Genomic DNA, 57671 nt, shown 5'->3' with positions numbered 1-57671 from the left:
CCAATGGACTCATATCAATTCCGGTTGCACCGGAATTATTGTTGACTGTTGACTGTTGACTGTTGACTGTTGACTGTTGACTGTTGACTGTTGGCTGTTGACTGTTAAGGGGCGGGCCGAAAAACTGAATGATAGTTGAGTATTGACTGTTGATTCGATTTTACAATTCCTCAGCTAGTGGAGTTGATATCACGTCGATCGCTTTTACATTCGCACCCCTTTGTGGTGAGGGCTCGCCCGCCTCAACCATGACTGAACCGACAAGCCTGGGGTCGAGTTCGAGGCGAAGGCTAAGGTACGGTTGCGCTTTGAACCCTTCAAGAATTTGGCTGACTATCGGCAGTTCGATCGTAGCAAGCAGATAATGCATCGGGTCGTACTGATAGCTCACGTTGCCCAGAATAACTTTTTTGCTGCCCTGAGCAATGATACAAAAGGCAGGGATAGAGACACTATCAACGCATTCCGAAGGTGAGGAGGAGCGATTGAAGTGCAATCCTTTGAGCGGCTCAATCCTCCCATCCTGAAGAATAGCCTGTGCAATCGGCTATTCTTCAGTTCGTTTCTGTGGGCTGGCGCTCTATCTGCTTCGCGAAGAGCCTGCTGGTCGTTAATGAACGACCTATCGGACTTTTCACTCGTTTTGGCAGCGTTCATTTCTAAGTTTGCAGGATTGTACAACAATCTTAGACGATCGTTCTATTGCTTGCCCTTGAGGATTCTTAGAATAAGGCTAAAGCCAGGAAAAATGATTTAGGCAAATTGTAAGCATTCTGGACTTTTATTCAAGAGAAAACTCAGTTTTGATTGGGCAAGAAACCTGCTGAGCGACAACCAAAATGCCATTAAAGCTAACCTTGCTTCTTAAAAAATCCCTCCCTATTGATAGATAAGCCATAAGTGCTCAATTTCTACGATTGGGACAGCCACCGAAAAGGCATCAAGTGAAGGAATTAAGAAATGGACATTAAACGAAGTGGCTCACAGCCGAACGCCAAAGGACCGGCTGAGTATTTTACCGGCACTGTCGGCATTGACCCCCTGTTCGAGGCGCACGATCGAGCACGCACACTTGGTGCCAGTGTCACGTTTAAAGACTTCCCTCATCGGCAACACCCAAAAGAGTAAAAAATGACAACGAACGAGAATCGAAGCTACATAGGAAAGGTTGCGTTTGTGACCGGAGGAGCGAGCGGCATCGGTCGAGCTACGGCGCTGGCGTTTGCCCGTGAAGGTGCCAGCGTGGTGGTTGCTGATATTTCAGAACCGAGCAATCAAGAAACAGCACACACGATCGCAGAACTCGGCGGTCGGGCGATCGCCGTCAGGTGCGATGTGACGCGGGCCCAGGACGTGAAGGCGGCTCTGGACAAGACCGTTGAGGCTTTCGGGCGGCTGGACTTCGCCTTCAACAACGCGGGCATCGAGCCGAGGCAGGCAGCTCCGACCGCGGAGTACGAGGAGGAGGAGTGGAACCGGATTATCGACATCAACCTCCGCGGCGTTTTCCTGTGCATGAAACACGAGCTCCCGCTGATCCTCAAGCAAGGACGCGGCGCGATCGTCAACACGTCCTCGGGCGCTGGAATCATCGGCATCAAGGGCAGCCCCGCCTACACCGCCGCGAAACATGGCGTCATCGGACTGACCAAGGCAGCGGCCCTCGACTACGCCGCGCACAACATCCGCGTCAACGCCGTCTGTCCCGGCTACATCGACACCCCGATGATGGGTCGCTTCACAGGCGGCACGGACGAAGGGCGCGCCAAGGTGGTTGCCGAGGAGCCGATCGGACGGATGGGCAAGCCCGAGGAGATCGCGGAGGCCGTCCTCTGGCTGTGCTCGGACGCGGCTGCCTTCGTCGTTGGGCACGCCATGGTCATCGATGGCGGCCAAACGGTGCAGTGATGTTCGACGCCAACCCGATCGAACCCTAAACGCACGACAACAAAGCACTGTCGCGATCGCCACCTTCACCGCTAACGGATGACTCATATCGCTACTCAGGAGGTACTCGACGGCAAACCCGTGGACTGGCTGGAAAAAGTCAGCGACGAACAATACCAGGACAGATTCAAGACCGAGTAGAAGTAAACCAGCTTATCTTCCAGATTGGAGCATCAATATTATGTACAACGCCAAAGCTTACTCCGCAGTCAGTGCGACCGCACCGCTCGCTTCCGACACGATCGCACGGCGCGATCCAACCGAACACGACGTTCAGATTGAAATCCTCTTCTGCGGCATCTGCCACTCCGACCTCCATGCCGTGCGTAACGAGTGGAGCGACTTCATGTCTACTACCTATCCCATTGTCGCCGGTCATGAGATTGTTGGCCGTGTCACCAAGGTCGGCTCGGCAGTTACCAAGTACAAGCCCGGCGACCTGGCTGGAGTCGGCTGCATGGTTGACTCGGACGGTACTTGCCCGTACTGCAAAACTGGTCTTGAGCAGTTCTGCCCAAACATGACCCTCACCTACAACTCCCCAGACAAGCACAAGACTGCTCCAGTCACCTATGGTGGCTACTCTGATAGCGTCGTCGTCGATGAACGCTTCGTTCTGCGCGTTCCAGATAACCTCGATCTCGCCGGGGTTGCGCCGCTCCTCTGCGCCGGGATCACCACCTACTCGCCTATGCGCCACTGGGGTGTCACCAAGGGCAAGAAGGTCGGCGTGGTTGGTATCGGCGGGCTAGGCCACATGGGCGTGAAGTTCGCCCGTGCATTCGGAGCCCACGTCGTCGTTTTCACCACCTCGCCCGACAAAAAGGAAGACGCGCTCCGCCTCGGTGCTGACGAAGTGGTCGTCTCCCGCAATGGCGACGAGATGCAGCAGCACGCTGGCAGCTTCGATTTCATTCTCGATACCGTCTCCGCCAATCACGACATCAACGCCTATCTCAACCTGCTTCGCCTCGACGGCAACATCACCCTTGTCGGTTTACCTGAGAAGCCCCTGGAGGTCGCGGCATTCAGCCTGATCCTGGCCCGCCGCAGTCTCTCCGGCTCTAGCATCGGCGGCATCGCCGAAACCCAGGAGATGCTCGACTTCTGCGGCGAACATAACATCACCGCCGATGTTGAAGTCATCCCCATCCAGAAGGTCAATGAAGCCTACGAGCGACTGCTAAAGTCCGATGTGAAATACCGCTTCTGTATCGATATGGCATCTCTGAAATCTGAATAACTGAGGCCGCCCCCAGAAGGAGTAACCATGCAGAAGCGTGAATTTGGCAACAGCAACCGCTACTCGCTCTTGAGGTGAGTGTGGATACCAACCGTTTGGAGGCATTCAGCGACGGCGTCTTCGCGATCGCCATCACCCTGCTGGTACTCGAAATCAAAGTGCCACCACCCAGCACAGCGCTCGGGGCAGAACTCCTCCATCTCTGGCCGTCTTACCTCGCCTACGCAGTGAGCTTCCTGGCGATCGGCGCAATCTGGATCAACCACCACGCCATGTTCAAACACATCGTCCGCGTGGACGGAATGCTGTTGCTGCTCAACGTCCTCCACCTGATGCTCATTGCATTCGTGCCCTTCCCAACCGCCGTGCTCGCCGAAGCGTTTCACCGCGGAACGGACGAACCAGTTGCCGCTGCCTTCTACGGTGGCATCTTGACCGTCATCGGTATCTTCGTCAACGTCATGTGGCGGTACGCGGCTCACGAGTATCGGCCGATCGATACCCGCCTCACAGCGAAAAAAGTACGGAAGATCAGACGTCTATTCCTTGTCGGACCGATCGTTTATGCGATCGCCACCGTGGTCGCCCTGGTTCTGCCCTGGCTGGCGGTGCTGCTTTTCATCCTCCTCAACCTCTTCTATCTCTGGCCTCGCTGGGGTCACCGCAGCACTGCTTCGCACATCGGCGACCCCAGTACAAGCAGGGATCGCAGCGAAGGCGACTGACAGCGGCGGGATCGGCTCGACGGCGAACCATATCAGTTCCATATCAACGGAGAAAAACAATGCAAAGGCGCAAACTTGGAAACAGCAATCTGGAAGTGTCGGCGATCGGGCTCGGCTGCATGGGAATGAGCTTTTCCTATGGTCCGCCCAAAGACAAACAGGAGATGACTGCTCTTCTGGGGGCTGCGGTCGATCGCGGCATTACATTCTTTGACACTGCCGAAGTCTACGGCCCGTACTTAAACGAAGAGTTGGTGGGTGAAGCCCTCGCTCCCTTCCGCGATCGAGTGGTCATTGCTACCAAATTTGGGTTCGACATCAGTCCGAATTCCGATCCTCGCGGCATGAAGGGTCAGCGGTGAACAAGACTTGATTAAGAGCCGAATAAAAGGAAAATAATCAAGAGCAAAGTCTGGTCGATCGGAGGTGCCTGCAGGGGCATCGGAACCGGAACTGCCAAGGCAGCATTAAACGGAACTCCGCCCAAAGCGGGGGAGTTGCGTTGGCTGTATTTTTTTAATGAGAGGAAACGTGATATTTTAGTAGTTAAAACGGAATTTCTTCATCTTCATCTTCCACAGTCTTCGCCGTCATCCGCCAACTGGTAATATACTCAATTTGCACATCAATTTTGTTAATAGCTTCCCCTAACCGCTTTTGGATGTATTGAGTCAGCGTCACCATAAAATCTAACTCAACTCCCACAGATAGCGCAAGTTTTGCCAATCTAGCAAAATCTACCTTCAAAATCGAGGAACTGGATAACTTAAAATTGGGAGTATTTTCCTTATTTTGCACCAACATTGCTTTTTTAATGCGCTCTTTCAGATGCTCAACTTCTGAATCCAGCAACTTCCATTCAGGCAAAATTTCTTTGTACCTTTCCCCCAATGCTGTTAAATCCTCACTCTCCGGTTGCGGCGCAATTTTCTTAGTAGATTTTCGCCGCTGCTGTAGGTTGGAATTCAAGCGCCAACTAGCAATCTCCTCAACTTCCAAAGATGGATCGGCGATGAGTTTGCCTAACTGTTTTTGAATTTCTTTCGTCAGCGTTACCGGAAAATTTAACTCAATTCCCTCAGTTTGTGTCAGTCTTGCCAGCGTGAGAAAATCTACTTTCATCGTTATCGAACTGGAAAGCTCAAAATAAGAACTGTCTTTGAGCTTTTGGGCTAGCATCCCTACTTTAATCCGTTCTTTCACTTCAGCGATTTCTGAATCTAGCGGCTTCCACTGAAATTCTATTTCCTGATATTTTTCGCCCAATGCTGTCAAGTTTTCCGTTGCGGGGTCGGGGTAACATTTGGCAAGGATTTCTAGCAGGCGGCGATGCACCCCAGCTAAATAAACCGCGTCCATCTTGGCATATTCTAGCTGCTTCTGGGTCAGGGGACGCTTTGCCCAATCGCCGCTTTGTTCTGTTTTATCTACATAAGCAATGCCGCAAAGTGTTTCTATTAAAGTTTTGAGTTGTCGATTAGGTAAGGGCAGAATGTAAGCTGGAATCTTCCTCGCCATTTTTAACGTGCAAGTGACATTTTGAGCGTCGTCATTGCCGAGAAATCGGATGTCATAGCTGGCGTTGTGCAATACTTTTTCAATATTTGGATTGACCATGATTTGGTTGATGAAATCTTTTGCCAATTCTGGTTTATCCAAGACATCGAGTAAAAAAGTGGCATCTCCCGTCGAATCTGTGGAGTCAGCTAACACTTGAATCAGAGATAATTTGGGGTTGGATTTATAGTCAGCGATTTCTGTGTCAACCCACAGGATTTTAGCTTGGGCAAATTTAGCTATGAGTGCTTTGATCTCGTTTGCTGCTGTTAAATAAGGCATTTTTATAGACTTTTGCTATTAACTTTTTGATTCTATTATGCCATAGCAATTATCGGATCGATTGTCAACGATTCAAGCGCCGGACATGGCATTGCCGTGTCCCGGACACGCGCAGACCTCAGAAACCGGGTTTCTTGCTCGTACCCAGGCTCTGCCTGGGGACGCATATCAGGAGGCCCTGGCTCCAATTTTCCTGGTCACAAGCGCAACCGAGTTTCTAGCCTCGAGTTAAAAAAAGAATGCAGTCGCGAGCACTATTGAGGATTCCCGCGAACTTCCTCTAAAAACCAGTTGCTTGCTTCTGTATTGTCCGTCTGGCGGCTGCGGCGCAAACCTTCCTCTAATAAAGCAACTTTTAGCCCCGACAAAACTTGAGATTCCGTCAGCCGTTCGCTTCCCCGGTTAGCAATTATTTTGAAAGCAATAACTTGCGCTTTTTGTACGTCTACTACCCAATATTCAGACACTCCTAATTCTTCATAAATCATTCTTTTGGTTCCCAAATCGTCAACGAGAGAACTGTCGGCAATTTCAATCGCTAAATCTGGGGAAATTACTCGTACCCAGGCTCTTCCTGGGTACACAGATCGGGAGGCTCTGCCTCTAATTTTCCCGATCGCCAGCGCAATCGAGGCAGAGCCTCTAGACATCGGTTCCCAGGCTCTTCCTGGAAACCAGTTAGATTTAAGCAGTAAGGTGCGCCTAGCGCACCCTACAAACGATTAACCTATGACTATTCTGCCACTTCCTCAGATTCCGATTCTTCGGCCGATTCTTCACCAGCAGGCGGCACTAAAGCCACAGCTACGATTGAATCATCCTCGTCCAACCGCTGCACCCGCACACCCGTTGCTGTGCGCGATTGAGTAGAAATTGCACTCACAGCCTGACGGATAATAATACCTCGGTTGGTAACGATCATCAACTCGTCATCTTCGTTGACAATTCGCAGCGCAGCTACCTGATCCTTACCCTTTTTCGACTTGAATTTAGTAGCCGTCAATCCCTTGCCTGCGCGTCTTTGTAGGCGGAATTGAGAAACTGGAACCCGCTTGCCGTAGCCGTTGGTGGTGATTACCAACACCGAAGGAACGTCGCTGCTAACTGTCGCAATTTCTTCGGCATCTTCGCCTTCTATTTCCTCGGTTTGCCGTTCTAATTCTTCGTCTCCCAATTCCGCATCTTCTGTTTCCAATTCAGCAATTTCGGTTCCTTCAAATTCCGAGTCTTCTGTTTCTAACAGAGCAATTTCTGCCCCTTCAAATTCCGAGTCTTCTGTTTGCAATTCAGCAATTTCCGCAACAATTGAACTCGGCAATATGTCCATGCTGATCAACTCATCGCCCGATCGCAATTTCATTGATTTTACACCCCGGGTCGCGCGGCCGACTGGGCGCAACTGTTCGTGATTGGTGCGGAAATGAATTGCCATGCCTTGGCGCGTACCGATGATGATGCTGTCGCCAACTTTTGCTCTCCGCACCCAGCGCAGTTGGTCGCCTTCTTCTAGAGAAATGGCGATTAATCCATTAGTGCGGATGTTGCCAAAAGCTGAAAGTGCGGTTTTTTTGATGTAGCCGCCGCGAGTCAACATTACCAAGTATTCTTCGCTGGTGAATTCTGTGACTGACACCATAGAAGTGATTTTTTCTTCTATAGGAATCGGCAGCAGTTGCACCACGGGAGTTCCGCGGGCAGTCCGGGAACAGATGGGAATTTGATAAGCTTTGACAGAGTAAACTACGCCCCTGTCGCTGAAGAACAAAACGCTGTCGTGATCGCAGCAGGAAAGGAAATGTTCTACTCCGTCGTCTTCTTTCATTTTCGCGCCTGCTTTGCCGCGAGTAGCGCGACTTTGGGCCTCGAAAGTGCTGACAGGCATCCGCTTGATGTAGCCTTGCTCGGTGATCAGAATAATTGCTTGTTCGTTGGCAATTAAATCTCTTTCATCGATTTCTCCTTCGGCGTGTTCGATGACGCTGCGTCTAGGAGTGGCGATTTTGGTTTGGATTTCGACTGCTTCAAATTCGGCGATTTCTAAGATGCGTTCCCGGCGCGCTAAGATATCTTCCAAATCGGCTATTTTAGCTCGCAATTCTTCGTGTTCTTGCTGAATTTTTTGCGCTTCTAATGCTGTCAAACGCCTGAGCTGCATTTGCAGAATTGCATCGGATTGCTGATCCGACAGACCGTAATTATCCATCAATTCTTGTTTCGCTGCTGCGGAGTCGGCAGCGGCGCGAATTAGGTGAATAATTGCATCTAAGTTGTCTAGGGCAATTAATAAGCCTTGCAGAAGGTGGTCGCGTTCTTCTGCTTTGCGGAGTTCATATTGAGTCCGGCGAGTAATTGTCTCAATGCGGAACTCTAGGAAGACATTGAGGAATTGGGAGAGCGTAAGTAGTTGGGGTTCCCCGTTTACTAGCGCTAACATATTGGCTCCAAAGTTGGCTTGGAGGGGTGTTTGTTTGTAGAGGTTGTTGAGGACGACGCGGGGATAAGCGTCGCGCTTGAGTTCGATCACGATGCGCATTCCGTCTCTATCGCTTTCGTCGCGAATGTCGGAAATTCCATCTAATCTTTTGTCGTTGACAAGTTCGGCAATTTTCTCAATTAGCGCTGCCTTGTTTGTTTGGTAAGGCAATTCGGTGATAATAATTGCTTCTTTGTCGGGGCGGCCGGGATGTTCGATGGTTTCAATGCCGGCGACTCCGCGCATTGTAATCGAACCGCGCCCGGTGGTGTAAGCATCCCGAATGCCGCTTCTGCCCAAAATTTGCCCTCCGGTGGGAAAGTCCGGGCCGGGGATGTACTGCATCAATTCCAGGTCGGTAATTGCTGGATTGTGGATTAGTGCTACTAAACCGTCAATTATTTCCCCTAAATTGTGTGGCGGAATGTTGGTTGCCATCCCTACAGCAATCCCTGAGGAACCGTTGAGCAAAATTTGGGGAATGCGTGCCGGGAGTACGAGGGGTTCTTGCTGGGAACCGTCGAAGTTGTCGCCGAAATCAACTGTTTCCGAGTCGATGTCGCGCAGCATGGAGTCGCTAGTGAGAGCTGTCAGGCGACACTCGGTGTAACGCATCGCAGCGGGCGGGTCGTTGTCAACGGAGCCGAAGTTGCCGTGGCCGTTGATCAGGCGTTCCCGCATGGAGAAATCCTGAGCCATCCGCACCAAGGCGTCGTAAACCGCTGTATCTCCGTGCGGGTGATACTTGCCCAGCACCTCCCCCACGACGCGGGCGCATTTGCGGAAAGGTCTATCGGGAGCCAAGCCCAATTCGTTCATGGCGTAGAGAATGCGTCGGTGAACGGGCTTGAGACCGTCCCTGGCATCTGGTAGCGCCCGACCGACAATTACGCTCATGGCGTATTCCAAGTACGATCGGGACATCTCATTACCCAGATCCGTCGGGATTATCCGCGACTCAGAGGTGCTCATAGGTTGAAAAACTCCGTTAAAATTTTAAATTTGACCGCTATAAATCTCAAAAATGCGATAAAATCGGTTTGGATTCAGTAGAGCTGCCAAATATTGCAAATTACTCCTGAAATTATATCACAATTTGCCTTTGACTTTATGGGAAAGTTGCCTGAAAAATTAAGGGGCGAAACAAGGACAATTGATAATTTGTCAGTTCGTGATTTGGTTAGGGGTTGGCAAAAGCTAGAAAGGTTTTTTTAGGCGGTCGGCTTTCATGCTTAGGTGAGTTTTTTTGAAGGCCATCTAAAAAAATAAAAGGGTTGCCGGAGCGAAATTTTAATTTCACAAAGCCTTAGGCCTTCTTAAAGCAAACTAAAAATCTAAAATCTAAAATCTAAAATCTAAAATCAGCCGATGCTACCTGTCATCTACTCCGACGATTTCTTGTTGCACAAGACTGGAATGCTTCACCCAGAGCGACCAGAACGTTTAACGGCGATCGTCAATGCTCTGAAAGCTGCTCCCTGGGCGGCTCAAATTGAGTGGCAACTGCCCACCCCAGTGGCGCAGCGCGAACAAGCACTGTTCTCGGCTCTCAAAAAAGTTCACGCGCAAAGATACATCAAAGAAGTCGAACATTTGGCTAATCGGGGAGGCGGCTACCTCGACGGTGATACGCCGATTTCTACTGAAAGTTACGAGGTAGCGCTGCTAGCGGCGAGTGCTTGGCTCGATGGGGTCGATCGAGTGCTGGCTGGGGGGGAACCGGCTTTTGTGCTGGCCAGACCGCCGGGACACCACGCCGAAAAAGGCCGCGCGATGGGTTTTTGCTTGTTTTCCAATGCTGCGATCGCAGCTAACTACGCCCTGGAACAGCCGGGAATTAACCGCGTCGCCGTCCTCGACTGGGACGTGCACCACGGCAACGGCACTCAATCTGTGGTGGAAAACAGCCGGCAAATTGCCTACTGTTCCCTGCACCAATCTCCGTGCTATCCGGGAACGGGAGATGCCGAGGAGCACGGGGCCTACGGCAACGTGCTCAACATTCCCCTGTATCCGGGCGGCGGCATAGCTGAATACCTGAGCGCCTTTGAATCTCTTGTCGTGCCTTTTTTGTCAAAATTTGAACCGGATTTGTTGATTGTCAGCGCGGGTTACGACGCTACTGCGTCGGATCCGCTGGCGAGCATGACTCTGGCTCCGTCAGATTACGGTACTTTCACCGGATACTGCCTGCAAATTACCCGCCGCATAGCCTTTGGTTTGGAGGGGGGTTACGCGCTCAAAGAGTTGGCCCAGTCGGTTGTGGCGACTATTGACCGATGCATCAATTAGGTGGAAAATTGGGTATGGGGGAAATGAGGTTGAGAAGCCATGAGGACGGGATTGAGATTTTTTGAGGGCGATAAGCGAAGCTATCATTTGGCGATCGCCCTTGATGACTTTTTTCCTTCGGACCGATGACTTCTTCAAACTTGACTTCTTCACCCTTGACTTCTTCCTTCTGAGTTCCGTGACAAACATCACAAATTTAAAAGATCCGGGTCACCTACCATCTAAGTCTCGGTCACAGATTTTTAGCGCAAAAATCACACTGTGTGAATGTTTTCGATCGCCTTTGGAGTCGCTCCCAGAGCTCATAATAGGATTATTAAAGTCAGGGTGTAAAAGTTTTATATGTCTCAATCAACTAGGAGGTTTATCATGTCACTCTCCCAAATGACACTCGAAGAGTTATTTGGTCAGATCATGTTCTCGAGCGTCGTGACTCGCAACGACCGGAGCCAGCTCAGATCTGCACTCTTAGAAAGAACGCTGAATGAAGATGAGTATGCCATCATCAACCGACTTCTGTACAACGTGCGCCGCGGTTGGGTAAAAATTATCGATTAAAGAGGCGGCCGTCAACCTCCTTTAGGGGGAGTTAGTACCATTTTCAATTTTCGATTTTCGATTAAAGAATGGGTAATAACTGATAACTATCGGGGTTTAATGTACGGGGCTACAGTTACATTTTTTGGCGAACTGGTTAAAAGTAGAAAGGGCCCCCTCAGGAAGTTTTGTGTGTTTAATACTTGGATCGAAAGTTTGACGTGTGGGAGAGCAGTGTGAATAGTCAAAATCGCGCTACACATCAGCCTATAGGTAGAGATTTTTATAAAATAACAGGTTTCGGGTGCATCTCTACTTGTTGAAAAATTGTGAGTTTTGAGTTGTTAACCCAGAGGTTAAAATTAACTCAAAACTCATAACTTTTTGCAGGTGAGATTTGAGATTTGAGATAGGAAAAACTGATAGCGATAGGGGTTGGGAGCTGTTAGAAAGTGGATATTTGCTCGACGGGTATTAAAAATCAAAACTATCAGCAGTTTCCGGTTGAGGAGGATGGTGCGATCGTTACAAGCATAGGGAGTCGCATTGGTTGATCGACCATTCCGGCAATTTGAGCTCAGAAGTGTCAAAATATTAACAACCAGTTCATCCCCAAAATATATGGCTCCCGCCGTTTTAATTGAAAATCTTCAGAAACGCTACGGCACTGTAGAAGCCGTTAAAGATGTTTCCTTCAAGGTAGAACCGGGGGAAATATTTGGTTTGCTAGGCCCCAACGGTGCAGGCAAAACCACAACCCTGCGGGTACTTTGTACTTTGAGTGCGCCCGATAGCGGACGCATTGAAGTGTCTGGCATTTCTGCTGTGGACCAGCCGAGAATTGCCAGGCAAAAACTCGGCTACGTCGCCCAAGAAGTGGCTCTCGATAAGGTGCTGACGGGGCGGGAACTCCTGCAACTGCAAGCAGCGCTTTACCATTTGCCGCGCAATACGATTAAAGGGCGGATTGAGAAAATGGTGAAACTCCTCGGTTTGGAGGAGTGGGAAAATAAAAAGACGGGCACCTATTCCGGCGGTATCCGCAAACGCCTCGACTTAGCTGCTGGGTTGCTTCACCAGCCGGATGTTTTGGTGTTAGACGAACCGACTGTGGGGCTCGATATTGAAAGCCGGGTGGTAGTCTGGGATTTCCTGCGCCGCTTGCGGGAGGAAGGTACGACGGTTTTGATTACGAGTCACTATCTCGAAGAAGTTGACGCTTTGGCCGATCGCGTGGCGATTATTGACAAGGGTACGGTGATTGCTGAGGGTACGCCGGAGGAGTTGAAAAATCGGGTTGGGGGCGATCGGGTGACTCTGCGGATTCGGGAGTTTTCGCCGATGGAAGAAGCCGAAAAAGCTAAGACTCTGATGCAATCTTTGCCTTTTGTGCAGGAAGTAATTGTCAACGCGGCTCAAGGAAATTCTCTCAATTTAGTAGTAACACCGCAAAGCGATGCGCTGGTGACTATTCAGCAAGCTTTGAAAGATGCGGGATTGCCTACTTTTGGGATTGCTCAATCTCGGCCGAGTTTGGATGATGTGTATTTGGCTGCGACTGGTAAGACGCTTTTGGATGCGGAGTTGGCTGCAGCTAGCAACCGCGATTTGAAGGCGGAGCAAAAACAGGCGATGCGATCGTAGTTTAGTTTAATAAACCACTCCAATAATTATTGTGGAACAGGCATCTTGCCTGTTCGAGACGCTCTTTCCCTGAGCCCGTCAGGGGTTGAAACCCCTGCCTCAAAGCTTAAGTCCTCTCAAGAGGACTGAAGAAATCATTACTCATTAGTCCTCTTTAGAGGACTTTAGCTATTAGCCAGGGAATTAATTCCCTGGCGGCCTTTCGGTTGAAGCGAAAACCAATGAGCAATGCTTTATCCTGATCTTTTCGGCAGATTTGATATCATACATCCAAGACTTGCTCTGCTGTCAGTGCTAATTCTGGGAAAGTTCGAGATATAATTCGCTCAGTTCCTCGGTAAGCAGTCATTTGATAAACGCCATTTTCATCAAGCAGGTAAACAAAAACAGTCGGCTCTTTCGGGTTGCCCAAATAGTTTCTGCTACCCAAAGCTAAATAATCGACAATCCAATATTCAGAAATTCCCAGCCGCTGATATTCATCCAGCTTGTCGATATAATCATCTTCCCAATTTGTTGAGACAACTTCTACCACTAATTGCGGTGGTTCAGTTAGTGCTGAGGGGGCGAAAGGTTGGGATTCCCAGAGGGTTTTTTCTACTACGGTAATATCAGGATGGCGGCCTTGTTGTTGACCATTCGGGGTTAATGTCCTGACTACAATTCGGCCAGATACCCTGTAATTCAGGTTGATGCGTTTCACCTCGTCGTGAAACGTATTTTCAATAAAATCTGCTACATTTTCGTGGAGTCTGATTGTTGGTAAGATTTTGACAATTTCTCCCTTAACCAGTTCATAGCGTCCGTCTTCATCTGGAAGTTGCTTGATGAATCGATCGAAAGTGAGCATTTGTTTAGGTTGGGTAGGAGTTGCGATCGTGGTTTGCTCTCATTTAGCTAGATACAGGACTTACGCACTCCGACCCAAGAAACCGGGTTTTTTGCTGAATCTGTGGCTGTAACGCGTCTTTTCGTAAAAAACCCGGTTTCTCAACCTTAATGCGTAAGTCCTATAGATATTTAAGACTATTCTGCAACCAGTTTAACATACTGTTTTAACACAGGTGGAATCATGAAAACGGTTTCTGTTTCACAGCTCAATTTTTCGATCATTCCCCGTCTGGCTAAAGATTGAATTGCTTTACATAATTGGCCTTGTGACCCTTGACATTTTGACATCCATTGGGTAAACGAAACAGGCTTGATTTCATTAGTCAGTTGCGAAATCGCCTGTTTTTCTATTTCCGACAACCGCTGATAATGCTGCTGCAATATCGGTGTCAATTCATCGCTTAAAAATACTGGTTGATAGCTTAAATATTGAGATACTCTACCGCCAAATAAGTTGTTAATGGTTTGAGCCACTAATTTTAACCACAGGGGATTACCTTGATAAAGGTTAATCAATTCTGACCAGGTTTCTTCATCCAACAAACCCTTTTCTCTAAGAATTTCTGTTGCTGCTTCACCTAAACCGGTTAACTGTAATAAACATACTGCTGAATTATCGTCGGTGAATGTGATGATGTCTGAGGGAGGTTCCCAACTATTGAGAATTAAGCAGCTATTGTGGGGAAGTTCGCCGATGAGTTTAAATAGGGTTCCGTAATTTTCATATCCGGGTTTATAATGTCCTGCAAGTTGCCCGCTGCTGAGAATTTGCTGGACGTCATCGAGGATGATGAGACAGCGATTTTCGCGCAATGTTTCTATCAGCATTGACAACCGATCGTCGGTGTTTGCGGGGAAAACTCCCTCTTCGCCCCCCCTTGGTAAGGGGGGGTTGGGGGGGTGTTGATTTGAGAGAAATTGAATAATATTTTTGAGGGTTGTTTCGAGGGGTGGGGAGGTGCGGAGACTGCGCCAGATGATGCGATCGAATTGAGTTTGAATTTGGGGGATGAGGTGACGGGCGATCGCACTTTTGCCGGTGCCTGCCATGCCTGTGATGGTGAGGAGGCGACAGTTTTGACGGGCGATCGAGTTTGCGAGGGCGGTGAGGGGTGAGTTGGGGTAGTTGTAGAAGGTTTTGAGCTCCGGTGCATCTCTTAAATCGAGTCGCGGTTTCTGTTGGGTGTTGTCTTCATTTGAGGTTTGTGTTGGGGGTGAGTGTTGTGGAGCTTTTGGAGGGTGTAGCGTTTCTGTGCAGAAGTTGATGTTACCCTGTTCTAAAAAATTATAATTTAGGAAATTAGAATTGTTAGAAACTTGATATCTTTCCATTGCCGACTTAAAAGTAGATTTATTTACATTTTCCTCTAAAATTTCTGACATAATTTTCCATAATTTTGAGGCGATATTTCCCACATGACGTTCGGTACAATGAAATTCTTTAGCAACTTGGGAATATCTTTTACCTTGCCAACTAGCAAGCAATACTGCCTGTTGCAGATTGTCTAAGTGTTTGCCAGTTTTGGCTAAAACCAGGTCGTCGGCAAATCTCCAGATTTCTTTAACGTCCATCGTCAGGTAGATTGTAGGAATTCCCTCATTTTACCAAACTTTAGGACATTTTATGATGTGAGTTAAAAAACACCTGAGATTTTATGATATGACTTATTAAGTTATTTGGTGATATTTTATGAGTTTTTATGATAGTCAATTCCCAAAACATGAGTTACGATAGATAGAAATAAATGCAAGTGTTCAAATTTGGGATAATTTTGTTAACCATAGGTACAAAAATGAGTAAGCAATTAGTTTCATGGGAAGAGATTCGAGAAGATTTTGAAAACAAGGAAACCAGTCTTTTGCTGGGCAAAGGTTTTAGTTGTGCAGTGTGGAATCGTTTCAAAGATTCATCCCTGTATCAAGAGGCATCATTACAAAATAATGGTGGCTCTTTCTTGTCAGAAGAAGATAGACAAATTTTTGATAAGCTAGAAACTAAAAACTTTGAGAAGGTACTAGCAACTCTTTCGACAACCAAAGAAGTCAATGAGATTTTAGGGGCGCAGGCGCATTCAGAGATTCTCCTGAAAATAGACGAACGTTATCAGAATATCCAACGATCTCTAATTCAAGCCGTAGAGCGAGTCCATATTCCTTGGCGAGATATCCCACCAGAGGTATTCACCACTGTCAAAAAAGAAATATTGAAGTATCAAAATCTGTTTTATACAAGTTATGATTTGCTGATTTACTGGAGCCTTACGTCAGATGGATATTTTGAAGGGTTTCGAGACTACTTTTCTCGTAATGAATTCCAGGAAAAATCCGCCATTGAGGATAAAAGGTTAAGGGTTTTTTATATTCATGGGGGCTTACACCTATATTCTGAAGGAGAAAAAATCCTAAAAATTACCAATAAAGGAGAAAACATCTTAGAACAATGTAAACAACTCTGGACCGATCCAAATTTCCGACCCTTGTTCATGGCCGAAGGTACATGGAGAGACAAACTCAAATTCATTCGCAACTCTGATTATCTGTTTTTTGCTTATAACAGGCTCAAACAAAACACTGATAAACTTGTTGTACTTGGCAACCCGTTAAACCTTGATAAAAGTCTGCTGGATAAAAATCATGATTTTAACAAGCACCTTTTAGATGCAATTGTTGAATCAAGCCCTAAGACAGTAGCTATTTCCATCACAGATGATGGAGATGTAGCTCAGCAAATCAAGTATTGGGAAGGCGTAATGAAGCCAGACGACATACAGTTTTTTGACGAAAAATCTCATCCTTTATGCTCTCCTGGTATCAGGTTAGAAGCAGACTGATAGAGCTTAATCGTTCCTGCTGCTTTCGGTGTTTGTTGACATTTAAACAGAATTTAGCAATATCTGGCTCAATCTTAACGTGCCAGATATTGCCAGCATAATATTTTTTCCAATCTGTGATAGGTGCAGCCAATTTCAGTGGTAACTTGCCAACACAATCACAACTTACCACTACAGACGGACGAATTTTTTTGATTTCTGCTCCCACTGTTAGGTCAAAATTAGCCAACCAAATATCTCCCCGTTTAGGAGGAGGAGAGTTAGTAGTCAATTAAATCTCCTGCTTCTAATTCTTGCCATTCTCTATCTTCGTGGTAATGTTGCAACATTACCTCAGCTTGTTTTGCTAGAATATTTCGTCTCTCTTCTAGCGGCAATTGCATAAATTCTCGGCGACTGGGATAGTCGGCTAGTGTTGGTATTTCTAAAGCTATATCAATATCTAATGGCTGTGCTTTTCCTTCGGAAATTTCCTGTTTGGCGCGCTGTGCAGCTATAATCAGCGATTGTTGTGTGTTCTCACAAGATAAATTCCACTGCTCTTCATCCCTTAAGTCTTCAAGATATTCTCGCAAATGTTCAACCACTTTGTCTTGAAGAGTTTCTGGCACAGATTCCATCATCTCGACCAAAGTGGCGATCGCCCTTGATGACATAGCTTTATTCTCGGTTGTTGAGAAACCATTCTCATTAATCATTTATTAATCGGCAGCGTTCCCTGATTTTAGCAACTTTGAGGGAAGCGCCCTCATTAACTTCTTACCTCTTGATACAAACCGTCTGAAGATTCTGCTATTTTAGGCAGACTACCATCCTTAATAGCTTTCATCAAATCTTCGCGTAGCGCTTCTAAGAAATAGCTATCGTTGCCGATATCTGATGCTTCATCCTCATCCAATTCTTCGTCCTTCAAACGTTCTCGGTATGCCTCGATCCGAAACTCAAGAGCTTCGATAATAAATTGTACATCCTTAAAAGATAGAATCATCAGAACTCCTTTTTTAATCTTTACACTTACTTACCACTAGGCTAACCGACTCAGTTTCAAAGCTGCCAAATCTGGAAATCTTTAACTCACTTTGTAGAAAGATGCACTTATCAGTCGAAGCGCCTCCTTGTATTCTTCTATCGGCATAATATGACTCGGTTTCCACAACCAATGATCGTTGTGGTCATTAACTAAATCAAGCGCGGCAGGAATTTCACTCTCTGCATCTAACTTCCACCAGTTTTTTTCGCTTCTTTGAGTAGCAAATGTCGAAATCCCACCTCCTAAAGTAGGATCTACCCAGATGCGACCATTTTCTTCATAAGTAGCAACATCTTTGTTCGGTCGGACATTATCCATTCTAGGTGAATTAGCGTTGCCTTGCCGATATAGAGCGATCGGTGTTTCTGCCATGTCTCGATCGAAGATTCCCAGCTATGTAGAATTTATCATCATGACTATACAACCTAATCTGCTGGCTTGTGACGATCGCCCGCCCAACACCACCAATAGCTCCAGACTTGCTACTGTAAAGAGAGTTAGATTTAATCAAAATCAGCGCAAGCAATTATGAGCGGTACTGTTACATCCCCCAACAACCTCAACCAGCAGCGGCCACTCTCCACAGCATCCGCTGACACTTCCAGTTCCCTGCTGGGCGACTTCATCCAAGAAACACTCGCCTTAACCAAGCGCCTGTTTATTCAATTGCAGCGCCGCCCCTCCACGCTAGTTGCAGGCATTATTCAGCCCCTGATGTGGTTGGTTTTGTTCGGAGCTCTGTTTGAAAATGCACCCGCCGGCTTGTTCGGCGAAAGCCAGAATTACGGACAATTTCTCGGCGCTGGTGTAATCGTTTTTACAGCCTTTGCCGGGGCGCTGAATGCCGGTTTGCCGATTATGTTCGATCGCGAGTTCGGATTTCTCAACCGCTTGTTAGTCGCGCCCTTGGCTTCCAGATTTTCGATCGTCCTGGCTTCGGCTATTTTTATCGTCACCCTCAGCTTTATCCAAACCGGCACAATCGTTACAGCGGGAGCGTTTTTGGGCGCGGGATTCCCCGGAATTGCCGGACTGGGGGCGATCGCCCTAATTGTCCTGCTGTTAGTTTTGGGCGTCACCGGCTTGAGTCTGGGTTTAGCCTTCGCCCTTCCCGGTCACGTAGAATTAATAGCGGTAATTTTTGTAACTAACTTGCCGCTGTTATTTGCCAGCACAGCCCTCGCGCCGCTGTCATTTATGCCAGAGTGGCTGCAAGTTGTGGTGACTCTCAATCCTCTGAGTTACGCGATCGAACCCATCCGCTACCTGTACCTGCACAGCGATTGGTCCCTAGCCAGTGTCGTGATGCAGGCTCCTTGGGGTACAGTCACCTTTGGAGGAGCGCTGTTAGTATTGCTAGCCTTTGATTTGGTGGCACTGCTGAGCATTCAACCGCTGCTGCGACGCCGGTTTGCGTGAGGAAGGGCGATCGTTTCACCTGCACCGTCAATTCTAGGACACGGCGCCGTGCCTTTGGTCGTGTCAACTTAAGGTAAAACCGATAGTCCGTCAGCCGTTGAAACAAGAACCTCAAAGCCAAAGTCCTCTTGCATAGGACTAATGAGTTCTTCAGTCCTCTTGGAGAGGACTTTAGCTATGAGACAGGGAATTCATTCCCTGGCGGAGTGCCGGTCAGCGATAGGACTAATGAGTTCTTCAGTCCTCTTGGAGAGGACTTTAGCTATGAGACAGGGAATTCATTCCCAGGCGGAGTGCCGGGTCAGCGATAGGACTAATGAGTTCTTCAGTCCTCTTGGAGAGGACTTTAGCTATGAGACAGGGAATTCATTCCCAGGCGGAGTGCCGGGTGAGGGAGGACTGGCCGACTAAAAGCTTAAGTTGACACCAATCGGCATTGCCGTGTCCTTAGCCCCAGCGAAGTAATATAATATTTAGTCACAAGTCAGAATATTGTTGAGATAGAATTGTTTTTTTGAAAGTTCAACTAATAAATTATGAAGACCAAAACTTCCAAATCCGGCAAATTGATGGTGGGGATTGCTGCAAGCGCGATCGCATCCTGTGCTCTGTTCTCCCCTCAAGCAAGCTTCGCCCAAGCCAGCGGTTTAAATAATGCCCAACCGCTGCAAGACTTTCAAACTCAAGACAATACCGACCCCTTTTCCGGCCGCAGCAGCGGCAGCGGAATATTTGATTTAATTCACAGATCCCAATTGGGAGGCGGCCGCAGCATGGAAGAATTTACTACCGAACAGCGCCAAAATTTGAACGATGCGGCCGCAGAATTTCGCAACAAACAGCGCCTTTTGCTGCAAAAACAAGACCAAACAGTGCCTTCACCCGCGATCGCACCAGAAGAAATTACCGCCCCCGTCCCTTAAATTGACAAGTTTTGTTCGCAGCAAGGACTTGAGTTTTTATTGACTAAAAACCTCCGACATAGAAAACCGATTTCTTACTCTCTTAGAGAGGGACAAAAGTTTGTCTAGCAGCGATTTCAAGATCCGAATCTTATCTATAGCAACCGCCAAGACGGTTAGGACATTCTTAACCGCTAAAACCATTGCTATTACTGCTTCTTCCTTCTTCCTTCTTCCTTCTTCCTTCTTCCTTCTTCTATAAAAACCATCGCCCTCAATCCCGTTCCAACCACGCCCGCATTTTACCCGGATTAAGCAAACCGTAAGGATCGACCAACTCTTTAAACTGCAACTGTTCCACATTAATACTTTTCATCCCTCCATCTTCCAATATATAAGTGTGAGGATTAGCAATCAGCGCGCCTTGCTCTTCGTGATAGCGAATAATTTCATTGAGCCGTGATTCCGTAGTGTAGCGAACTAATTGCAAAGCTGCGGCGATCGCCCTGCCATTGATCCGCAAAAACTCCAAGTGCATCAACACCTCATCCCCATAATAATTGTACAGTTCCTCAATCAATTTCAAACCTTTATCTGGGGGAAAAATCGTCTGCAAATAAGTCAGAGACGGGTCAGCGCTGCGAGCGTGCAGAGTTGTATGATTCCAAGTAAATTCAGCAAGGGCTGCACCTTTGCTCGCTGCTTGCGCGTTTTTTTGATAGCAAATTGTGCCGCCATATTCGCGCACCAAATCTTGCAGCGGTTCCAGACAAGATTCAGCTACCATTAACAAAGCGCAGTGCTTACCTTCAGGAATCTCCTCGCGCAAAGCAGCAAAATAAGCAGGAATCGGCCAAGCACAAACACAAATTAGTTTTTTGATAATTCCGTCAGCATCGCCCAAAGCTTGACCGAAGTTAGCCGATGTCATAAAATCGTCAAAAGCGACGATGATTTCCGCCCAAGCATAAGCAGGGGCGAGGGGAATTTCTAACTCAGTAATAATCCCATTTGTGCCGTAAGCGTGATTGACTTTTTGCACTTCATCGCCGCGCAATTCCATAACGCGGGGCTCGTCTTCCATTGTAACGACTCGAACAGCATGAAGATTGCCGCGATCGCGCAATTGCCCGTAAGTTATCGAACCAATCCCCCCGCTACCGCCGCCGATAAATCCCCCAATCGTTGCGGTGCGATAGGTTGAGGGAACCATCCGCAATTCCCAACCAGTTTCTCGCGCTTGTTTGTCGAAAACCGACATTTTCACCCCCGGTTCTACGCAAGCTAAACCCGGTTTGATCCAGCGAATATTATTCATTTTGCTGGTATCTAAAATGACGCCGCCCTGGAGGGGAATGCACTGCCCGTAATTGCCCGTTCCTGCACCTCTAACAGTTAGCGGAATTTTGGATTTGACGCAGGCTGCCGCAATCCGCAAAACTTCCGCTTCGCTGGCGGGACGCACTACTAAATCTCCTGTTTTATCACTTAAGAGAGGTTGCAAAACAGGACTGAAGTGATAATAATCTTGAGATAGCTTGACAACTTGCGCGCGATCGCTAATTATTTCGATTCCCGAGAGTTCCGACGAGAAAGCATCCCAGTCAACACTTTGAATCGCAGTTGCAGTCATTTTTTTTTCCTTTATGCTCGCAGTATTATATCAAATCCGCCCTTCATCGGAATTATTCATCTCTCTGTTCTCGAACTCTGCGTTCTGGGGCGTACTCTGCGGTTTAATCATTCCCATGCAACCGGAATTGATATTATATATTTTCTCAAGCATAACTTAGTAACATAAAATACTAACTGCAATCTTTCTTGAAGCAGTAAGGTGCTCAGGGGCGCAGCCTACACATAAAAGTTCTGCCTCCCAGACTGCTTTTCTCAATTAACAAATCCCCCAAACACCGCCATACCGTAGTATTTCCAAGGCACTGCAACAGTCTCAAATCGAGCATTTACCAGCATTTCCAACTGTGCCGAAAGTGTAGCTAGGCGATCGGGATTAGAATACCCGTAAGAGACACTCTTCCCCACATTTGCACGAATTTGTGCTAAGGTTTCCCCCTGATTTAGCGCCCAATCTTCTCGCGCCGCTTGATAAATATCTTTAATTGCTGCTGATTCTGCTAAAAGAGGATCGGCATTCCAGAAACAGCCACCAGCATATAAACTTTCGCGAATGCGTTCAAACAATTTCAACTTCATCTCATCCTCAAGATGATGAATTGCCAGAGATGAAATGCAAGCATTGAATTTACCCCCCAAGCCTGAGAAATTTGGATTGTTCGCCCATTCTCCAAAATCCATTTCTATGCCAGTCCACCGGGCTGCGTATCCAGCAGACTCTATTTTAGCCCGGGCAAAATCAAGCATTCGCGGCGAGTAATCGACAGCCACTATTTCCGCAGACGGGTAGCGTTGGAGAACTTTTAAAGTCAGTTCCCCCGTACCGCAGCCGAGTTCTAAAATGCGGTGGTTTGCGCTAGCAATGCAGCCTGCTAATACATCCAGCATTTCGTCATATTTAGGTAAAAGTCGCCGAATGCCCGTATCAAAATTGGCAGTATTGACGAAAACTTCTCCGGGATAAATTTCGTGGCGCGCCGGTGAGGCAGTAGAGTCAGAATTCACGATCGCCAACCATAGACTACAATTGCTATCCTAACCGAGATTGAACAAAAAGTGCGTGAAGTAGGGACAGAGCACGGCGCTGTATCCTTAATCGATCATCTATACTTCACTCAACAGAAAACCCCTATAAACTTATGCGTATTTTTACGGATCGGCGAAACACTCGCAGTAAACAATAATTAACCCTCCGTTGCACCCAGAGAGTCTTGCTTTACCCCGGAGGCCAGCAAAACAGTCTGAACAAGCAGTGTTATGTTAGTAGTGCATAAATTGAAATAAAGATTAAACCTCAGACTTGAGGATACTATGCGCCAGTTGATTGCTCGCAGTCGGGCTGCCATCAGCCAATTAATTTATAAGCGAATTCTCCTTGCGGTGACAATTTTATTTTGTGTAGGTGTAGGAGTAGTGATGGCAAATATGTCTCGTCTTTCCTCCTCCCTAATCGAATCGCAAGCCCTCCAAAATGCCACCCTCTACGCCCAAGCTATTAAAGAAGCCCGCACCCTTTACAGTTACGATGTTGTCACTCCTCTAAACGCCGCTAAAGCAATTAACTTTACCCACGACTACAACCCGACAAAAGTAACAATTCCGGTTCCGGCTACTTTCTTAATAGAACTCGGTCAAAATATCACCAATAAAAATTCCGAAGTCTCACTTCGTCTCTACAGCAACTACCCGTTTCCCTGGCGACGAGAAGAAGGCGGAGCCCGAGACGATTTTGAACGGCAAGCTATTACCTATTTGACTAAAAATCCGACGGAAAAATTTTCCCAAGTTGATAATTTTCGCGGCAAGCCAGCCTTTCGATATGCCGAGGCCGACATTCTAACTTCTAGCTGCGTTAACTGTCACAATACTCACCCCGACAGTCCTAAAACTGATTGGAAAGTGGGAGATGTGCGGGGGATATTAGAAATAACTCAACCTCTCGAGACCATCACTCAAAATACTCAAAGTAAACTTAAAGACCTGTTTTTACTGTTAGTAGGACTTTCCCTTTTAGGGGTGACAGGATTAACTTTAGCTATCAGCAGGTTGCGCCAAAATGCTAAACAATTAGAACAGCGCGTCAGGGAACGCACGGCACAATTGCAAGAAAGTAATGTAGAATTGCTGAAAGAACAGGAAAAGAGCGATCGCCTGCTGCTCAATATTTTACCCGAAGCCATTGCTGCTAGGTTAAAAGACGGTCAAAGCAGTATTGCTGAGGGCTTCGCAGAAGTCACGATTTTGTTTGCGGATATCGTAGGCTTTACCGTACTTTCAGCACAAAGATCTCCCGAAGAATTGCTCGATTTCCTCAACGAAATCTTTTCAGCCTTCGATTGTCTGACAGAAAAGTACGGCTTGGAAAAAATCAAAACAATTGGAGATGCCTACATGGTAGTGGGAGGTTTGCCAAACCCCAGCACCAACCACGCCGAAAGCATTGCGGAAATGGCTTTAGGTATGCAGGAGGAATTAGCAAAATTTAATGCCAAATATCATGCAGAAATCAACATTCGCATCGGCATCAATACCGGGCCTGCAATTGCGGGGGTTATTGGCACTAAAAAATTCATTTATGACCTCTGGGGCGATGCCGTCAATACAGCATCCCGCATGGAATCCCACGGGATTGCCGGCGCGATTCAAGTCACACAATCAACTTACGATATCTTGCGAAATAAGTATCTGTTTGAAGACAGGGGAATTATCCACATCAAAGGCAAGGGCGATATGAATACTTATCTGCTTGCAGGCAGGCTAGCCAGCGCACTTTCCGTTTAATTTGTTTATTATATTATTAAGGGGTCTGCTAGTTAGTCCGGAGTCAGTCAATTTTAGATTTTAGATTTTAGATTTTAGATTTACTGCACAGGTGAATCTGGGAATTTAAACTTTGGTCTAAAGTTTTTATATATCCACGAGTTAAGTCGGGGGCTCGTATCCGTTTTTGGGCGGGTCATCAGTCATTAGCGGTTAGTAATTAGCCAAGAAGTAACGCTTAATGGCTGCTGGCTTTTGACAAGCGAATTTAAAAGGTGGTACCCGCCACGTGATTTATCCGTGGAATCAATCCCAAATCTCAAATCGAAAGTCCTCAAGAAAGAGCATTTATCCGTGGGGTCAATCTCAAATCTAAAATCTAAAATCTCAAATCGATTGACTGCTGACAATTACAGGAATTACACAGGGGATGTGAGAAACGCGGTTTCTGCAGAGTTACTTCGTTGACTAACCCAAAATTTATTACGAAAAAGCCGATTTCTTTTCCTATTCTCTAAACTAGCCCTTTGCCAAATAGTAAATTTTATGTACTTGCGGATTTTATCATTCTTGAGTTTTTTCAAATCTCGCTTGTCTAGGCAAATAGCTTTGTGGGTATTTGCTAGCATTCTTGCCATAGAGGGAATTATTTTAGTTCCCTCTTATTTTCGGCGCGAAAATGAACTTTTAAGTCAACTGGAACAGCTATCTCGGGCGACTGTTGATTCCCTAGAGTTTTTGCTCCAACAAGATATTTCCGATCGCACTTTCTTGCAAGAAGAAGTAAAAAATATTACTAAGGATTCTCAAGTTGTTTTAGGACTGTCTATTTACCAAGCTAACGGTCAGCTAATATATACACTTGGCGAACCCCCAGAAATCAGTTTAGAGCGACTAAAAAAAGCTCGTATAGTTCACAATTACAATTTCCATGACAAGCGGTACGATATTGCTTGGACGGAGCGACATTTGGGAGGCGATTACATCTTAATTGTTCGCCACGATGCTTCCACCGTTCAGCCGGAACTCTACGCATTTATCGGACGGATTGCTGTATTAGTCATCATTATATCAGCCTTTGTCACTTCTGTGACTATGTTCTTTTTAGGGGTGACAGTAATTGCACCTATCTTGAGATTGCGCGATGACTTGATCGCTGCTGGAGACGCTTTGAGCAAAGATCGAGAAAAACCTGATTTTTACTCTCTGTCTGTCAAGCGCGATGACGAGTTGGGAGAACTCATGGTCGCATTCAATCAAATGTTTCACCGAGTATACAAAGAAATCGCACAGCGGAAACAAGCTGAGGAAATATTGCGCGCCGAACAAGAAAAGTCGGAACGTTTATTACTAAATATCTTACCCGCAATGATTGCCGATCGCCTCAAACAAGGTCAGATAAATATTGCGGACGGATTTGCCGAGGTTACGGTTTTGTTTGCTGATATTGTGGGCTTTACCGAAATATCTTCGCGCACGTCTCCTGCAGAATTAGTCGAGTTGCTGAACAAAATATTTTCATGTTTCGATAGCTTGAGCGAGCAATACGGCTTAGAAAAAATTAAGACGATAGGCGACAATTATATGGTAGCAGGCGGTTTGCCGCTTCCCTGTACAAATCACGCCGAATCTATTGCCGAAATGGCCCTGGAAATGCAGCAAGAAATTATGAAATTCCGCGACGAATGCGGTCAATCTCTCAATATCCGCATTGGCATTAATACTGGGCCTGTTGTAGCAGGTGTCATCGGCACTAAAAAGTTTATTTACGATTTGTGGGGAGATGCTGTGAATACAGCAAGCCGCATGGAATCTCAGGGGCTTCCGGGTAAAATTCAAGTTAGCAGTTCAACTTATGAGTTGCTGTGCGATAAGTATTTGTTGGAAAAGCGCGGTAAAATTAATGTTAAAGGCAAAGGAGCAATGACGACTTATTTGCTGAAAGGTCGAAAATTGTAACTGACAATTTTAACCGCCGCCGGGGAATACGCGATCTGGCGGCAGACGTTGCAGGGCAGCCGCCCTCAACACCAAACTAGATTTTTTTTGAACGAACCGCGAAGACGCTAAGGACACGAAGGAAGAGAAGAAGAAAGAATCAAAAATAAAAAGTTCATAAGTGAGTTAAAATTGCTATATTAAAAGGCGACTTGATATTAGTTGTATGGGTAAAAATGACTGCGAATCAGGAACATAATTCTGCAATTTCACCGATTTGGCAACCCTTCACGCAAATGAAAACGGCTGCCCAGCCGCTGAAGGTAATTCGCGGCAAAGGATCGGTGCTGGAATTAGCAGACGGGCGGCAAATTCTGGACTGCATTTCTAGTTGGTGGGTGACTGTTCACGGGCACAGCCATCCGGTTCTGGCTGAGGCTCTTTACGAACAAGCCCAAAATTTAGAACACGTAATCTTTGCGGGATTTACTCACGAACCTGCCCTGAAACTTGCTAATAAATTGCTAACTCATACGCCTGCTTCTTTAACGCGGATTTTCTTTTCTGATAACGGATCGACTGCGGTTGAAGTTGCTCTGAAAATGGCATTTCAATATTGGCGCAATCTCGGAGAAACTAACCGTACTAGCTTTATTAGTTTTGAGGGAGGTTATCACGGCGATACTGTGGGCGCGATGTCTGCGGGCAGAAGTTCGCTGTGGTGGGAATCTTTTGCACCTTTAATGTTTGCTGGGGATGTTGTTCCTTTTCCGGCGACTTTTGACGGCGATGAGGAGGTGGAAAGCAAGGAGGCGGCGAGTTTGGAGAAATTGGAGTTTTTGTTAAAGCAGGGCGGCTATGCGGGAATTTTTATCGAACCTTTGGTGCAAGGTGCCGGGGGAATGCGAATGTGTCGCCCTGAGTTTTTGCAGGATCTCGCACAACTTGCGGGCCAGTTTAATGTATTGTTGATTTACGATGAAGTAATGACGGGTTTTGGCCGCACGGGCGAACTGTTTGCCTCTGTTAAATCTGCAACGAAGCCGGATCTCCTGTGTTTGTCTAAAGGATTGTCTGGCGGCTGTTTGCCAATTGCTGTCACAATGGCATCGGAGGAGATTTATCAAGCTTTCTGGCGAGATGAATCGGACAAAGCTTTTTTTCACGGTCATTCTTACACCGGAAATCCCTTAGCTTGTGCGGTGAGTGTAGCATCCTTGGAGCTTTTGGAGCAAAACCCAAATGTGTATCAAGGGATGGAAAAATTGCACCGCCAATACCTGAATCAATGGCTGACAAATCATCCTAAACTCGAACGGATTCGGACTTGCGGCACCATCGCAGCAATGGATGTGAAAACCGAAAGCGTTTCGGGGTATTTTAATGACATTGCTCCTGTATTGAAAGCCAAATTTCTCGAGGCGGGGTTTTTGCTCCGCCCCTTGGGAAATACGCTTTACTTGATGCCTCCCTACTGCATTTCTCCTGATGAACTAGAATCGATTTATCGGGTAATTCGTCAGGTTTTGGATACTCTGTAAACCCTTTAATTTTAGTAATGAATTTACCCAATTGGAACGATTTGGCTGACGACGCGCTGGCGGGCAAATGTATCTCTCGCGAGCAATCTTTAGCCGTATTGCGCGCACCGGATGAGGTTTTGCTGGAACAACTAAACGCAGCTTATCGGGTGCGCCGCCACTACTGGGGAAACCGAGTCAGGCTGCACTATTTGTTAAATGCTCAAAGTGGCCTTTGTCCTGAAGATTGTCATTATTGTTCTCAGTCAAAAATTTCGACTGCGGAAATTGAGAAATATCCGCTTTTAGCTAAGGAGAAAATTCTGGATGCCGCCCAACGCGCAGCAGAGTTAAAAGCTGGTACGTTTTGTTTGGTGATTTCGGGCCGCCAACCCAGTGCATCTACTTTCGATCGCGTTGTGGATGCTGTGGAGACTGTGAAGGCAAATTATAACCTAAAGATTTGCGCTTGTTTGGGATTGTTGAGCCAGGAGCAAACTCACCGGCTGGCCAAAGCTGGAGTCGATCGCGTAAATCACAATCTCAATACTTCCGAATCATATCACTCGGACATTTGCACGACTCACACTTTTGGCGATCGGGTTGAAACCGTCCAACACGTAAAAGCAGCGGGAATCACAACTTGTTCCGGCGGGATTTTGGGGATGGGCGAATCGGATGATGATGCGATCGATTTAGCGCTTTCGCTTCGCAACTTGGGCGTTACTAGCGTGCCGGTCAACTTTTTCATTCCGATTCCCGGGACGCCATTTGCAGATGTGAACAGGTTAACTCCCCGCCAATGTTTGCGAATTCTCTGTTTGTTCCGATTTCTGCTTCCCAGCCAAGAAATTCGGATTGCTGGGGGACGGGAGGTGCATTTGCGATCGCTGCAACCTCTGGGACTCTACCCCGCTAATTCTATCTTTGTTGGCGATTATCTGACAACTCCCGGACAAGCTGCCCATCAAGATTGGGACATGATTCGAGATGCGGGATTTGCGATCGAATCCCCCGAAGGTTCTCTCTTAGAAGTTGATTCAGCAGTTACCAAATCCGAACAAAAAACCCTGGTTGTTTAACTCTTATACCAGAAATAGATTAGGACACGGCACAGCCGTGTCCCTACCCAATATCTACAGCATTTTTTAGGTAAGTGAGGTACATAGCTTTCGATAGAGGACGCGGCAGTGCCGTTTCCCTACAGCGATTGAAGGCTTGACTGCTGTAATTCATCAACGTGGAATATGCTGTATATTTCACGTTTACGCATGGGAAGAGAAACCGGATTTCTGAGGTAGCAAATGCGTCAGCCGTAAGTTCTTAGATTGTAGTCAGAAACCCTTATTCTAAGGTTGACATTCTTCAATCTAAAATCTAAAATCTAAAATCTAAAATCATACAAGGGGGGGAAATTGTGGACAAACGCGAAGAAATTACGATCGCAGAATACCAGCTAACTGCCGAATCTTTCCGAGAAGGAACTTGGCATCACGACGTATCCCAAAATCGCAACGCACTGACGGCTGCTATGCCCCGCAATCCCGGTAAAATTCTCGATATAGGATGCGGCCCGGGACGAGATTTAGTAGCGTTCAAGAGCCAAGGACACACAGTTGTAGGCTTAGATGCAACTCCGGCTTTTGTAGAAATAGCTAAGAAGTTATCGGGATGCGAAGTTTGGCAGCAATCTTTTCTGAATCTCGACTTGCCAAAGGCAGAATTTGACGGTATTTTTGCCAATGCTTCCCTGATTCACGTTCCCAGCGACGAGATGGTAAAAGTGCTGCAAAATTTGCACAAAGCCTTAGTTGTTAGCGGTGCAATTGTCATGTCAATGTGCCGGGGAAATTGGGAGGGATACGACGAACGGCCAACGGGAAAACGCTATACTGCCGGATGGGAATATCATACTTTAGCGCCTTGTTTAGAACAATCGGGATTTGCAATTGTCAATCACTACTATCGTCCCCCCGGCTTACCCCGCGAAGCTCAATCTTGGGTAGTAATAGTGGGCAAAAAAATCTAACGTAAATGGAAAATTGGGAATAGGTAATTGCGAATCCTTCCCCTCTCTTTCTCTGCGCCCTCTGCGCCCTCTGCGGTAAAAAAAAACTAATTAAAAAATTTACAGAGGATTGTTGTATACTGTTCCACAGTCAAATAAACCCATTTCTGCACAACTTAAAACCAAATTAATATGACAGAAAAATTCCACATTTTTTTAGCTGGTGCTAGTCGAAACCTCGGCTTAGAAATCGCGAAATGTCTGGCAGCACAAAAGATGCAAGTAACAGCACTTTTGCGATCGCCCGCAACCAGCACCGAATTAGAAGCAATGGGCCTCAAAGTCGTGACTGGCGATGCTTTGGATGCTGCCGCTGTGGAAGCTGCGATGGCAGGCGGCGAGCCAATTCATGCCGTAATCAGCACAATTGGCAGCTTGCCAAAAGATCGAGAAATATCCGATTATTGGGGCAACAAAAACTTGATTGATGCGGCCCTCAAAGCAGGCGTGCAAAAATTTATTTTAGTTTCATCAATCGGCAGCGGTAATAGTGCCGGCGCTTTGCCGCCCCAAGCTTTAGAAACTTTGCGCCCGGTTTTAATTGAAAAGGAAAAAGCCGAAAATCATTTGATAGCAAGCGGGATAATTTATACAGTGATTCGTCCAGGCGGACTAAAATCGGAACCTGCAACAGGCAACGGTATTTTAACAGAAGATTGTCGAGTTTCTGGAACGATTCACCGGGCAGATGTAGCACAGCTAGTTTGTCAGTGTTTAGTTTCTGATGCTGCTAGCAATAAAGTTGTGTCGGCGGTAGATAAACAGATGGTTTACGGCAATCCAGAATTTGAGGTATTAAAACTGTAAATACTGTCTTGATCAGTCAAGAGGTAGCGATCGCACAACTGGGGTCGAAAGGCTTTTGGGATTTTAAAATACCAAAAGTCAAATGCACCAATTCCCGCATCAAAGCACCAATTACCTGCATTTTGACCTGGCCACGACCCAATAATCGCTCACTCATCGCTTTCAACAAAGGGTGATGACGCATCGCCACTGCTGCTGGCATATACAACGCTTTTCGCAGTCGGACGTTTCCGGTACCCACTTGTCGGTACGATCGCCTGATTGATTCAGGCGATCGAGTAACTCACTCTTTTAAGATATAAGGGGCCCGTGAGCCAACAATACCTGCCCACAATCTCCCATCTCAAAAACCCGCCCCGACCGGGATATCATGGTTAATCGATCGGACATGATATAAGTCATAGAGATATCTGAGCCAGAATATGATAACAGCGATCGGACAAATCTCAACAATCATTCTTCACCGAAAGCATCCGGGATACAAAGCCCCCGAATTCATCCGTGGGGTTAATTTTCCAATTCTCAAATCTCTAATCTCAAATCTCAAATCTCAAATCTTTCTTCACCGAAAGCATCCGGGATACAAAGCCCCCGAATTCATCCGTGGGGTTAATTTTCCAATTCTTCAATTCTTCAATTCTTTAATCTAAAATCTAAAATCTCAAATCATTCTTCACCGAAAGCATCCGGGATACAAAGCCCCCGAATTCATCCGTGGGGTTAATTGTCCAATTCTCAAATCTCAAATCTAAAATCTCAAATCTAAAATCTCAAATCATTCTTCACCGAAAGCATCCGGGATACAAAGCCCTCGGATTCATCCGTGGGGTTAATTGTCCAATTCTCAAATCTCAAATCTAAAATCTCAAATCTCAAATCTCAAATCTAAAATCTCAAATCATTCTTCACCCAAAGCATCCGGGATACAAAGCCCCCGAATTCATCCGTGGGGTTAATTGTCCAATTCTAAAATCTAAAATCTAAAATCTAAAATCTAAAATCATTCTTGACCGTCTGCATGAGTTGCCTGCACCTTAGCCCCCGCGACAACTGCACCCCGAAAGGTGGCAGACTGTCCGGGTGCAAGAGTAACGGGTTCAGCGTAGATAAATCCGTTGTCAATTAAATTGCCTGACTCGTCCAAAACTTCATAATTGACTTTGACATCCTTGATTGTTTTGCAGCCTTGATTAAGCACTTGACCGCTAAAAAAGTTGCCGTCATAATTAGCCGCCGCAATTGACACTTTGGCAGAAATGTTGGCACCGGGAATGCAAGTTGGGGAAGTTCCAGAAGCTGGCTGTTTCTGGCACAACTTGCCCAAGTCTACTGTATTGCCGTCGGGGGTTTTGATGTAGCAAAACGGCTCGTCAACTGATGAGTTTTGAGTAATTGTATTTGTAGCGTCTGCAAGCAAAGGGCGAGCCGACATCGGCGACATTAGCAAACTCGATAAAGCTACTATTAAATGTAAAAAAATCATGTGGTTTTTGCAATAAATTGTACAAGATAATTCCGATAATTTTTACGATTGCATATCTCTATGTATGGTGTACCTTGCGACTAATTGAAATTTTCGGGCGGGCTAGATGCCCACCCACAAAAATTAGATGTGCGTTGCTCAAAGTCACATCACAAGAATTAGATGCGCGTTGCTCAAAGCCACCCCACAAGAATTAGATGCCCACGTTACGAGATTATCTAATACTGGGCTTTCTATTCCGAAGATTGCGCGATCCGGGAACTTTTCGGCTGGGACGGCGACTGTTAAAACTGCTCGCCGTTCGATCATTCAAAGCCTCAGCAGCAACTGTCAAACCCAAATCTTGCAAAATTTCAAAAGCCGCCATTTGTCCCGTTTCGCAACCGCCTTCCATGTAACCTTGATTTTCCAGCGAAGTGTGTTCCCCGGCAAAAAATAAATTGCCAACTCGTTCGCCTTCAACGCCGTGCATTTGCGTCCACTGTCCGACTAAATAGCAGGAATAAGAACCTTTGAAAAAGCGTTCTCCCGGCCAATAAGCTCGCACAGCTTTGCCCGATCGCAAATTTCTCACTCCGGGAAAAACTCTTTCAATTTGGTTCAAAAATCTTTGTGCTTGGTCTTCGGGAGTTCCGGCACCGATCGACAAACCTTGTCTGCCTCCTGTAAAATTAGTTATCAAGCCGTTAGGAGTAGGAAAAAAAGGCGTAGCTTCCCAGGTATTCTGGAATCCTAAATCGCTATAAACAGAAGCAGTCGAGCGATAAAGTTCCCGCCAAATTCGGCTGCGGTAGCCAGTAATTAACTTAGAATTAGTACCGTAACCCAATTGCTCGATCGCCCTGCGCTTTGGTTGGGGCAAAGGTACGTTAATGTTAACCTCTCGCAGAGTGCTGAAGGGCAAAGTTAACAACACTCGCTCGTAAGTGCGATCGAAGGCGCTTTGTCCCGATCGCAAACTCACCCGATAGCGCCCATCCGGCAAAAGATTTATCGCTTCCAAAACCGTCCCCGCCTCGATCGAACCAGACAATTGAGCCGCCAAACGGTTGATAATTTGACTGTTGCCGCCGTCAATTTGATAACGCTCATCGCTGTTGCCGTACAATTCAAAACTGTCAGGTTCAGAACCGATTAAAAACAGCAGATTTAACGCCGACTGTTCTTCAGGATCTCGCCCGTATTCCGTCGTGTAAGCAATGCGGAGTAACTGCCGGACAATCGTGCTGGTATCAGCTTGGTCTACATATTCAGCGATCGAAGTATTGTCCAATCTTTCCGCTGCTTCTGTAAAATCAAGATAGCTAATTTCATCGCCAACCGCCTGCAAATCAGCCCTAATTTTACTCGCTAGCGGCGCAAAACCTGCAATTATTTGCTCAAGAGAAAAGCGGCGCCCTTGGAAGAAAAAAGTATCCTTCACCAGTCCCCGCTGCACGTCAACTAAATCGATCGCCCGCAAACCCAATTCCGTCGCCAGCGAGATTAAATTAGTATGGCCGGTGTCAATAAATTCTCCCCCCAACTCTGCCGGAATTAGCGTTCCAGCCACCTTTGAAGCAGTACGAATCCGCCCCCCTACGCTGTTAGTTGCCTCGATTATATCGGCGCGCACGCCCGCCTGGCGCAAGCGATAAGCCGCCGTCAAACCCGCAATCCCTGCACCCACAACCAAAATCGGCGATCGTCGGCCCTGTTGAGCAAAAGCTCCCTCTCCCTCCCTAGTAAAAGTCGCAGCAGCCACAGCCCCCGCAGCAGCTAAGCCCCCGTGCAGCAAGCGGCGCCGAGATAGGCGAGAATTGGGAATGCCATCGCTCAGCATCCCCAGCAGTTCATCAGCCGGAATGCCCGTTTCCCTTGATTTCTGAGCAATAGTCGCAGCGCGGCGCAGCATTGCCATCAGTGCAGATTTAGCCATAATTAAGACATCCTCACAAAACTTTGATGTAAACTGGATTCTCGATCGTGCACTTTCCAGACTAAAGTCCAGAGAGATTTTTTTAATAATGCTAACCCTGAGAACACTGTTCGACAGCAAATTTTATCTCGAAAACAACCCAGATGTCGCCCTAGCAGTTGCCAGAGGCACGGTATCGAGTCCCTTCGATCACTACCGAAAAATTGGCAAATTTGAAAATCGCGACCCGAATGCCCTGTTCGACTCCAGCTATTATTTAGACACCAATACAGATGTAGCGGTATCAGCAAAACTCAACGGCTTTTCAGCCGCCGACCACTTTATCAGATTCGGTCAATTTGAACGACGCAACCCCAACCCTTTCTTCGATGTTGGTTTTTATCTAGCAAGCAACCCAGACGTTCAGATAGCAGTCCAAACAAATCAATTTACCGCATTTGAACACTACTTCAAAGTCGGTCAATTAGAAAACCGCAAACCCAGCGTTTTCTTCGATCCCAGCTTTTATCTAGAAAAATATCCGCTGGTAGCAGCAGCAGTCCAAAGCGGCGCAGTTAAAAGCGCGATCGACCACTACATTCAATTCGGCCTACAAGAAGGACTGTTGAGCACTCTCCCCGATCCCGCCGAAAATTTGAACGCAGCAAAAAGCCTGGGCATTCTCGGAGAAATTCAAACAGCGAGCGATTTTGTGGGAACTGCTGAACCAGCCGACCTTTACAGTTTCATCCTCAATACTCCGAGCCTTTTCAGTGTAACTGTTGACGGTTTGAGTGCCGATGTTGATGTAGAATTAATTCAGGATATCAACGGCAACGGCGCAGTTGGATTAGACGATATTATTGCTTCGTCTAACAATTTAGGCACGGCATCAGAAACAATTGTTAGCAATGGGGCTTTGCCTGCGGGAACTTATTTCGTCCGCGTTTCTCAATTTCAAGGCGATACAAATTACAACTTGAGATTGCTATCCACTCCTTCTCCGACGCCGCTTGTATGACAGGATGGTTGAGAGTCGAAGGCAGCCGTAGCTGAAGGTGGAAAGCATTCTGCCGAATTAAAGAAAATTTTTGAATTTAATAGACAAGATTGCAAAAATAATTAGGATGCTGCTCAAAGCCATCCCACAATTTTTCTTTTCTTGTGGGATGGGCACGCGAGTCCTTGTCATTACCCACATCTCCTGAAACCCTCACTGCGCCGTTATCCCACCAGGAACTCAAGCCCCTGACTAATAGCGTAAGTCGGTTAAAACCGACTAAGTTCCTGGTTCTTTTAGTCCGTTAAAACGGACTTTAGCTATTAGCCGTAGGTTTGAACCTACGGCGGGCTAGTAGGTAAACGAAAAATGAAATATGTGGCTAATGCTCGGGCTTCTAGCCAGTCCTAAAATTTGATTAAAAGGACTTTTGCAATCTTGTCTACTGAACCGTATAGGGGCATAACGGCGCGGAGGCGATCGCCCTTAAGAGCGATCGCCTATTTAACCTGCAGACAAAAACCAGGGAGTAATTAATTCCCCACAGACTGCGATCGCACTTCACCCAAAGTAACCGGCATCACATCTATCACATCAATCGTAAAGCGGTAAACTTTCTTAGCTCGATCGCTATTTTCTCAATCAAAAAACTTCAATTTCACATCCCAACAGTCGCTATTGAGCCGGCAGAACGGGCTTTTTTGCACTTCGATGCTACCCTTGTTCCATACATTCCCCGCGTCACTCGCGGTTCAATCACCGGCACCGATTGCCCGAAAAACAGTTCAACCGTGCCACCGCTGAGCCTTCCCGGGAGGCTCATCCGCTCGATGTAATCTTCACTTTCTGGTGCAATCCACTGTGCTGCTAGCAATTGTATGAGAGCTTCCTACACATCCGCCCCAAACTACCCTTTCGGTTCAATGGCGTAAACCCGCCTTAATTCCTGATTCAGCCTCCAAATTAAAGCTTTTGCTTCCGAGGGGTTTTGTTCCAGATAGTTCGCCATCTGGGTCGGCGGAACAGTCGATCCCAGCCATTTTGATGCGGGGGTCGCCTAGAGTATGCGACCAAAGTTGGGCAAGACCGGGAATCGCGTCAGGTCAGGCATAGTTTAATTTTGGATTATTGTTTCGTTATGCGTAGGCTGTGTTAGCGACAGCGTAACGCACCGCTTTTAGATGATGACAAGAAATAAAACTCAATAAGAATTTAGATTTAAATATGTTAAATCTCGTAGTACAAATTCATTTTTTGAATTGTCCCTGCTAGTAATTGACTTTCTGGCAAACCTACGCACATTTCCTTCACGGGTTGTTCTCGGTAATAAGCGTGGACTCTACGGGCAGTATCATTAGCAGCAAAATATTTGAGAAAATCGTCAAAGTTTTCCAAGTAGTAATAGACTATTTTTTCTGCATTTGCTTTGGATAAACCTACACCAAATCTAAGGGACGCAGGTAAAGGTTGTAAGGCTTGGGTTGACAAAACCTTGGCTAACCTTTGCTGAATATGAGGTTGTTGAAGCTCGTGCTTGAAAATATTAGGATAAAGCTCAATGTCGCTGCCACCACTCAGGCTCAAATCAAAACCCAGATGTAAGCTATTACTTACAAGTAGCGTCTGAAGAGTTTCGTCTAATCCCCCGTGCAACGCTATAGCTAGTTTTAGCTTTTCTGGATAATCTGTAATCGTTAGTGCCAGCTTTAATTTTGATTTAGCTAATTCTTGTCGTAAATCAACTCCCACCATGAATTCTGTTATTTTACTGAAGTCTAAGTCCTCGAGGAAAAATTGCTGAATTAAAGAATAATTTACTTCCACATCGGCACCCGCTTCTACTTGTCGAAAAAAGTTATAGACTGCGTTGATTTGTTCGACATTTTGGAGATCAAAACCAATATTAAACCGAGCAGGATAAAATTTGTCTCTATCCATTTTACAGGAAGATTCAAGTATACAATTTTTGGAGGTTTTTTCAATTTCTTCGACAAAGTTCTCGAAAATATCAAGGGAGTAGAGATTTTCGACTTCAAAGACACGCTTATGAAGGCCAATGTAGTAAAGTTTGTTGGTGCTTTCTAACAAGGTTTTCATTGTTTGCTAATATTTGGATGAGTAAGCTTTATAGGCCTTAATCAAGGTCACACAGAGTCAATGCCCAGAAAACGCGGTCATTTAAAAACTGGATATTCTTACCATATCACCACCCGTTCCAATAACCGCGAGTTTAAATTAGGAGGGCGTGAATATCTGGAGGTGTTTCTCTATGCAATTAAGAAAGCGTTGGATAAATACAAGATTTAAGCTCTACGCTCTTTGTATTATGTCCAACCACGTTCATTATTTGCTCGAACCTGCTCAACCGGGAGACTTGCCAAAAATTATGCACTTTCTCAATTGGTACACGACTATGTGTTCCAACAGAATGTTAAGGCGGACGGGGCTTTTTTGCCAGAAGCGGTATTACTGTGAAGGGTTTCTTGCTTCAGATAGGGAAAGAGCGTTAAATACCCTGCGTTACATTCATGGTAATCCCAAAGCTGCGAAAATGCGTTATGGTTTGTTCTATGATTTTAGCAACTACGTCAGTTATGAACGTTTAACTGATGACGGGTTAACTTTGTGGCATCCCGCTTTTCTCCGACTAGGAAACAGCTTAGAAGAATGTGCCAGAAAGTACAAAAGCTTCTGTCAAAAGTACAAGCCCCAGGAGAAGAACCCAAGCAAGTGCCACTGGGGAAGTAAGCTACTCACTGCTGTACATCTTTTCGATAAAGGTTCAACTACTTACCCCAAAAAATCCAACTCCTGTTTCCCTGCCACCCCCGTACCAGATATCCGAAGATGAAGAACTGACAAGGGTTGTACGTCAATTTATCGCTACCAATAGAGCGCAATCATGAGGTAGAAACTGAGTTTTGAGATTTTTTGAGGTGAGTCATACTGTGGAAGCGATTACTCCGCGTCGTCGCCCGCAAGAGGTATCCACGTAATTCCCTCTATGACTCCATCCATCATGCTATCTCATCCGGCATGGCGATTTCCTCCCAATACCCCTATATCCCTCTGGCGATTGAGGCGGCCAGACCGACTGGGCTACTAGCTGAATTGGCACTGCTGTGCCGTTGCACAGGGGCAGTTTGAATGGGGCGCAAAGATTTCTTCTTCATACAAGTCTTCTTTCGGTAGATTTTTCCCTGATTATTCAGTAAGGGTTTTTGTGAGCGTCACCTTTTGCTTTTACTTTTCCCGGCTAGCCGTGCGGATAGTTTTCGCGTGGCAACTTTCACCCACTTTACTTTTAATTACATTAACACTTTATCGAAAGTTGTCAAGCTTTTTTCGGGAAAAATTTTCTATATTTTTTTATATGGAATTTTTATTTCGCAGCAAATAGCACCATGTTTCAACAGCAACCCAACCTTATAAGCCGAAATTATGTTGATAAATTGCTGGAATTTGAAGAGCGCTCGCCCCTCGTTCATCCCTTGGTTTATAGTAAGAATTTTGTCAAATTGAATAGCGATCGCTCAGGGATTATAAAACTCAGCACTGACAGAAATTTTACGTCAATTTATCGCTGCTAATAGAGCGCCCAAGTCCTATTTGATACGTCGGTAGCACCGAAGGTTTTTCTTCGCGATTGGCACGATTCGCCCAGCTAAAAAAAAATTATAGAAGGCTTATTTCGTACCAATTCAACCCTTAAACAAGGCTTTTGAAGTTTAGGGTTTGTGGTAATCTGCCAGGATTACTCCGCGTCGTCTCCCGCAAAAGGAGACGGTGAACTAAACCCAATCGAGAAAGCCGCTTCGACGGCAACTTGGCTGCTATTACCGACAGTTGTCCGCGATACAGGGGCAGTTTGTTGGGGTTTGAGAGTTTTTTTCATGGTTTTTTTTGCCTTTTTAGTTTGAGAACTCAGAATCACCGAGCTTTCTCGAGTTGCGTAGTAGTTGCAAATTTGTAGAACTCGCTTTACACCTAATAAAAGTGGAGAGAGCCTAGTTAGCGATCGCTGTTTGAGGCATGGTATATTTTTACTATCTCAGAGTTAACTTTAGCGAAAGAAAGTGAAAGGTAAAACGGTCTTTTGGGTCTGGCGCGTCAATAATTGGCATCATCTACTGACCCCAAACTGCGTCTCCGTAAATCTTGCGATTTTGAGGTTTTTTCGCATTTTATCGCGCCAAAGTTCCAGACCCTTCCGACAGCGACCCGTAGCCTACTAACCCTGCTTCATTTCCCTTAGCCCTTGCCACCATCTACATCCGACCCATCCCGCGAAGTCAATACCGATCTTTATCCATCGCCTCCAATAAACATTACCCACACCTCAACAGTGAACGTAGTGGAATTAATTTCCTTGGCATAATCAATATCAATCTTGTCATCAATGCCGTCAAAGTTCAGCACTGTTTGCAAGCGTTATTGCACAGTATTCGCATTCGTCATAGTAACTATCTCCTGTGTTTCAATTACTTCAGCGAGCACGGGAACCTCAGACAACTCCCAAGTTACCCCGTGAATTGTCTCGTGATTAGCGTTTTGAGTCTTGTCGCAAACTGTATTGGCCGTACCTTTCTTTAAAGGTCAATAGCCCGGCTAGTCCCGGTTCATACCCCGCCAAACAGCGAGACATATCCGCTTGAAGTTCTGCCTGACTGCGGTATTTATTTCAAATTCTGATTTCCGAAAGTTGACCATGCCAGCATTCTGCAATTTAAGAATTGTTATTACCAATGAACTAACTAATGCTGCTAGATCTTTTCCGGCGTTTGCCATCCCAAGTCTGCAGGAGTTCACCATTTACATAAAAATGCAGCTTGCTGTTAGCTTCCAATACTAGCGCTAGATGAAACCAAGTGCCTGCTACAAGCTTAGCTGAGGTAGTGTTGTAATTTTTTCTTTTATAAACCGTGAACCGAAGCTGGCTGTTAAATAAACCAAAGCCCAAGCCTGATGCTCCGAAAATACCCTTTGCCCCCGTTTATTTATTTGGGTTTTCACCCAAGCTTCTCGGGTAAAGTTGTTGCCTATTTCGCAGGAAATATGGGGGAGGGCAACATAACTGTCTAGCCCGTCAAATGTCAGAAAGGGTCGGCTGTTCTTTAGGAGATTAGTCATTACTTTGATTCCTGCTGGCTTAAGAGTTTAGATATGAATGGGAGAATGAGGCTAAGTTTCCCCTTTCATATCTAAACTTTTTAGTTAAAAAATCAGCCGTTATTTTTGGTAGAAAAAATGACAAAAGTGGTTTTTACCGCCTGCCTCCCTAGCAGCCACAACCAAAAGTTTTAAGCTGTTGATAACTGCGGTAAGCAAAAGCTGCCGGGTAATTGTAATTTTCCCCGTGCATCAAATCAATGCGAATGTCAACCAAATCTTCCGCTCGACCGTTCACAACATCCACAGAATGGTAGGGGTGAATGAGTTCTGGTCTTTTCACAGGTGCTGATAATTTAGGCAGCTTCATAATATGTCCAAATTAGTAAGGTCTTTTTTACGGCTGAGTCATGCACGCTCATCCCTACCTACCCAGATTGTTAAAGTCTGGGTAAGTTTGGGTAGACATTAATGAGCGGTGGGGAGCTTATATCAAATCCCTTAGCATCGGAATAGTAAATTCGAGTTCACTGTTGACTGTCAACTGTCAACCGTCAACCGTCAACATCACGGACGGTGTAACCGTCCATGATATTACCTAAAGTTGCATTCTTTTATGAGAAATGATATAAGTAGGAGTTATAGCCTTTCTCATATATATGAGCTACAGATTGAGATTGGAGATTTGAGATTTAAGATGGGGAAATTGAGGAATTGTTAATTGATTGCTGAATACCTCACTCACTTGAGAACCGCTATACCCATTGACAAAATGATGGCTATTCCCTCATGAGCCAGCACCGGTTGCCGAACTTCCTTCCGAGGTTTTAATTATTAGTTCCCCGCCCCCTGGGAGAGGGCAAAGATTGAACAGGTGTCGGAGGCCAATTAGAGCGACTTCTGGTGAGAGTAGTAGACACCAAAGCATAGCCCAAAACAGCAGGAAGGACGATCGCACTCAGAAATACGATCGCCGCGGCCCAAGTCATAGCATTCGAGAGCGGGCCGTAATGAGTGCGGTAAGGGTCAAACGGCGGTAAATTCGGCCTCGGGGCGTCCCGCAGGGCGATCGGACGTTTGAACCGCACCCGCCTGTCGTCGAGCTTTTCAAGCAAAATCCAGCCAAATTCCTCTTCTTCCCGGCACAGCTTGTGAAAAATCGCAGGATTGCGAAACAAATCGCTGCTAGCCCGCACAATCTTGTACTCCCAAACCTTCAAATTAACAGGATTGGAAGGCGATTTGGGATTGGCATTTTCATGCGCATTTTCAGGCGCATTAACATTATCCTCTTGAGATTCGTACCGAGTCAAAACTTCCTCCTCCTCGTCGTGTTTTTGCCACACCACCAATTGCTCGTGGCTCACCAATACACCCGCGAGCGCCACCTCCAAGCCGAGACTGCCAACCATCAAACTCCAAATCAGAATTTCAACCATAAAAGGAGTTAAAAGTTAAAAATCACAAACTAAAAAGACTCGCTTTTAACTTTCAATCTTTAATTTTCAAATAGCCTTCCACCAGACAATCTGCACCCACCGCTCGCCAAGAAACCCGCTCTAAAGTCAAAGCATCAGTCATTGCGGAAAACCCCAAATCTCCCACAGGAGTTGGAGATCCTTGACCGCCGACAATTTTAGGAGCAATAAAAGCCATAATTTTTTGAACTGCACCCTCAGCAATTGCCCTCGCGGCCAAAGTGCCACCGCACTCCCAGAGTACAGAAAGAAAAGATCGATCGTACAAATAAGCCATAACATTACTCGGCGTCAGTGGCGATATCTCCACAACTTCCACCCCTTTGGCGATCAAAAATTCCTGAAATTCGGGGTTAACCCCAGGTTCAGTCAGCACCAAAGTAGCCGCCACAGAGGTTTCCCACAACCAAGCCGACTTCGGCAAATCCAGAGTGCGGCTCATCACCACCCGCAGGGGATTATTCCTATCAGGTTGGTGACTCGTTAGTAGGGGATTGTCCAGACGCACTGTATTTCCCCCAACAATTACAGCATCGCAGCCGACGCGCACCCGGTGTACCTCGCTCCGAGCCTCCTCGCCTGTCACCCAAGCGCTGTGGCCGGTACTGGTAGCAATTTTACCGTCCAAAGTCATCGCATATTTCAAAATTCCCAAAGGCCGGCCCTGCAAAATCCGGTGCACGAAAGCCTCGTTGAGTTTTTGGCAAGCTTCCCCTTCTACCGAAGCGACCACTTCAATGCCAGCCTCTCGCAACCGGGCCAGCCCAGTGCCAGCTACCAAAGGATTCGGATCGACCATGCCAGCCACTACTTTTGCCACCTTGGCCTTAACTAAAGCTTCGGAACAAGGAGGAGTCCGCCCGTAGTGGTTGCATGGCTCCAGGTTCACGTAGACAGTCGCTCCTTCAGCGAGTTCCCCCGCTTCGCGGAGCGCAAAAACTTCGGCGTGAGGTTGACCGGCACCGGGATGAAACCCTTCGCCGACAATCTTGCCGTCTCGGACAATTACAGAACCGACGAGGGGGTTGGGTGCGGTTTTGCCGAGAGCCCGGCGAGCCAATTCTATGCAGCGGCGCATCATGGCTCGATCGAACTCTTGAACTTCGCTGTTTTCCAGTTGTTTTGTACCTTGCTGCTGTCGGTTAGCTAAGCTGGCTCGCGCGGACGCGTCCGCCGGAAAAGTTTCCATGAGATTTTGGTATTATATCTATCCCTGAGTGTACTGACTTTGATGCTAATTTTGGCGGAGGGCTGACGATCAATTGCGGTCGGGGCAAACTGTACGTTACCAGGAACTCGTGGCAATGGACGGGCGATCGACCAGGCACGCCCGAACAAATAGCTTTAACATTAAGAAACAATAACAGGCGCTTGAGAAAAAACAATGAGTCAGGACATGGAGCGGGAATTTGCTAGCCGCGACGAATTAATTACCTACGTGCGCGAACAGTTCCCCGAAGCAGCCGCCCGGGACGGCAGCGTAGCCCCGATTAACGGCGGGCGGAAAGCAGCCGAGACAGCCCTGCAACAAGTTGACCCCGGCAAGTACGCCTCAACCCGCAATTTCCTCAACGGTGCGGTAACGCGTTTGTCGCCCTATTTGCGCTACGGCGTTTTGAGTCTTGCGGAAGTCCGGGATGCCGTGCTGGAGAAGGTGCGGCATCGAGAAGAGGCCGTAAAACTCGTCAACGAGTTGGGTTGGCGGGATTATTGGCAGCGACTGTACGCCGAATTGGGCAAGGGGATTTGGGAAGACCGGGAAGCCTACAAAACTGGTTACACTGCTTCAGATTACAGCGAAACTCTGCCGGAGGATGTCGTGGAGGGCACGACTGGTTTGGTTTGCATCGACAGTTTCAGCCGCGAGTTGCGAGAAACTGGTTATTTGCACAACCACCAGCGGATGTGGACTGCTGCTTATCTGGTACACTGGCGCCGCGTGCGCTGGCAAGCCGGAGCTCGCTGGTTTTTGCAACACTTGCTAGATGGAGATCCGGCGAGCAACAATCTTTCTTGGCAGTGGGTAGCCAGCACTTTTAGCCACAAGCCTTATTTTTTTAATCGGGAAAATTTGGAGCGTTACACTAAGGCGGTTTATTGTGGCGATTGTCCTCTGTACGGGCAATGCGATTTTGAGGGTACTTACGAATATTTGGAAGGCAAGTTGTTTCCTGCGGGAGAAAAGGTCGATCGCAGCGGCGGTTCTAAAAGTTGGGAACGCCCTAAAAAAAGTCGCAGAAATTAAAAATTTACTGGTTGACTGTTGACTGTTGACTGTTGACTGTTGACTGTTGACTGTTGACTGTTGTCTGTTGTCTGTTGACGGTTAACTGTTGTCATTAGTTACCAAATACCAATTCCCGATGCCCCATTCCCCATTCCCCATTCCCGATGCCCCATTCCCAATGCCCCATTCCCGATGCCCCATTCCCCATTCCCCATTCCCGATGCCCCATTCCCGATGCCCCATTCCCGATGCCCAATTCCCGATGCCCCATTCCCCATTCCCAATTTATGAACGATCCGATTATTTGGCTGCACGGCGACTGTTTGAGTCCTGAAGGCCCCGCTTTTCAAGCGCACCCAGAGGCACCTGCAATCTGGGTTTGGGATGATGCGCTCATTGAGGAATGGCAGTTGAGTCTCAAACGAATGGTGTTTATTTACGAATGTTTGCTGGAGTTGCCGGTAGTTATTCGGCGGGGCGATGTGGCTGCGGAAGTTATCGCTTTTGCGATCGAATCCGGCGCGAATCAAGTGGTGACTGCGGAAAGTCCCAGTCCTCGGTTTCACGATATTTGCCGGGAAATTAAGCGATCGGTCCCTGTAGAAGTTTTACCGCACGAACCCTTTGTCCGCTACGGTGGTTACATTGATTTGAAGCGTTTTTCCCGCTACTGGCGCGTCGCTGAAAAATATGTTTTCTAATTGGGAATTGGAAATTGGTAACTGGAAATTGCCAATTTCCAATTGCCAATTGTTAATGGGGCATTGGTAGAAAAAGAAGCAAGAGACAAAAGGGATTATCTTATTTTTTCCTTCTTCCCTCGAACCTCTTCCCTCAAACTTCAACATCCATTCGTTAACTCCTCGAATGGATCAAATCCGTTGCCGAACTCCCCTCAACATCCGTTAACTCGGTTACACTCATCAGTTGCCGAACTTCAAATCCCCTTCAAACGCTGCAACAGCCATTGAAATCTAGATTCAGCCAAATCTGGATTTTCCAAATTTTGCGGGATGGCGCGCTCGTCGTCGGGGTCTTGATATATTAAATAATCAGTATCTTCGCCGAAGCGTTTGACTGTACCCCGCAGTCTCGAGGACAGGAATTTGGTAATCGCCCGATAAAACCGCAGGGAAAAAAGCACGTCTTGCTCGAGTTTTTCAGTTAGCAGCCGCCTGGGAATTGACAGAATGAGGCACTCTTCAATTGCCGTGACGCTAGCAGAAGGAAGCCTCCCGTCTACAAAAGACATTTCGCCCAACACTTCCCCGGCAATAATTGTTCCAATTTCTTTGCCGCCCAAAGATGATGCAGAAACGCTCAAAGTTCCATCCAGAACTATGTACAGGGCGTCTAAGGGCTTACCTTCGGTGATCAGGGTGGTGCCGGGGTGGACTTGGGTGCGGGTGCCGCTGGCGAGCATCCAATCGATGTCGCGATCGCTCAATTCGCCTAATATGACTAGAACTTTGCTCATAAAGTCAGGTTGAGATGAGATACTTTGTATGTTTTTACTTGTTGAGTTGCGTGCTGTTGTTAGATGGTTAGACCCTGACCGAAAGCGAAGGCTAAACTTTACTAATAGAACACTAAATTTTACATAATTCTCATAATATTCAGGAATTTTGACACGATAGAGCCACAAATCTTTCTCGGATCGGTGCTATTATTCTACATTACTTGTCAGGCACCCTGCAGCAGCCGCTCGCGTGGGTGCAACTGCGCTTGCTTTGGACTAGGGGCTGCCAAAACTGTTTTGAAAGCTTGCTGTCTCTTGGTTTCGAGCTGGTGCGCCCTCAAAAACAGGATTCTGAGGGTTCTGCCGCGGGGCGCCCTCAAGTACAGTATTGTAGAATGCAAGCGAGGCGCCCGATCGACCCCTCAATTAAACTGGATTAAGGGTGAAATCATCCCTAGGATTGATTTTTAGCCGAGCGATCGGTAAATTAAAATTAACCTCTAAACCCGCCGTCGGTTCTTGAATCTAATCAGCTTGAGAGTTGACTCTTCAACGATTGAGTGCCAATCTAGGAACAACACAACTCATATTTGTGTCTTTTTTTAGCAAAGCTCTCGACGGTCGCCCTCAAACACTTACCAAGAAATTGGGTTTAAAGCCCCGTCTATCTAGAACGGCTTTTTATTCAATATAAGCAACTAACTCCTCCCATTCAATTTCAGTTAGCCGCAAATCGTAGTATACTTTTGTTCTTGCCATTGTCGTCGGTTTAAGCTAGGCTTGTTAATTATAGTGGCGGTAATCAACCACTATAAAAACCTTGCTGTCCAACGGCAAAGCACTGAACCTTGACAATTAAATCTCTGCGGTTCTACTGCATTGTTCTAGTTTCTTCCTAGCAGTGGTTAAAAGATTTATAGGGGCTAGACTAATAGTATTTTGAAACAAATTTGTTTCAAACTTAAACAGGACTTGCAGCAATGCAAATAGGGTAGGGCATACCCGAATTAACGCTTGGGGAGAATCCCACCTCTAGTCTAGATGACGCAAGGACTCTAGATTAAGTGGTTTCGTTGAACCAAGAATCCCCGCGCCTGATAGTCGGAGAGTGTCAAACTTTTAACACACCGTTCATTGAGGAGTTTCTTATGAAGAGTCTATTTTCCAAGTCTACTTTCGCGTTAATAAATCTTGCAGCTTTAGCTGTTTGTTGCAGTACCCTGTCAGCGAAAGCTGAAACGGGCCAGTTGCCCGATGTCGCTACAACTGCAACAATGGCAGCTCAAAATATTGACCAAATTTCTGATCCTGCGGCAACTTCAGCAGTTAAACGCGACGCAGAAACAACGGCTAGTAATACAAAAATTGATTCAATCAGTTGGAGCGAACTAACAGAAACGGCAGAGCCAGCAGCCTCTGAACCGGCAGCCAACTTGCAAGTATCTATTGCTGCACCCGAAAAATCGGAAGCAACAACTGAGGAAATTGCTGGGACAAAAACCGAGCAAAATACCTCCATTGTTGCTGAGACACAAAAGTCGGAAGCAACCGCTGAGATTGCTGATAATGGCGTCAAAGTGCAGTCAACAAGCGAGACTGCCAAAAAGAGCGATCGACCTACCTCAATTGTTGCCGATCGCAATAATTCTGAACCGACTGCAACCAAGGCAGAAAAAGAAGTCAAAACAGCACAAGAATTGTTGAGCAATCCTGTCAGCACTTCCGCCTCAGCTCTGACAAACAAACCGAAAGTTGCTGAAACACCGGCAACTGTCTCGGAACCAACTAAAAAAGTGGCTCAAGGAACTCCAATCCGACCAGGCCGAGCTACCCGTTCTGGGCCCAGCTACATCGGCATTGGCGGCAATCTAGGTTTTGGCGGAGATTCAGCCTTAGGCGACGGTTCATTTGCCATTGTTAGCAAAATCGGTTTGACGAACAATTTGTCGGTGAGACCGACTGTTTTGTTCCGCGACAACTTAGCTTTTCTAGTTCCCGTTACCTTCGATTTTGTATCTCAAAATGCCGTCGAAGTCAGCGAGGATTTTGTGATTAGTGCTGCTCCTTATCTAGGTGCTGGCGTGATAATTTCTACCGGGGATGACGGTAATTTGGGCTTCCTGATTTCGGGGGGTGTAGATGTGCCTCTGTCTACAAATTTTACAGCAACAGCGGGACTGAATGTTGGTTTTGTGGACGGAGCTGAAGTGGGATTGTTAGTCGGGGTCGGCTATACGTTCCCGAATGTTGCCAGGTAGTGTTGCTGTTTGAGCAAACGCAGGACAAATAAATATGCGCGGGGTTGGCTGTAGGAATACAGTCAACCCTTTTTGATGATGGAAAATCTGTTAATGCGATCCATGTCGGGCGGACCATCAGCACAGACCGGTCATGTAGGGTGCGTCATCAGCACAGAGCGGCGATATTGATTTTTGTGAAAGATATAGTGATGGTTCGATCGCACTTTCTCACCAAGCACCCGAAAAAACCGTGACCAAAACAGAAATCTTAGCAGCACTCAAAAATCTGACAGCAGAAGAACGCTTAGAAATCATCGAAACAGCTTCGCGGATGATGCGCGAAGAAATAGAAGAAAAAGCCCAGCGCAAGGCCGAGAGAAAACGGAAACTAAAAGCAGCAGCAGAAGCAGCAGTCCCCTTGTATGAACCAGGAGGGCCACTTCACGATTTGTGGTCGCCCGACAGCGAACCGTATTTCGATTCAGAGGAAGAATACCTCAGCGCAGGGGTAGAAACTAATGCGTAAGGGCGAAATTTGGCTGGTCAGACTAGATCCAACGGTGGGAGATGAAATCGGCAAAACTCGACCTGTTGTGGTTGTCAGCGATGATGAAGTGGGAATTTTGCGGCTCAAAGTAATTGTTCCAGTTACAGCATAAAACGATCTTTTTTCCCCACTTGATGGGATGGTTCGACTAGAACCCAGCGGCGAAAATGGCTTAACGAAAATCTCCGCCGCCGATACTTTTCAAGTCCGTTCCGTCTCGCAACAAAGATTTGTCCGACAACTTAGAACCTTGTCCGAGACAATTACGGAAGAAATTGCAGAAGCATTGACAATTGTTCTGGATCTGGATTGAATAACTAGGCAACAGCGCACAAATAGTGTTATTTATAGATAGATTGTATGGCGCGATGGCCTAAATGATTCCTATACAACTTACACTCAAAAATTTTCTCAGCTATCGCGAAGCTGCTTTAGACTTTCGCGGCCTGCACACCGCTTGCATTTGCGGGCCTAACGGTGCTGGCAAATCCTCCCTCTTAGAAGCGATCGCCTGGGCACTTTGGGGCTGTTGCCGCAGCGATACGGAAGACGATATCATCCATATCGGCGAAACTGATGTGCGCGTTGATTTCACTTTCTCCACCGGCGGCCAAGTCTATCGGGTGATTCGCAACCGCCGGCGCGGACACTCGGGAAGTTTGGAATTTCAAGTAGCAACAAACTCCCCTTTCCTTGGTAAGGGGGAGCCAGAAGAAGTGAATTCTTCCCAAGGTAAAGGAAACCCAGAAGAAGTGAATTCTTCTGATCCCCAAGGTAAGGGGGGCTCGGGGGGGGTGAATTTTCGCACGCTCACAGACAAGGGGCTGAGAACAACTCAGCAAAAAATTATCGAACACATCAAGCTAGATTACGATACTTTCATCAACTCGGCGTATTTGCGGCAGGGGCGAGCTGATGAATTTATGCTCAAAAAGCCGATCGAACGCAAACAAGTTTTAGCCAACCTGCTCAAACTCGACTCCTACGATACTTTATCGGAACAAGCCAAAGATACGTCCAAACAATTTAAAGCTCAAGTCGAAGTGCTCAAACAGAGTTTGCTAACCGTACAAGAGCAACTGCAACAAAAAGAGACCATCGCCTCCGAACAAACTCAATTGCAGCAAGCAACCGATTTGCTCTCTTCACAGCAGCAAGCCGACACAACCGAGTTGCAGCAACTGCAACTCCAGCACCACAACCGCCAAACTTGGCAAAAACTCCTCGCCGGCCACCAGCAACAGCACTACAATATCTCTCAAGAATGCCGCCGCTTGCAGCAAGAACTCAGCGCAGCCAAACAGCAGCTTCACGAGCTGCAAGCCCTCCTAGGACAAGAAAATGAAATAACAGCAGGTATCGCGTATTTCCACAGCTTGCAAGCGACAGAAGAGACTCTATCTGGCAAATTCAAAGCTAACCAACAAGCCCAAAATCAGCGTCAGCAATTGCAAGAACAGCAGCGACAAGAACTGAGCTTTTTGGAAAGCAAAATTCAGCAGTTGCAAGCTCAATTAGATGTTTTAGAACAGGATGAAAAAGATGTTCAGGAGATTCTCAAACAGCAGCCGGAGGTTAACAAAGGACTCGCACAGTTGCAAGCAGTTCGATCGCGCCTCAACGAACTAGAGCAACTGCAACTGCAAGTTTCTCCGCTGCTACAACAGCAGCAGCAAAAGCAACAAAAGCTCGATCGCGCCCGCGCCGGTTTAACCGCCCGCTTAGACGAAATCAACCGACAGGTGCAAGTTCAGCAGCAGCAGCGACAGCCGCAATTACGGCAGGAAATCTCGGCCGTCGCCAATCAAATTTTGCAGTTGGAAAACAAGCGAGTTTATCAGCAGCGAGTCCGCGAAAAAGGTCAAGAAAGGCACGACTTTCTAGGAAACCTGCAAGCCAAAAGCCGCGACTATCAAACCAGACTCGCCGAGATCGACCAAAAACTGCAACTGCTGCGGAAACATGAAGGAGAAAAAACCGCAGGCTTCGATACCGCCTCGAATTTTGCGGAAAACGAGCCAGCGAATTCGCATTTAATGGTGCGGGATGCAAATTTTGGCAATTGTCCTTTGTGCGATCGACCTTTAGACGAACACTACTGGAATTTGGTAGTCGCAAAACACCACTCCCAACAGCAGGAAATCTGGAACCAACTGTGGGTAGTCCGCGAACAGTTGGCCGTCTCCGAGCGCGAAATTCAAGTCCTCAGACATGAATACCGCGAACTAGAAGAGGAATTAGCGCCCTACCAAGAATTGCGGGAACGCCGCAGCCATTTGCAAGCACAATTAGATGGACTAAGCCAAGACGAAAACCGGCTGCAAAGTATGCGTCAAGACGCTGCGGAAATAGAGCGGTTGCTGCGCACGGGCGAGTATGCAGCTTCGGATTTGGCAGAACTCCAGCAGATCGAACAGCAACTGCAACAGCTCAATTACAGCGATAGCAGCCACTCCCTCGCCCGCAGCGATGAAAAGCGCTTGCGGTGGGCCGAAATTAAGCAAGCTCAAATCAAAGACGCTCAACAGAAACTGAATAAAATTAATGCCCGCCGCCCGGATTTGCAAACTCAATTAGCCACTGTACAGCAACAGTTAGAACAGCAAAAAAATAGCTCGGAAATACAGCAGCAAATTCTGTCTTTAGATAGATACATTGCGGAAATTGGCTATAATTTGGAACAGCACGAACAGGTGCGGAACGAAATGCGCCGATCGCAGTTTTGGATCGCCCGGGCCGAAAAACTGCGATCGGCAACTGTGCAGTACCCGCAAGTGCAGCAGCGGGTTAATGAAATAGCAAGTTCTATCGCTGTGCGCGATCGAGATTTGCAAGCTGTCAGCGCTCAAACAGCAGCGATGAACCAGCAATTGCAAGAATATCCCGATCCCACAGCCCGAATCAGCGCCATCGAACAGCAAATCAGTCGCCGCCGCCAGCAGCTAGACCAACATTTGGGAAGTCTCGGACGCCTCCAGCAGCAGCAGCAAAATCTGGAAACTCTGCAAGTTCAGCTAGTAGCTCAAAAAGAGCAAATGCAAGTTGCCAAACGCCAGCAGCGAGTTTATCAAGAGTTGGGTCAAGCATTTGGTAAAAACGGCATTCAAGCTTTAATGATTGAAAATGTTTTGCCTCAACTAGAAGCTGAAACCAATCAGATATTGGCGAGATTGAGCGCGAATCAATTGCACGTTCAATTTATTACTCAGCGGGCTGCTGCTTCTAAAAAAGCAACTAAATTGATTGACACTTTAGACATTTTAATTGCTGATGCTCGCGGTACTCGCGCCTACGAAACTTACTCGGGCGGTGAAGCTTTTCGGATTAATTTTGCGATTCGGCTGGCCCTGGCGAGACTGCTGTCTCAGCGGGCGGGTACGGCTTTGCAAATGTTGATTATTGATGAGGGGTTCGGGACTCAGGATGCTGAAGGGTGCGATCGGCTGATTGCTGCAATTAATGCGATCGCCTCCGACTTCGCCTGCATTCTCACCGTTACCCATATGCCCCACCTGAAAGAAGCTTTTCAAGCCAGGATTGAAGTAAGCAAAAGTGCTCGGGGTTCTTGCATTAGCTTGTCAATTTAAAAGGGTTGGCGAGCCGCATCGAAGGAGGACAAGAAACTATCTGGCCCGCGGGCCCGCGGGCATACCTCATATCATGTCCGGTCGATGACCCTGATTCGTGTAGGGGCCCGTGAGCCAATAATATTTGCCAAAAACGGACAATCTCACAAACGGGCCCCGGCTATGTATTATGGGCGATCGATCCGACATGATATCACCACGCTTGAGAACCGCTATATAACTAGAGGCGCCCAAGTCAAAACTAATATTGAAGACGGCAATTTGGTTTACTTGTCCCACCGTCAGGCGACTAAGAGTGGTTTGAATAAATCAATGCTTGATGCTGCTCGCGGTCAATTTACTGCTGTTACAAATATGTTGCTGTAAAGTTGGGTAAAAGCGCTGTATTCGTTGCGAACAAGGGAACTTCTCAACCGGGTTGGAATTGTTTCACCAAAGTGCCTAAAGAATTGTCAGACCGATGGAATTCTTGTCAGTGTGGCGAATCTTTGGATAGAGACGAAAATTTAGCCAAACTTATCAAAAATATTTCGCTGAATTATGAAAGTGGCGGTGGTTCTACGTCACTGAAAAAACCCCTTGCATCTAGGGAAAAAGAAGGCTGCGGTCTAACGGTACGACCTTGACCGTCTGGTTTGTTAAGCAATAAGATTATAGAATAAGAATGGCTCAACCTGTTTATAAAAATTTATTGTTCTGTCCGCTCCTTGGGAGTTTGGATATTGCTACCGATGACAACAGACTCTTTCCACCTGTCTCTCCTAGAGCGGGCGATGGCAGCATCGAGCAACAGCATCCTCATCGCCGATGCTAGCAGGCCTGACATACCTATTATCTACTGCAATCCTGCTTTTGAGAAACTGACTGGTTACAGTAGCGAAGAAGTGATTGGACGCAACTGCAGGTTTTTGCAGGGCCCCGATACCGATGGCGCCGAATTAGACAAACTCCGCAGCAGTTTACGATCGGGAACGGAAATTAGGGTCGTTCTCAAAAATTACCGCAAAGACCAAACTCCTTTTTGGAACGAATTAACCGTTTCCCCCATCCTAGACAATCAGGGAAAAATAACTCATTTTATCGGAGTTCAGAACGATATTAGCAAAAGAGTAGCAGCCGAAACAGCCCTGCAAGAAAGCGAAGAAAGATTGCGGGCGATCGCCACTGCGACTCCCGTTCCCATGTTAATTACGCGCCTAGAAGACAGCGTTATTTTGTATGCAAATCCTGCCCTCGATGAATGTTTAGGTTTGAGTCACGAACAACTTCTCGCTGGCAAAAACCATGAATTTTATGCCAATATCAACGACCGCCGTCAATTGCTAGAATTAGTCAAACAAAACGGCTTTAGCGACAGCGAACAAATCTGCCTCAGGAAAGCAAACGGCAGTTTTTTTTGGGTAAAACTGTCGATGCGATCGATTAATTTTAACGGCGAAGCAGCAATTTTATCGGCATTTTACGATATTACCGATCGCGTAGAAGCAGAAACAGCATTACGGCAAAGCGAAGCGAGGTTTCAAAAACTAGCCGCCAACCTTCCGGGAATGATTTATCAATTTCAGTTAGCAGCAGACGGCACTGTGTCATTCCCCTACGTCAGTTCCGGCTGCCGCGAACTCTGGGAATTAGAACCTCTTGTACTCCAAAATTCAGCTATTCCTGCGATCGAAATGCTTCATCCAGAGGATGCGCAAAGCTTCCAGGAATCTTTTGCTATCTCAGCTAAAACTTTAGAACCTTGGCGGTGGGAAGGCAGATTAGTTTTTCCGGGCGGTCGGATCAAGTGGATTGGCGGGGCTTCCCGACCAGAACCGGGGGAAAAAGGTGAGATTATTTGGGACGGCTTGTGGATTGACATCAGCGACCGCAAACTTGCAGAATCAGCACTGCGGCAAAGCGAAGCCAGATTTCAAAAAATGGCCGCCAACGTGCCGGGAATGATTTATCAATACTTGCTGCATCCCGACGGTTCCGATGAATTCATTTATGTCAGTTCCGGCTGTTGGGAACTCTACGAATTAGAGCCAGAAAGACTTCAAAAAAACTCCGATTTAATGTGGTCAACGGTGCATCCAGAAGACCTAAAGCCCCTGCAAGAATCAGTTGCAATTTCCGGCAAAACTTTAAAACCTTGGATATATGAAGGGCGGATCGTAACCCGATCGGGAAAACTGAAATGGATTCGCGGCATCGCTCGCCCCGAACTGCAACCGGGCGGCGATATACTGTGGGAGGGGGTGACAATCGACATCAGCGATCGCAAGCTAGCAGAAATCGCCCTGGGCCAGTCAAAAATCGCCCTGCAACAAGCCAACCAAGAACTTGAAAAGCGCGTCCTAGAACGTACCGAAGCCTTGCAAACCTCCCAAAAAATGCTGTGGTTGGTAATCAACAACATCCCTCAGTTAATCGCCTGGAAAGATCGAGATTTAGTTTACTTGGGAGCCAACAAAAACTTTGCCAAAGTCGCAGGTTTTAATCACCCCAGTGAAATCGCCGGTCTCACCGACTTCGATATGCCCTGGAAGCCCGAAGAAACACAGTTTTTTCGAGCCGGCGACCGCCGCATCATGGCAACCAACACCCCAGAATATCACATCATAGAATCCAAAATGCAAGCCGACGGCACCCAGTGCTGTCTGGATACAAATAAAATACCCTTACACGACAATTACGGCAATGTTGTCGGCATTTTGTCTACCTTTGAAGACATCACCGATAGGCTTTCCCTAGAAGCTCAAGTCCGGGCCAGCGAGGAACTATTTCGCAAAATCTTTGAAGATGCACCCATCGCTATCTACTTAGCCAATTTAGACGATAACAAGTTAGTGCGAGTCAATAAGACTTACTGCGAAATGCTGGGATATACCGCCGCAGAATTGCTGGCCAAAACATTTATAGAAATTGGGCATCCCGAAGATAATCCCAAAAATCTCCAAGTTGCTGATGCTCTCGATCGGGGAGAAATTACGACCTATCAACTCGAAATTCGCCAGATGGCCGCTACAGGTAAGATTGTTTGGGTAAACGTGACAGCTACTTTGATTCGAGACGGGGAAGGAAAACCTATTTACAAATTAGGGATGATTGAAAATATTACCAACCGCAAAATTTCCGAAGCAGCACTGCAAGCTTCGGAATCTCAATTGAGAAAACAAGCAGCCCAATTGCAAGAAGCCTACGAACAGCTACAACACGCTCAAATCCAATTAGTGCAATCAGAAAAAATGTCGAGCCTCGGTCAGATGGTGGCTGGCATCGCCCACGAAATCAACAATCCCGCAACTTTTATTAACGGCAATATTTCTCACACATCCAGCTATTTTCACGATTTAATAGAACTATTGAATCTCTACCAGCAATGCTACCCGTCCCCAGTTCCTCAGATTGCTGAAAAAATTAAGGAGTTAGAGTTAGAGTTCCTCAAGGAAGATTTGCCTAAAATGCTAAATTCCATGAGAGTAGGAGTAGAAAGAATCAGTAAAATTGTGTTGTCGATGCGGAACTTTTCGCGACTGGATGAGTCAGAAATGAAGTTGGTAGACATTCACGAAGGAATTGACAGTACGCTATTAATTGTGCAGCACAGATTGCATCAGGGAAGTAGAAAAAGCCGGATTGAAATTATTAAAGAATACGGAAATATATCGAAAGTTTACTGTTGTGCGGGGCAGTTAAACCAGGTATTTCTCAATATTATCAGTAATGCGATTGAGGCTCTACAAAACCAACCGCAACCTCGGACGATCGTAATTCGTACTGAAATGAAAACAGCGGAGTTGAAAAGCCATAATAAAAGCCAGCTCAGTCATTGCGATCGCATCGTCATTTGCATCGCCGACAGCGGCCCGGGAATGACCGAAGACGTTCGTAAGCGCTTATTTGACCCCTTCTTCACCACCAAGCCCGTAGGGTCTGGAACCGGCTTGGGATTATCCATCAGCCATCAAATTGTGGTAGAAAAACATAGGGGAAGCCTGCGGTGCATCTCAGCGCCCGGACAGGGAGCGGAATTCTGGATTGAAATCCCCTGCTGAGCGATCGGAAATTAATTTAAAAGTTTCAAGATATAACTTTTAATTCCCAATTGCCGTCGGTGGTTGAGTTATCAGGGTTTTGAATTAACCGCACTCAGAGGCCGAAATAAATCGCATTCAGCGGTGTGCTAATCTGCTGCCCTTATTCGCTAGGCAATTATGCTGAAAAAACTACCTTTATCCTGGTCTCGCTACATTCCAGCCGGGTTGACGCTGGCTCTCGGGGTGGGACTGTCGCTGCTGACATTCGCGTTGGTTTGGGCCTGGGAAGACAACCGCCGCGACTACGAAATGCACCGCCGCATCGACGATATTTCGATCGGCATCGAACGCCAGCTCAACTCCGACTTAGATAGTGTTCTCGCCCTCAGCGACTACATGAAAGCCTTCAGCGCCGTGGAGCGTTCCTCTTTTGCCAGGTTTGTCGCCCGTCCCCTAGCCGTCCACGCCAGCCTGCAACTCCTGGCTTGGGCTCCCCGCGTCCCCAATTCTGAGCGGCGCAACTACGAAGCCAAAGCCAGAACCGAAACCGACCCCAGCTTCGCAATTACAGAGGGCGGTCCCGGAGGACGACTGCGCCCAGCCCTCGAGCGTTCCGAATACTTCCCGGCTATCTACGTCGAACCAGCAGCCGGAAACGAGACAGCATTGGGCTTTGACCTCGCCTCCCACCCACAAATCCGCGCCGCGCTCGATCGAGGGCGCGATACTGGAGAAATGATTGTCACCAACTACACTGGCCTGACTCAGGGCAATTCCCCGCAACTAGGTCTTTTGGCAATAGTTCCGATTTACGGAAACAGCATTAAACCGACTACCCTGGAATCCCGTCGCCAACTGCTACAAGGATTTGTTGTGGGCGTATTTCGAGGCAAAGATATTTTCCAAGCCTCTTTAAAAGGACGCAATACCGACTATCTCACTATTTATCTCGCCAGCGAAGCTCCAGACAAGCAAGAAGCAGCGTCGCTGTTACCGCAAAGGGAAAACTCGGTTCTCAAAAATCAGCCTGCTGACGGCCAAATTCAGCAATTTGCGGTGCTGTTCAACTCCGCCAGCCAACAAGTGCTTCCAGCATCAGCCGCTGTGGAACGATCCCTCCGGCCAGACTGCCCGATTCTTGACAATCCAGGCCCAGATTATACCGCTTGCAAAAGGCGGTTGAAAATTAGCGGCCGCCAGTGGTCTCTGTACGTGTCGGCTACGCCGGAAATTCGCAAAACTCGCAAGCACTGGCGCTCTTGGGGAACTCTGACGATGGGGATGCTGTGGACTCTGATTCCGGTGACATATATGCTGACAGCATTGAGCCGCACCGCCCAAATCGAAAAGCTAGCCCGAGAAAGAATTCGCCAAGCCGAACAGTTGCAGGCTGCTTACCTACAGTTGGAACTCGAACAAGCTAAATCCGAGCAACTGCTGCTGAACGTTTTGCCGGCGGCGATCGCCCTGCGTTTGAAGGACAACGAACACAATATCGCCGAAAGTTTTGCGGAAGTAACTGTGATGTTTGCGGACATTGTGGGGTTTACAGAGCTTTCGTCGAGAATTTCAGCGACTGCAGTGGTGGAAGTGCTCAACGATATTTTTTCGGCTTTTGACCACTTGGCCGATCGCCACGGTTTGGAGAAAATTAAAACTATTGGTGATGCTTACATGGTTGTCGGCGGTTTGCCTACGCCCCGAGAGGATCACGCCGAGGCGATCGCGAACATGGCGATCGATATGCTGCACGAAATTCGCATCCTCAGTTTAGAGCATTCGGAGCCCTTCAGCATTCGGATCGGGATTTGCAGTGGCCCTGTCGTTGCCGGCGTCATCGGCTTAAAAAAGTTTATTTACGACCTCTGGGGCGACACTGTAAATATTGCTTCGCGCATGGAATCCCACGGGATTACCGGCTGCATTCAAGTCACCGCCGAAACCTACGAGCTGTTAAAGGATAAATACACTTTTGAGAAGCGCGGCGCTATTCAAGTTAAGGGCAAAGGATACATGGTTACTTATTTGATGACTGGAAAAAAAGAGTATTGAGCCAGCACAAAAATGGATACAAGCCTCCGCCTCCTGTTGTGGATAGAGCAACATTTTAGACTCTTGTTCAAA

Annotated in this window: 52 protein-coding genes and 2 pseudogenes; 28 read left to right on the top strand and 26 right to left on the bottom strand. The window is 46.9% G+C overall.

Annotated elements, in window-relative coordinates; translation table 11 throughout:
• Window positions 1-160 precede the first annotated feature (160 nt).
• Complete coding sequence (locus tag QUB56_RS00625) at window positions 161-496, bottom strand: AraC family transcriptional regulator (protein WP_332952274.1); 336 nt, start codon at window positions 494-496, stop codon at window positions 161-163.
• Between the two features lie 635 nt (window positions 497-1131).
• Between QUB56_RS00625 and QUB56_RS00620 the strand changes: the two genes are divergently transcribed.
• From QUB56_RS00620 to QUB56_RS00605, 4 genes are all read left to right on the top strand, one after another.
• On the top strand, window positions 1132-1908 hold the full coding sequence (locus QUB56_RS00620; protein ID WP_332952271.1) for an SDR family oxidoreductase: 777 nt from the start codon (window positions 1132-1134) through the stop codon (window positions 1906-1908).
• Between the two features lie 220 nt (window positions 1909-2128).
• The gene (locus QUB56_RS00615) at window positions 2129-3190 is read left to right on the top strand and encodes an NAD(P)-dependent alcohol dehydrogenase (protein ID WP_332952270.1); all 1062 of its coding nucleotides are present in this window, start codon (window positions 2129-2131) and stop codon (window positions 3188-3190) included.
• An 80-nt stretch (window positions 3191-3270) separates the two neighbouring features.
• The gene (locus QUB56_RS00610) at window positions 3271-3915 is read left to right on the top strand and encodes a TMEM175 family protein (protein WP_332952269.1); all 645 of its coding nucleotides are present in this window, start codon (window positions 3271-3273) and stop codon (window positions 3913-3915) included.
• Window positions 3916-3974: 59 nt separating this feature from the next.
• Complete coding sequence (locus tag QUB56_RS00605; RefSeq protein WP_332952268.1) at window positions 3975-4277, top strand: aldo/keto reductase; 303 nt, start codon at window positions 3975-3977, stop codon at window positions 4275-4277.
• 184 nt (window positions 4278-4461) lie between these two features.
• Here the strand turns inward: QUB56_RS00605 and QUB56_RS00600 are convergent, their stop codons facing one another.
• From QUB56_RS00600 to gyrA, 3 genes are all read right to left on the bottom strand, one after another.
• Window positions 4462-5754, bottom strand: a complete 1293-nt coding sequence (locus QUB56_RS00600; protein ID WP_332952266.1) for a ribonuclease D — start codon at window positions 5752-5754, stop codon at window positions 4462-4464.
• A 254-nt stretch (window positions 5755-6008) separates the two neighbouring features.
• Window positions 6009-6404: a Uma2 family endonuclease gene (locus tag QUB56_RS00595; RefSeq protein WP_332952263.1), complete on the bottom strand. Its 396-nt coding sequence runs from the start codon at window positions 6402-6404 to the stop codon at window positions 6009-6011.
• Window positions 6405-6487: 83 nt separating this feature from the next.
• The gene (gene gyrA, locus QUB56_RS00590) at window positions 6488-9199 is read right to left on the bottom strand and encodes a DNA gyrase subunit A (protein WP_332952261.1); all 2712 of its coding nucleotides are present in this window, start codon (window positions 9197-9199) and stop codon (window positions 6488-6490) included.
• Window positions 9200-9595: 396 nt separating this feature from the next.
• Between gyrA and QUB56_RS00585 the strand changes: the two genes are divergently transcribed.
• The 3 genes from QUB56_RS00585 to QUB56_RS00575 all read left to right on the top strand — a co-directional run bounded on the left by QUB56_RS00585 (window position 9596) and on the right by QUB56_RS00575 (window position 12700).
• Window positions 9596-10519 (top strand): histone deacetylase, encoded by a 924-nt coding sequence (locus QUB56_RS00585; protein WP_332952259.1) that lies wholly within the window; start codon window positions 9596-9598, stop codon window positions 10517-10519.
• Window positions 10520-10888: 369 nt separating this feature from the next.
• On the top strand, window positions 10889-11077 hold the full coding sequence (locus tag QUB56_RS00580; RefSeq protein WP_332952258.1) for a hypothetical protein: 189 nt from the start codon (window positions 10889-10891) through the stop codon (window positions 11075-11077).
• Between the two features lie 600 nt (window positions 11078-11677).
• Window positions 11678-12700 (top strand): ABC transporter ATP-binding protein, encoded by a 1023-nt coding sequence (locus QUB56_RS00575; RefSeq protein ID WP_332952256.1) that lies wholly within the window; start codon window positions 11678-11680, stop codon window positions 12698-12700.
• A gap of 262 nt (window positions 12701-12962) precedes the next feature.
• Here the strand turns inward: QUB56_RS00575 and QUB56_RS00570 are convergent, their stop codons facing one another.
• Complete coding sequence (locus QUB56_RS00570) at window positions 12963-13550, bottom strand: Uma2 family endonuclease (protein WP_332952254.1); 588 nt, start codon at window positions 13548-13550, stop codon at window positions 12963-12965.
• Window positions 13551-13726: 176 nt separating this feature from the next.
• Window positions 13727-15163, bottom strand: coding sequence for an NB-ARC domain-containing protein (locus tag QUB56_RS00565; RefSeq protein ID WP_332952251.1), 1437 nt, complete (start codon window positions 15161-15163; stop codon window positions 13727-13729).
• Window positions 15164-15384: 221 nt separating this feature from the next.
• On the opposite strand from QUB56_RS00565, the gene QUB56_RS00560 reads away from it, so the two are divergent.
• The gene (locus tag QUB56_RS00560; RefSeq protein WP_332952250.1) at window positions 15385-16422 is read left to right on the top strand and encodes a DUF4917 family protein; all 1038 of its coding nucleotides are present in this window, start codon (window positions 15385-15387) and stop codon (window positions 16420-16422) included.
• On the opposite strand, the gene QUB56_RS00555 is transcribed toward QUB56_RS00560, so the two are convergent.
• The 4 genes from QUB56_RS00555 to QUB56_RS00540 all read right to left on the bottom strand — a co-directional run bounded on the left by QUB56_RS00555 (window position 16403) and on the right by QUB56_RS00540 (window position 17770).
• The gene (locus QUB56_RS00555) at window positions 16403-16693 is read right to left on the bottom strand and encodes a type II toxin-antitoxin system PemK/MazF family toxin (protein WP_332952247.1); all 291 of its coding nucleotides are present in this window, start codon (window positions 16691-16693) and stop codon (window positions 16403-16405) included. The two genes, QUB56_RS00560 and QUB56_RS00555, sit on opposite strands and share 20 nt — an antisense overlap.
• A complete protein-coding gene (locus QUB56_RS00550; protein ID WP_332952246.1) occupies window positions 16683-17120 on the bottom strand; it encodes a hypothetical protein in 438 nt (145 codons plus the stop codon). The genes QUB56_RS00555 and QUB56_RS00550 overlap by 11 nt, the downstream gene beginning before the upstream one ends.
• A gap of 53 nt (window positions 17121-17173) precedes the next feature.
• A complete protein-coding gene (locus tag QUB56_RS00545) occupies window positions 17174-17410 on the bottom strand; it encodes a hypothetical protein (protein ID WP_332952245.1) in 237 nt (78 codons plus the stop codon).
• 81 nt (window positions 17411-17491) lie between these two features.
• Window positions 17492-17770, bottom strand: coding sequence for a Tse2 family ADP-ribosyltransferase toxin (locus QUB56_RS00540; RefSeq protein ID WP_332952243.1), 279 nt, complete (start codon window positions 17768-17770; stop codon window positions 17492-17494).
• 16 nt (window positions 17771-17786) lie between these two features.
• On the opposite strand from QUB56_RS00540, the gene QUB56_RS00535 reads away from it, so the two are divergent.
• The 3 genes from QUB56_RS00535 (at window position 17787) to QUB56_RS00525 (ending at window position 19794) form a co-directional block, all read left to right on the top strand.
• Window positions 17787-17984 carry a hypothetical protein gene (locus QUB56_RS00535; protein WP_332952241.1) on the top strand — a complete coding sequence of 66 codons (198 nt, stop codon included), beginning with the start codon at window positions 17787-17789 and terminating at the stop codon, window positions 17982-17984.
• Window positions 17981-18871: an ABC transporter permease gene (locus QUB56_RS00530; RefSeq protein ID WP_332952239.1), complete on the top strand. Its 891-nt coding sequence runs from the start codon at window positions 17981-17983 to the stop codon at window positions 18869-18871. The genes QUB56_RS00535 and QUB56_RS00530 overlap by 4 nt, the downstream gene beginning before the upstream one ends.
• Window positions 18872-19407: 536 nt before the next feature.
• Complete coding sequence (locus QUB56_RS00525) at window positions 19408-19794, top strand: hypothetical protein (RefSeq protein WP_332952237.1); 387 nt, start codon at window positions 19408-19410, stop codon at window positions 19792-19794.
• A 253-nt stretch (window positions 19795-20047) separates the two neighbouring features.
• On the opposite strand, the gene QUB56_RS00520 is transcribed toward QUB56_RS00525, so the two are convergent.
• Together QUB56_RS00520 and QUB56_RS00515 are read right to left on the bottom strand one after the other, a co-directional pair.
• Entirely contained in the window at window positions 20048-21406 is a 1359-nt protein-coding gene (locus QUB56_RS00520) for an FAD-binding oxidoreductase (protein WP_332952234.1), read from the bottom strand.
• Between the two features lie 254 nt (window positions 21407-21660).
• Window positions 21661-22410, bottom strand: a complete 750-nt coding sequence (locus QUB56_RS00515) for a class I SAM-dependent methyltransferase (protein ID WP_332952232.1) — start codon at window positions 22408-22410, stop codon at window positions 21661-21663.
• Window positions 22411-22716: 306 nt separating this feature from the next.
• Here QUB56_RS00515 and QUB56_RS00510 point away from each other — a divergent pair, with 306 nt between their 5' ends.
• From QUB56_RS00510 to QUB56_RS00485, 6 genes are all read left to right on the top strand, one after another.
• Window positions 22717-24186, top strand: coding sequence for an adenylate/guanylate cyclase domain-containing protein (locus QUB56_RS00510; RefSeq protein ID WP_332952231.1), 1470 nt, complete (start codon window positions 22717-22719; stop codon window positions 24184-24186).
• Window positions 24187-24711: 525 nt separating this feature from the next.
• The gene (locus QUB56_RS00505) at window positions 24712-26124 is read left to right on the top strand and encodes an adenylate/guanylate cyclase domain-containing protein (protein WP_332952229.1); all 1413 of its coding nucleotides are present in this window, start codon (window positions 24712-24714) and stop codon (window positions 26122-26124) included.
• A gap of 215 nt (window positions 26125-26339) precedes the next feature.
• Window positions 26340-27644 (top strand): adenosylmethionine--8-amino-7-oxononanoate transaminase, encoded by a 1305-nt coding sequence (gene bioA / locus QUB56_RS00500; protein ID WP_332952227.1) that lies wholly within the window; start codon window positions 26340-26342, stop codon window positions 27642-27644.
• A gap of 17 nt (window positions 27645-27661) precedes the next feature.
• Window positions 27662-28705 (top strand): biotin synthase BioB, encoded by a 1044-nt coding sequence (bioB, locus tag QUB56_RS00495; RefSeq protein ID WP_332952226.1) that lies wholly within the window; start codon window positions 27662-27664, stop codon window positions 28703-28705.
• Between the two features lie 335 nt (window positions 28706-29040).
• Window positions 29041-29652 (top strand): methyltransferase domain-containing protein, encoded by a 612-nt coding sequence (locus QUB56_RS00490; RefSeq protein WP_332952224.1) that lies wholly within the window; start codon window positions 29041-29043, stop codon window positions 29650-29652.
• A gap of 171 nt (window positions 29653-29823) precedes the next feature.
• A complete protein-coding gene (locus tag QUB56_RS00485; RefSeq protein ID WP_332952222.1) occupies window positions 29824-30498 on the top strand; it encodes an SDR family oxidoreductase in 675 nt (224 codons plus the stop codon).
• Window positions 30499-30514: 16 nt separating this feature from the next.
• On the opposite strand, the gene QUB56_RS00480 is transcribed toward QUB56_RS00485, so the two are convergent.
• The 3 genes from QUB56_RS00480 to QUB56_RS00470 form a co-directional block, all read right to left on the bottom strand.
• Window positions 30515-30700: a hypothetical protein gene (locus tag QUB56_RS00480; RefSeq protein WP_332952220.1), complete on the bottom strand. Its 186-nt coding sequence runs from the start codon at window positions 30698-30700 to the stop codon at window positions 30515-30517.
• Between the two features lie 798 nt (window positions 30701-31498).
• Window positions 31499-31981, bottom strand: coding sequence for an FxLYD domain-containing protein (locus QUB56_RS00475; RefSeq protein WP_332952219.1), 483 nt, complete (start codon window positions 31979-31981; stop codon window positions 31499-31501).
• A 214-nt stretch (window positions 31982-32195) separates the two neighbouring features.
• Window positions 32196-33899, bottom strand: a complete 1704-nt coding sequence (locus QUB56_RS00470; protein WP_332952218.1) for an NAD(P)/FAD-dependent oxidoreductase — start codon at window positions 33897-33899, stop codon at window positions 32196-32198.
• Between the two features lie 88 nt (window positions 33900-33987).
• On the opposite strand from QUB56_RS00470, the gene QUB56_RS00465 reads away from it, so the two are divergent.
• Window positions 33988-34899, top strand: a complete 912-nt coding sequence (locus QUB56_RS00465) for a PPC domain-containing protein (RefSeq protein ID WP_332952217.1) — start codon at window positions 33988-33990, stop codon at window positions 34897-34899.
• Between the two features lie 512 nt (window positions 34900-35411).
• Here QUB56_RS00465 and QUB56_RS00460 read toward each other — a convergent pair.
• Both QUB56_RS00460 and QUB56_RS00455 read right to left on the bottom strand, forming a co-directional pair.
• Window positions 35412-35890: pseudogene (locus tag QUB56_RS00460) on the bottom strand (cyanobactin maturation protease PatG family protein); the annotation flags it as partial.
• A gap of 215 nt (window positions 35891-36105) precedes the next feature.
• Window positions 36106-36975, bottom strand: coding sequence for a LynF/TruF/PatF family peptide O-prenyltransferase (locus tag QUB56_RS00455; protein ID WP_332952216.1), 870 nt, complete (start codon window positions 36973-36975; stop codon window positions 36106-36108).
• 229 nt (window positions 36976-37204) lie between these two features.
• On the opposite strand from QUB56_RS00455, the gene QUB56_RS00450 reads away from it, so the two are divergent.
• Window positions 37205-37729: a transposase gene (locus tag QUB56_RS00450; protein WP_332952214.1), complete on the top strand. Its 525-nt coding sequence runs from the start codon at window positions 37205-37207 to the stop codon at window positions 37727-37729.
• A gap of 903 nt (window positions 37730-38632) precedes the next feature.
• Here QUB56_RS00450 and QUB56_RS00445 read toward each other — a convergent pair.
• The 7 genes from QUB56_RS00445 to ribD form a co-directional block, all read right to left on the bottom strand.
• Window positions 38633-38773, bottom strand: coding sequence for an anacyclamide/piricyclamide family prenylated cyclic peptide (locus QUB56_RS00445; RefSeq protein WP_332952213.1), 141 nt, complete (start codon window positions 38771-38773; stop codon window positions 38633-38635).
• 410 nt (window positions 38774-39183) lie between these two features.
• Entirely contained in the window at window positions 39184-39306 is a 123-nt protein-coding gene (locus QUB56_RS00440) for a hypothetical protein (protein ID WP_332952212.1), read from the bottom strand.
• 322 nt (window positions 39307-39628) lie between these two features.
• Window positions 39629-39838 carry a LamG-like jellyroll fold domain-containing protein gene (locus tag QUB56_RS37045; protein WP_445243296.1) on the bottom strand — a complete coding sequence of 70 codons (210 nt, stop codon included), beginning with the start codon at window positions 39836-39838 and terminating at the stop codon, window positions 39629-39631.
• The gene (locus tag QUB56_RS00435; RefSeq protein ID WP_332952210.1) at window positions 39754-40008 is read right to left on the bottom strand and encodes a hypothetical protein; all 255 of its coding nucleotides are present in this window, start codon (window positions 40006-40008) and stop codon (window positions 39754-39756) included. The genes QUB56_RS37045 and QUB56_RS00435 overlap by 85 nt, the downstream gene beginning before the upstream one ends.
• Before the next feature lie 148 nt (window positions 40009-40156).
• Window positions 40157-40357, bottom strand: coding sequence for a cyanobactin biosynthesis system PatB/AcyB/McaB family protein (locus tag QUB56_RS00430; RefSeq protein WP_332952209.1), 201 nt, complete (start codon window positions 40355-40357; stop codon window positions 40157-40159).
• 457 nt (window positions 40358-40814) lie between these two features.
• The gene (locus QUB56_RS00425) at window positions 40815-41426 is read right to left on the bottom strand and encodes a hypothetical protein (protein ID WP_332952207.1); all 612 of its coding nucleotides are present in this window, start codon (window positions 41424-41426) and stop codon (window positions 40815-40817) included.
• A 52-nt stretch (window positions 41427-41478) separates the two neighbouring features.
• Entirely contained in the window at window positions 41479-42654 is a 1176-nt protein-coding gene (gene ribD / locus QUB56_RS00420; RefSeq protein WP_332952206.1) for a bifunctional diaminohydroxyphosphoribosylaminopyrimidine deaminase/5-amino-6-(5-phosphoribosylamino)uracil reductase RibD, read from the bottom strand.
• 195 nt (window positions 42655-42849) lie between these two features.
• On the opposite strand from ribD, the gene QUB56_RS00415 reads away from it, so the two are divergent.
• Entirely contained in the window at window positions 42850-43710 is an 861-nt protein-coding gene (locus tag QUB56_RS00415; protein ID WP_332952204.1) for an FAD-binding domain-containing protein, read from the top strand.
• 94 nt (window positions 43711-43804) lie between these two features.
• Here QUB56_RS00415 and QUB56_RS00410 read toward each other — a convergent pair whose 3' ends face one another.
• Window positions 43805-43963: a hypothetical protein gene (locus tag QUB56_RS00410; protein WP_332952203.1), complete on the bottom strand. Its 159-nt coding sequence runs from the start codon at window positions 43961-43963 to the stop codon at window positions 43805-43807.
• 16 nt (window positions 43964-43979) lie between these two features.
• Between QUB56_RS00410 and QUB56_RS00405 the strand changes: the two genes are divergently transcribed.
• Window positions 43980-44393: a hypothetical protein gene (locus QUB56_RS00405; RefSeq protein WP_332952201.1), complete on the top strand. Its 414-nt coding sequence runs from the start codon at window positions 43980-43982 to the stop codon at window positions 44391-44393.
• A 236-nt stretch (window positions 44394-44629) separates the two neighbouring features.
• On the opposite strand, the gene QUB56_RS00400 is transcribed toward QUB56_RS00405, so the two are convergent.
• Window positions 44630-45169, bottom strand: coding sequence for a cyclic nucleotide-binding domain-containing protein (locus QUB56_RS00400; RefSeq protein ID WP_332952200.1), 540 nt, complete (start codon window positions 45167-45169; stop codon window positions 44630-44632).
• A 1130-nt stretch (window positions 45170-46299) separates the two neighbouring features.
• On the opposite strand from QUB56_RS00400, the gene QUB56_RS00395 reads away from it, so the two are divergent.
• The 7 genes and pseudogenes from QUB56_RS00395 (at window position 46300) to QUB56_RS00365 (ending at window position 57599) form a co-directional block, all read left to right on the top strand.
• The gene (locus QUB56_RS00395) at window positions 46300-47409 is read left to right on the top strand and encodes a hypothetical protein (RefSeq protein ID WP_332952198.1); all 1110 of its coding nucleotides are present in this window, start codon (window positions 46300-46302) and stop codon (window positions 47407-47409) included.
• A 232-nt stretch (window positions 47410-47641) separates the two neighbouring features.
• Window positions 47642-47917 (top strand): hypothetical protein, encoded by a 276-nt coding sequence (locus QUB56_RS00390; protein WP_332952197.1) that lies wholly within the window; start codon window positions 47642-47644, stop codon window positions 47915-47917.
• Window positions 47910-48251: pseudogene (locus QUB56_RS00385) on the top strand (type II toxin-antitoxin system PemK/MazF family toxin). Before QUB56_RS00390 ends, QUB56_RS00385 begins: the two are co-directional and overlap by 8 nt.
• A gap of 64 nt (window positions 48252-48315) precedes the next feature.
• Window positions 48316-51525, top strand: a complete 3210-nt coding sequence (locus QUB56_RS00380) for an AAA family ATPase (RefSeq protein WP_332952196.1) — start codon at window positions 48316-48318, stop codon at window positions 51523-51525.
• A gap of 84 nt (window positions 51526-51609) precedes the next feature.
• On the top strand, window positions 51610-51891 hold the full coding sequence (locus QUB56_RS00375; protein WP_332952195.1) for a hypothetical protein: 282 nt from the start codon (window positions 51610-51612) through the stop codon (window positions 51889-51891).
• 365 nt (window positions 51892-52256) lie between these two features.
• Window positions 52257-55565: a PAS domain S-box protein gene (locus QUB56_RS00370; RefSeq protein WP_332952192.1), complete on the top strand. Its 3309-nt coding sequence runs from the start codon at window positions 52257-52259 to the stop codon at window positions 55563-55565.
• 159 nt (window positions 55566-55724) lie between these two features.
• Window positions 55725-57599, top strand: coding sequence for an adenylate/guanylate cyclase domain-containing protein (locus tag QUB56_RS00365; protein ID WP_332952191.1), 1875 nt, complete (start codon window positions 55725-55727; stop codon window positions 57597-57599).
• Window positions 57600-57671: the final 72 nt, after the last annotated feature.

Origin of the sequence: Microcoleus sp. AR_TQ3_B6 (assembly GCF_036702785.1) — a bacterium.
Classification (GTDB): domain Bacteria; phylum Cyanobacteriota; class Cyanobacteriia; order Cyanobacteriales; family Microcoleaceae; genus Microcoleus.
This window is presented reverse-complemented; position numbering and strand designations above follow the sequence as displayed.

Excerpts from the sequence above, each read along its gene's own strand:
- ribD (WP_332952206.1), bottom strand. The coding sequence starts at position 42,654 with ATGGAAACTTTTCCGGCGGACGCGTCCGCGCGAGCCAGCTTAGCTAAC.
- QUB56_RS00455 (WP_332952216.1), bottom strand. The coding sequence starts at position 36,975 with ATGAAAACCTTGTTAGAAAGCACCAACAAACTTTACTACATTGGCCTT.
- QUB56_RS00585 (WP_332952259.1), top strand. The coding sequence starts at position 9,596 with ATGCTACCTGTCATCTACTCCGACGATTTCTTGTTGCACAAGACTGGA.
- QUB56_RS00615 (WP_332952270.1), top strand. The coding sequence starts at position 2,129 with ATGTACAACGCCAAAGCTTACTCCGCAGTCAGTGCGACCGCACCGCTC.
- QUB56_RS00470 (WP_332952218.1), bottom strand. The coding sequence starts at position 33,899 with ATGGCTAAATCTGCACTGATGGCAATGCTGCGCCGCGCTGCGACTATT.
- QUB56_RS00620 (WP_332952271.1), top strand. The coding sequence starts at position 1,132 with ATGACAACGAACGAGAATCGAAGCTACATAGGAAAGGTTGCGTTTGTG.
- QUB56_RS00405 (WP_332952201.1), top strand. The coding sequence starts at position 43,980 with ATGAACGATCCGATTATTTGGCTGCACGGCGACTGTTTGAGTCCTGAA.
- QUB56_RS00560 (WP_332952250.1), top strand. The coding sequence starts at position 15,385 with ATGAGTAAGCAATTAGTTTCATGGGAAGAGATTCGAGAAGATTTTGAA.
- QUB56_RS00565 (WP_332952251.1), bottom strand. The coding sequence starts at position 15,163 with ATGGACGTTAAAGAAATCTGGAGATTTGCCGACGACCTGGTTTTAGCC.
- QUB56_RS00415 (WP_332952204.1), top strand. The coding sequence starts at position 42,850 with ATGAGTCAGGACATGGAGCGGGAATTTGCTAGCCGCGACGAATTAATT.
- QUB56_RS00540 (WP_332952243.1), bottom strand. The coding sequence starts at position 17,770 with ATGGATAATGTCCGACCGAACAAAGATGTTGCTACTTATGAAGAAAAT.
- QUB56_RS00570 (WP_332952254.1), bottom strand. The coding sequence starts at position 13,550 with ATGCTCACTTTCGATCGATTCATCAAGCAACTTCCAGATGAAGACGGA.
- QUB56_RS00480 (WP_332952220.1), bottom strand. The coding sequence starts at position 30,700 with ATGCCAGCAGCAGTGGCGATGCGTCATCACCCTTTGTTGAAAGCGATG.
- QUB56_RS00375 (WP_332952195.1), top strand. The coding sequence starts at position 51,610 with ATGACCCTGATTCGTGTAGGGGCCCGTGAGCCAATAATATTTGCCAAA.
- QUB56_RS00450 (WP_332952214.1), top strand. The coding sequence starts at position 37,205 with ATGTCCAACCACGTTCATTATTTGCTCGAACCTGCTCAACCGGGAGAC.
- QUB56_RS00380 (WP_332952196.1), top strand. The coding sequence starts at position 48,316 with ATGATTCCTATACAACTTACACTCAAAAATTTTCTCAGCTATCGCGAA.
- QUB56_RS00505 (WP_332952229.1), top strand. The coding sequence starts at position 24,712 with ATGTACTTGCGGATTTTATCATTCTTGAGTTTTTTCAAATCTCGCTTG.
- QUB56_RS00430 (WP_332952209.1), bottom strand. The coding sequence starts at position 40,357 with ATGAAGCTGCCTAAATTATCAGCACCTGTGAAAAGACCAGAACTCATT.
- QUB56_RS00510 (WP_332952231.1), top strand. The coding sequence starts at position 22,717 with ATGCGCCAGTTGATTGCTCGCAGTCGGGCTGCCATCAGCCAATTAATT.
- QUB56_RS00410 (WP_332952203.1), bottom strand. The coding sequence starts at position 43,963 with ATGGGGCATCGGGAATTGGGCATCGGGAATGGGGCATCGGGAATGGGG.
- QUB56_RS00525 (WP_332952237.1), top strand. The coding sequence starts at position 19,408 with ATGAAGACCAAAACTTCCAAATCCGGCAAATTGATGGTGGGGATTGCT.
- QUB56_RS00435 (WP_332952210.1), bottom strand. The coding sequence starts at position 40,008 with ATGACTAATCTCCTAAAGAACAGCCGACCCTTTCTGACATTTGACGGG.
- QUB56_RS00600 (WP_332952266.1), bottom strand. The coding sequence starts at position 5,754 with ATGCCTTATTTAACAGCAGCAAACGAGATCAAAGCACTCATAGCTAAA.
- bioA (WP_332952227.1), top strand. The coding sequence starts at position 26,340 with ATGACTGCGAATCAGGAACATAATTCTGCAATTTCACCGATTTGGCAA.
- QUB56_RS00395 (WP_332952198.1), top strand. The coding sequence starts at position 46,300 with ATGAAGAGTCTATTTTCCAAGTCTACTTTCGCGTTAATAAATCTTGCA.
- QUB56_RS00445 (WP_332952213.1), bottom strand. The coding sequence starts at position 38,773 with ATGAAAAAAACTCTCAAACCCCAACAAACTGCCCCTGTATCGCGGACA.
- QUB56_RS00605 (WP_332952268.1), top strand. The coding sequence starts at position 3,975 with ATGCAAAGGCGCAAACTTGGAAACAGCAATCTGGAAGTGTCGGCGATC.
- QUB56_RS00530 (WP_332952239.1), top strand. The coding sequence starts at position 17,981 with ATGAGCGGTACTGTTACATCCCCCAACAACCTCAACCAGCAGCGGCCA.
- QUB56_RS00550 (WP_332952246.1), bottom strand. The coding sequence starts at position 17,120 with ATGATTAATGAGAATGGTTTCTCAACAACCGAGAATAAAGCTATGTCA.
- QUB56_RS00520 (WP_332952234.1), bottom strand. The coding sequence starts at position 21,406 with ATGACTGCAACTGCGATTCAAAGTGTTGACTGGGATGCTTTCTCGTCG.
- QUB56_RS00365 (WP_332952191.1), top strand. The coding sequence starts at position 55,725 with ATGCTGAAAAAACTACCTTTATCCTGGTCTCGCTACATTCCAGCCGGG.
- QUB56_RS00370 (WP_332952192.1), top strand. The coding sequence starts at position 52,257 with ATGACAACAGACTCTTTCCACCTGTCTCTCCTAGAGCGGGCGATGGCA.
- QUB56_RS00465 (WP_332952217.1), top strand. The coding sequence starts at position 33,988 with ATGCTAACCCTGAGAACACTGTTCGACAGCAAATTTTATCTCGAAAAC.
- bioB (WP_332952226.1), top strand. The coding sequence starts at position 27,662 with ATGAATTTACCCAATTGGAACGATTTGGCTGACGACGCGCTGGCGGGC.
- QUB56_RS00595 (WP_332952263.1), bottom strand. The coding sequence starts at position 6,404 with ATGTCTAGAGGCTCTGCCTCGATTGCGCTGGCGATCGGGAAAATTAGA.
- QUB56_RS00475 (WP_332952219.1), bottom strand. The coding sequence starts at position 31,981 with ATGATTTTTTTACATTTAATAGTAGCTTTATCGAGTTTGCTAATGTCG.
- QUB56_RS00400 (WP_332952200.1), bottom strand. The coding sequence starts at position 45,169 with ATGAGCAAAGTTCTAGTCATATTAGGCGAATTGAGCGATCGCGACATC.
- QUB56_RS00580 (WP_332952258.1), top strand. The coding sequence starts at position 10,889 with ATGTCACTCTCCCAAATGACACTCGAAGAGTTATTTGGTCAGATCATG.
- QUB56_RS00425 (WP_332952207.1), bottom strand. The coding sequence starts at position 41,426 with ATGGTTGAAATTCTGATTTGGAGTTTGATGGTTGGCAGTCTCGGCTTG.
- QUB56_RS00575 (WP_332952256.1), top strand. The coding sequence starts at position 11,678 with ATGGCTCCCGCCGTTTTAATTGAAAATCTTCAGAAACGCTACGGCACT.
- gyrA (WP_332952261.1), bottom strand. The coding sequence starts at position 9,199 with ATGAGCACCTCTGAGTCGCGGATAATCCCGACGGATCTGGGTAATGAG.
- QUB56_RS00485 (WP_332952222.1), top strand. The coding sequence starts at position 29,824 with ATGACAGAAAAATTCCACATTTTTTTAGCTGGTGCTAGTCGAAACCTC.
- QUB56_RS00545 (WP_332952245.1), bottom strand. The coding sequence starts at position 17,410 with ATGATTCTATCTTTTAAGGATGTACAATTTATTATCGAAGCTCTTGAG.